The organism is Ruegeria sp. CDSC042, from assembly GCF_059610745.1.
The window spans coordinates 1-57671 of the sequence record NZ_JBXWOF010000008.1; the positions used below are offsets into that span (position 1 = coordinate 1).

55 protein-coding genes, 1 other RNA gene and 1 riboswitch (1 of these 57 running past the window's edge) are annotated in these 57671 nt (G+C 57.2%); of the genes, 16 read left to right on the plus strand and 40 right to left on the minus strand.

The genetic code is table 11. The annotated features are described in order from the left end of the window. Nucleotides 1–137: 137 nt before the first annotated feature. Genes fusA through rpsL form a run of 3 tightly spaced genes read right to left on the minus strand, consistent with a single transcriptional unit; the run spans nt 138 to nt 3131 of the window. A complete protein-coding gene (gene fusA, locus AC2FHX_RS15345; protein WP_496702612.1) occupies nt 138–2255 on the minus strand; it encodes an elongation factor G in 2118 nt (705 codons plus the stop codon). A gap of 18 nt (nt 2256–2273) precedes the next feature. Next, entirely contained in the window at nt 2274–2744 is a 471-nt protein-coding gene (gene rpsG, locus AC2FHX_RS15350; protein WP_008756926.1) for a 30S ribosomal protein S7, read from the minus strand. Between the two features lie 15 nt (nt 2745–2759). Beyond that, nucleotides 2760–3131, minus strand: coding sequence for a 30S ribosomal protein S12 (rpsL, locus tag AC2FHX_RS15355; protein ID WP_005621086.1), 372 nt, complete (start codon nt 3129–3131; stop codon nt 2760–2762). Nucleotides 3132–3517: 386 nt separating this feature from the next. Between rpsL and AC2FHX_RS15360 the strand changes: the two genes are divergently transcribed. Further along, the gene (locus AC2FHX_RS15360; RefSeq protein WP_496702614.1) at nt 3518–4324 is read left to right on the plus strand and encodes a putative rhamnosyl transferase; all 807 of its coding nucleotides are present in this window, start codon (nt 3518–3520) and stop codon (nt 4322–4324) included. Here AC2FHX_RS15360 and AC2FHX_RS15365 read toward each other — a convergent pair. The 5 genes from AC2FHX_RS15365 to rplJ form a co-directional block, all read right to left on the minus strand. Next, entirely contained in the window at nt 4309–5196 is an 888-nt protein-coding gene (locus AC2FHX_RS15365) for a DMT family transporter (protein ID WP_496702616.1), read from the minus strand. The two genes, AC2FHX_RS15360 and AC2FHX_RS15365, sit on opposite strands and share 16 nt — an antisense overlap. Before the next feature lie 174 nt (nt 5197–5370). Beyond that, a complete protein-coding gene (gene rpoC, locus AC2FHX_RS15370; RefSeq protein ID WP_142636908.1) occupies nt 5371–9612 on the minus strand; it encodes a DNA-directed RNA polymerase subunit beta' in 4242 nt (1413 codons plus the stop codon). 49 nt (nt 9613–9661) lie between these two features. Continuing rightward, the gene (gene rpoB, locus AC2FHX_RS15375; protein WP_271949830.1) at nt 9662–13795 is read right to left on the minus strand and encodes a DNA-directed RNA polymerase subunit beta; all 4134 of its coding nucleotides are present in this window, start codon (nt 13793–13795) and stop codon (nt 9662–9664) included. 250 nt (nt 13796–14045) lie between these two features. Next, entirely contained in the window at nt 14046–14420 is a 375-nt protein-coding gene (rplL, locus tag AC2FHX_RS15380) for a 50S ribosomal protein L7/L12 (protein ID WP_142636911.1), read from the minus strand. Nucleotides 14421–14499: 79 nt separating this feature from the next. Further along, nucleotides 14500–15018: a 50S ribosomal protein L10 gene (gene rplJ / locus AC2FHX_RS15385; protein ID WP_142636913.1), complete on the minus strand. Its 519-nt coding sequence runs from the start codon at nt 15016–15018 to the stop codon at nt 14500–14502. Between the two features lie 401 nt (nt 15019–15419). On the opposite strand from rplJ, the gene AC2FHX_RS15390 reads away from it, so the two are divergent. Continuing rightward, a complete protein-coding gene (locus AC2FHX_RS15390) occupies nt 15420–16379 on the plus strand; it encodes a phosphotransferase (protein WP_496702619.1) in 960 nt (319 codons plus the stop codon). A 69-nt stretch (nt 16380–16448) separates the two neighbouring features. Here AC2FHX_RS15390 and rplA read toward each other — a convergent pair whose 3' ends face one another. From rplA to AC2FHX_RS15455, 13 genes are all read right to left on the minus strand, one after another. Continuing rightward, a complete protein-coding gene (rplA, locus tag AC2FHX_RS15395; RefSeq protein WP_142636917.1) occupies nt 16449–17147 on the minus strand; it encodes a 50S ribosomal protein L1 in 699 nt (232 codons plus the stop codon). A 1-nt stretch (nt 17148) separates the two neighbouring features. Further along, on the minus strand, nt 17149–17598 hold the full coding sequence (rplK, locus tag AC2FHX_RS15400; protein ID WP_085823307.1) for a 50S ribosomal protein L11: 450 nt from the start codon (nt 17596–17598) through the stop codon (nt 17149–17151). Then, a complete protein-coding gene (locus tag AC2FHX_RS15405; RefSeq protein WP_496702620.1) occupies nt 17571–17837 on the minus strand; it encodes a hypothetical protein in 267 nt (88 codons plus the stop codon). The genes rplK and AC2FHX_RS15405 overlap by 28 nt, the downstream gene beginning before the upstream one ends. A 681-nt stretch (nt 17838–18518) precedes the next feature. Beyond that, a complete protein-coding gene (locus AC2FHX_RS15410; RefSeq protein ID WP_142636919.1) occupies nt 18519–18749 on the minus strand; it encodes a transcription termination/antitermination protein NusG in 231 nt (76 codons plus the stop codon). A 36-nt stretch (nt 18750–18785) separates the two neighbouring features. Beyond that, nucleotides 18786–19649, minus strand: coding sequence for an EamA family transporter (locus tag AC2FHX_RS15415; RefSeq protein ID WP_496702622.1), 864 nt, complete (start codon nt 19647–19649; stop codon nt 18786–18788). Nucleotides 19650–19652: 3 nt separating this feature from the next. Next, nucleotides 19653–20438, minus strand: coding sequence for a phosphodiesterase (locus AC2FHX_RS15420; RefSeq protein ID WP_496702624.1), 786 nt, complete (start codon nt 20436–20438; stop codon nt 19653–19655). A gap of 207 nt (nt 20439–20645) precedes the next feature. Further along, nucleotides 20646–21179 (minus strand): transcription termination/antitermination protein NusG, encoded by a 534-nt coding sequence (gene nusG, locus AC2FHX_RS15425; protein WP_142637254.1) that lies wholly within the window; start codon nt 21177–21179, stop codon nt 20646–20648. A gap of 201 nt (nt 21180–21380) precedes the next feature. Next, nucleotides 21381–21578, minus strand: a complete 198-nt coding sequence (gene secE / locus AC2FHX_RS15430; protein WP_142636925.1) for a preprotein translocase subunit SecE — start codon at nt 21576–21578, stop codon at nt 21381–21383. Between the two features lie 70 nt (nt 21579–21648). Next, on the minus strand, nt 21649–21807 hold the full coding sequence (gene ccoS / locus AC2FHX_RS15435; protein WP_142636927.1) for a cbb3-type cytochrome oxidase assembly protein CcoS: 159 nt from the start codon (nt 21805–21807) through the stop codon (nt 21649–21651). Between the two features lie 5 nt (nt 21808–21812). Beyond that, nucleotides 21813–23990, minus strand: coding sequence for a heavy metal translocating P-type ATPase (locus tag AC2FHX_RS15440; protein ID WP_496702625.1), 2178 nt, complete (start codon nt 23988–23990; stop codon nt 21813–21815). Between the two features lie 3 nt (nt 23991–23993). Further along, nucleotides 23994–24452: a FixH family protein gene (locus AC2FHX_RS15445; protein WP_496702627.1), complete on the minus strand. Its 459-nt coding sequence runs from the start codon at nt 24450–24452 to the stop codon at nt 23994–23996. Between the two features lie 2 nt (nt 24453–24454). Next, a complete protein-coding gene (gene ccoG / locus AC2FHX_RS15450) occupies nt 24455–25882 on the minus strand; it encodes a cytochrome c oxidase accessory protein CcoG (protein WP_281973105.1) in 1428 nt (475 codons plus the stop codon). A 100-nt stretch (nt 25883–25982) separates the two neighbouring features. After that, the gene (locus AC2FHX_RS15455; protein ID WP_281973104.1) at nt 25983–26858 is read right to left on the minus strand and encodes a LysR family transcriptional regulator; all 876 of its coding nucleotides are present in this window, start codon (nt 26856–26858) and stop codon (nt 25983–25985) included. A gap of 100 nt (nt 26859–26958) precedes the next feature. On the opposite strand from AC2FHX_RS15455, the gene AC2FHX_RS15460 reads away from it, so the two are divergent. Continuing rightward, complete coding sequence (locus tag AC2FHX_RS15460) at nt 26959–27141, plus strand: hypothetical protein (RefSeq protein ID WP_281973103.1); 183 nt, start codon at nt 26959–26961, stop codon at nt 27139–27141. A gap of 103 nt (nt 27142–27244) precedes the next feature. Here the strand turns inward: AC2FHX_RS15460 and ccoP are convergent, their stop codons facing one another. Genes ccoP through ccoN form a run of 4 tightly spaced genes read right to left on the minus strand, consistent with a single transcriptional unit; the run spans nt 27245 to nt 30679 of the window. Continuing rightward, nucleotides 27245–28108, minus strand: a complete 864-nt coding sequence (gene ccoP, locus AC2FHX_RS15465; protein WP_496702629.1) for a cytochrome-c oxidase, cbb3-type subunit III — start codon at nt 28106–28108, stop codon at nt 27245–27247. Further along, complete coding sequence (locus tag AC2FHX_RS15470) at nt 28105–28317, minus strand: cbb3-type cytochrome oxidase subunit 3 (RefSeq protein WP_142636941.1); 213 nt, start codon at nt 28315–28317, stop codon at nt 28105–28107. Before AC2FHX_RS15470 ends, ccoP begins: the two co-directional genes overlap by 4 nt. Nucleotides 28318–28328: 11 nt before the next feature. Next, nucleotides 28329–29057 carry a cytochrome-c oxidase, cbb3-type subunit II gene (gene ccoO / locus AC2FHX_RS15475; protein WP_496702631.1) on the minus strand — a complete coding sequence of 243 codons (729 nt, stop codon included), beginning with the start codon at nt 29055–29057 and terminating at the stop codon, nt 28329–28331. A gap of 14 nt (nt 29058–29071) precedes the next feature. Next, nucleotides 29072–30679 (minus strand): cytochrome-c oxidase, cbb3-type subunit I, encoded by a 1608-nt coding sequence (gene ccoN, locus AC2FHX_RS15480; RefSeq protein WP_142636945.1) that lies wholly within the window; start codon nt 30677–30679, stop codon nt 29072–29074. Between the two features lie 195 nt (nt 30680–30874). Here ccoN and AC2FHX_RS15485 point away from each other — a divergent pair, with 195 nt between their 5' ends. Next, nucleotides 30875–31714, plus strand: coding sequence for a universal stress protein (locus tag AC2FHX_RS15485; protein ID WP_142636947.1), 840 nt, complete (start codon nt 30875–30877; stop codon nt 31712–31714). 28 nt (nt 31715–31742) lie between these two features. Here the strand turns inward: AC2FHX_RS15485 and AC2FHX_RS15490 are convergent, their stop codons facing one another. Further along, on the minus strand, nt 31743–31997 hold the full coding sequence (locus tag AC2FHX_RS15490) for a GlsB/YeaQ/YmgE family stress response membrane protein (RefSeq protein ID WP_142636950.1): 255 nt from the start codon (nt 31995–31997) through the stop codon (nt 31743–31745). Nucleotides 31998–32069: 72 nt separating this feature from the next. Further along, a complete protein-coding gene (fnrL, locus tag AC2FHX_RS15495) occupies nt 32070–32813 on the minus strand; it encodes a transcriptional regulator FnrL (protein WP_496702633.1) in 744 nt (247 codons plus the stop codon). 61 nt (nt 32814–32874) lie between these two features. Between fnrL and hemN the strand changes: the two genes are divergently transcribed. Together hemN and AC2FHX_RS15505 are read left to right on the plus strand one after the other, a co-directional pair. Continuing rightward, the gene (hemN, locus tag AC2FHX_RS15500; protein ID WP_271949799.1) at nt 32875–34230 is read left to right on the plus strand and encodes an oxygen-independent coproporphyrinogen III oxidase; all 1356 of its coding nucleotides are present in this window, start codon (nt 32875–32877) and stop codon (nt 34228–34230) included. Nucleotides 34231–34437: 207 nt separating this feature from the next. Further along, nucleotides 34438–36366 (plus strand): elongation factor G, encoded by a 1929-nt coding sequence (locus AC2FHX_RS15505; protein ID WP_496702635.1) that lies wholly within the window; start codon nt 34438–34440, stop codon nt 36364–36366. 19 nt (nt 36367–36385) lie between these two features. Here AC2FHX_RS15505 and AC2FHX_RS15510 read toward each other — a convergent pair whose 3' ends face one another. The 5 genes from AC2FHX_RS15510 to AC2FHX_RS15530 form a co-directional block, all read right to left on the minus strand. Beyond that, on the minus strand, nt 36386–37963 hold the full coding sequence (locus AC2FHX_RS15510; protein ID WP_496689902.1) for an ABC transporter ATP-binding protein: 1578 nt from the start codon (nt 37961–37963) through the stop codon (nt 36386–36388). Continuing rightward, a complete protein-coding gene (locus AC2FHX_RS15515; protein ID WP_142636960.1) occupies nt 37960–39066 on the minus strand; it encodes an ABC transporter permease in 1107 nt (368 codons plus the stop codon). The genes AC2FHX_RS15510 and AC2FHX_RS15515 overlap by 4 nt, the downstream gene beginning before the upstream one ends. Continuing rightward, the gene (locus AC2FHX_RS15520; RefSeq protein ID WP_142636962.1) at nt 39067–40152 is read right to left on the minus strand and encodes a microcin C ABC transporter permease YejB; all 1086 of its coding nucleotides are present in this window, start codon (nt 40150–40152) and stop codon (nt 39067–39069) included. Nucleotides 40153–40161: 9 nt separating this feature from the next. Next, complete coding sequence (locus AC2FHX_RS15525; RefSeq protein ID WP_496702636.1) at nt 40162–42066, minus strand: extracellular solute-binding protein; 1905 nt, start codon at nt 42064–42066, stop codon at nt 40162–40164. Between the two features lie 174 nt (nt 42067–42240). Next, nucleotides 42241–42750, minus strand: a complete 510-nt coding sequence (locus AC2FHX_RS15530) for a c-type cytochrome (RefSeq protein ID WP_281973121.1) — start codon at nt 42748–42750, stop codon at nt 42241–42243. Between the two features lie 119 nt (nt 42751–42869). On the opposite strand from AC2FHX_RS15530, the gene AC2FHX_RS15535 reads away from it, so the two are divergent. After that, nucleotides 42870–43703, plus strand: coding sequence for a prephenate dehydratase (locus AC2FHX_RS15535; protein ID WP_271949791.1), 834 nt, complete (start codon nt 42870–42872; stop codon nt 43701–43703). Nucleotide 43704: 1 nt separating this feature from the next. Here AC2FHX_RS15535 and AC2FHX_RS15540 read toward each other — a convergent pair whose 3' ends face one another. The 3 genes from AC2FHX_RS15540 to nudC are packed head-to-tail and all read right to left on the minus strand — an operon-like array spanning nt 43705 to nt 45685. After that, nucleotides 43705–44172 (minus strand): GNAT family N-acetyltransferase, encoded by a 468-nt coding sequence (locus AC2FHX_RS15540; protein WP_496702638.1) that lies wholly within the window; start codon nt 44170–44172, stop codon nt 43705–43707. A gap of 24 nt (nt 44173–44196) precedes the next feature. Then, the gene (locus AC2FHX_RS15545) at nt 44197–44664 is read right to left on the minus strand and encodes an SRPBCC family protein (RefSeq protein WP_142636970.1); all 468 of its coding nucleotides are present in this window, start codon (nt 44662–44664) and stop codon (nt 44197–44199) included. A 40-nt stretch (nt 44665–44704) separates the two neighbouring features. Next, nucleotides 44705–45685, minus strand: coding sequence for an NAD(+) diphosphatase (gene nudC, locus AC2FHX_RS15550; RefSeq protein WP_142636972.1), 981 nt, complete (start codon nt 45683–45685; stop codon nt 44705–44707). Nucleotides 45686–45880: 195 nt separating this feature from the next. Between nudC and AC2FHX_RS15555 the strand changes: the two genes are divergently transcribed. From AC2FHX_RS15555 to rsgA, 3 genes are all read left to right on the plus strand, one after another. Continuing rightward, the gene (locus AC2FHX_RS15555) at nt 45881–47722 is read left to right on the plus strand and encodes a 5'-nucleotidase C-terminal domain-containing protein (protein ID WP_496702640.1); all 1842 of its coding nucleotides are present in this window, start codon (nt 45881–45883) and stop codon (nt 47720–47722) included. 39 nt (nt 47723–47761) lie between these two features. Continuing rightward, an RNA gene (gene ffs, locus AC2FHX_RS15560) (signal recognition particle sRNA small type) lies at nt 47762–47860 on the plus strand. A 158-nt stretch (nt 47861–48018) separates the two neighbouring features. After that, entirely contained in the window at nt 48019–49047 is a 1029-nt protein-coding gene (rsgA, locus tag AC2FHX_RS15565; protein WP_496702642.1) for a ribosome small subunit-dependent GTPase A, read from the plus strand. Between the two features lie 21 nt (nt 49048–49068). Here the strand turns inward: rsgA and AC2FHX_RS15570 are convergent, their stop codons facing one another. Further along, nucleotides 49069–49926, minus strand: coding sequence for an alpha/beta hydrolase family protein (locus AC2FHX_RS15570; RefSeq protein ID WP_282021949.1), 858 nt, complete (start codon nt 49924–49926; stop codon nt 49069–49071). Nucleotides 49927–50065: 139 nt separating this feature from the next. Then, nucleotides 50066–50285: riboswitch (cobalamin riboswitch) on the plus strand. A gap of 83 nt (nt 50286–50368) precedes the next feature. Between AC2FHX_RS15570 and AC2FHX_RS15575 the strand changes: the two genes are divergently transcribed. After that, the gene (locus tag AC2FHX_RS15575) at nt 50369–50773 is read left to right on the plus strand and encodes a hypothetical protein (RefSeq protein WP_282021950.1); all 405 of its coding nucleotides are present in this window, start codon (nt 50369–50371) and stop codon (nt 50771–50773) included. Between the two features lies 1 nt (nt 50774). Here the strand turns inward: AC2FHX_RS15575 and AC2FHX_RS15580 are convergent, their stop codons facing one another. Beyond that, nucleotides 50775–51275 (minus strand): protein-tyrosine phosphatase family protein, encoded by a 501-nt coding sequence (locus tag AC2FHX_RS15580; protein ID WP_496702645.1) that lies wholly within the window; start codon nt 51273–51275, stop codon nt 50775–50777. A gap of 156 nt (nt 51276–51431) precedes the next feature. Between AC2FHX_RS15580 and AC2FHX_RS15585 the strand changes: the two genes are divergently transcribed. From AC2FHX_RS15585 to recR, 3 genes are all read left to right on the plus strand, one after another. Continuing rightward, on the plus strand, nt 51432–53183 hold the full coding sequence (locus AC2FHX_RS15585) for a DNA polymerase III subunit gamma/tau (RefSeq protein ID WP_281973092.1): 1752 nt from the start codon (nt 51432–51434) through the stop codon (nt 53181–53183). Between the two features lie 155 nt (nt 53184–53338). Next, nucleotides 53339–53683, plus strand: a complete 345-nt coding sequence (locus tag AC2FHX_RS15590) for a YbaB/EbfC family nucleoid-associated protein (RefSeq protein ID WP_142636987.1) — start codon at nt 53339–53341, stop codon at nt 53681–53683. Between the two features lie 64 nt (nt 53684–53747). Next, complete coding sequence (gene recR, locus AC2FHX_RS15595; RefSeq protein WP_142636989.1) at nt 53748–54341, plus strand: recombination mediator RecR; 594 nt, start codon at nt 53748–53750, stop codon at nt 54339–54341. A gap of 192 nt (nt 54342–54533) precedes the next feature. Here recR and AC2FHX_RS15600 read toward each other — a convergent pair whose 3' ends face one another. Then, a complete protein-coding gene (locus AC2FHX_RS15600) occupies nt 54534–54914 on the minus strand; it encodes a hypothetical protein (RefSeq protein WP_142636994.1) in 381 nt (126 codons plus the stop codon). 200 nt (nt 54915–55114) lie between these two features. Then, nucleotides 55115–55744, minus strand: coding sequence for a ribonuclease T2 family protein (locus AC2FHX_RS15605; protein WP_496702798.1), 630 nt, complete (start codon nt 55742–55744; stop codon nt 55115–55117). 130 nt (nt 55745–55874) lie between these two features. Here AC2FHX_RS15605 and AC2FHX_RS15610 point away from each other — a divergent pair, with 130 nt between their 5' ends. After that, complete coding sequence (locus AC2FHX_RS15610) at nt 55875–56633, plus strand: DUF1013 domain-containing protein (RefSeq protein WP_142636995.1); 759 nt, start codon at nt 55875–55877, stop codon at nt 56631–56633. Nucleotides 56634–56684: 51 nt separating this feature from the next. Beyond that, nucleotides 56685–57074, plus strand: coding sequence for a hypothetical protein (locus AC2FHX_RS15615; protein WP_142636997.1), 390 nt, complete (start codon nt 56685–56687; stop codon nt 57072–57074). Nucleotides 57075–57116: 42 nt separating this feature from the next. On the opposite strand, the gene AC2FHX_RS15620 is transcribed toward AC2FHX_RS15615, so the two are convergent. Continuing rightward, nucleotides 57117–57671, minus strand: partial view of a permease gene (locus AC2FHX_RS15620; RefSeq protein ID WP_496702648.1) — the 3' portion only. Its footprint extends 477 nt past the window's final position; the window shows 555 of its 1032 coding nt (coding positions 478–1032); its start codon lies off the right edge, out of view — the gene reads right to left on this strand; the stop codon is at nt 57117–57119.

Below are 57671 nucleotides of genomic sequence, written 5' to 3' on the forward strand. Positions count from 1 at the left end.
GTCTTGCCGTGGTCAACGTGCCCAATCGTGCCAATGTTGACGTGCGGCTTATTACGCTCAAACTTTTCCTTTGCCATGATGGCCTCCTTTATCGGTAATGAAGGGAGCCCGCTAATCGAGCTCCCTCAAATTTTCGCTTATGCGTATTTCGCCTGGATCTCGTCCGAGATGTTCTGCGGAACCGGATCGTAGTGGTCGAACTGCATGGTGAACTGGGCGCGGCCCGACGACATCGAACGCAGAGTGTTGATGTAACCGAACATGTTGGCCAGCGGCACAAACGCGTCAATCGCGATGGCGTTGCCACGGTTTTCCTGCCCGGAAACCTGTCCCCGACGCGATGTCAGGTCACCAATGATACCGCCGGTATATTCTTCCGGAGTGATCACTTCGACCTTCATGATCGGCTCAAGCAGTTTCGCACCCGCTTTGCGCATGCCTTCACGCATACCCATACGCGCCGCGATCTCAAAGGCGAGAACCGAAGAGTCCACGTCGTGGTATTTACCTTCGATCAGGGCAACCTTGAAGTCGATCACGGGGAAGCCAGCCAGCGGGCCGCTATCCATGACGGATCTGATGCCTTTTTCAACGCCCGGGATGTATTCCTTGGGCACCGAACCACCAACAACACGAGATTCGAACGAATAACCTTCGCCCGGCTCTGTTGGGGTGATGATCATCTTCACCTCGGCGAACTGACCCGAACCACCCGACTGTTTCTTGTGGGTGTAAACGATCTCGGCTTCGTGACCGATGGTTTCGCGATAGGCCACCTGCGGCGCACCAATATTCGCTTCAACCTTGAATTCACGCTTGAGACGGTCAATCAGGATGTCCAGGTGAAGTTCGCCCATGCCCTTCATGATGGTCTGACCCGATTCCAGATCAGTTTCCACACGGAAGGACGGGTCTTCGGCGGCCAAACGGCCCAGACCCTGGCTCATTTTTTCCTGGTCAGCCTTGGTCTTCGGCTCAACCGCGATCTCGATCACCGGATCGGGGAAGGTCATGGTTTCCAGAACCACCGGATCGCCGGTCGAACACAGAGTGTCGCCCGTGGTGGTGTCTTTCAGACCTGCCAGCGCAATGATGTCGCCCGCGAACGCTTCGGTGATTTCCTCACGTTCGTTCGAGTGCATCATCATCATCCGGCCGATACGCTCTTTCTTACCCTTGGTCGAGTTCAGAAGCGTGTCGCCCTTGGACAGAGTGCCCGAGTAGATGCGGGTAAAGGTCAGCGAGCCAACAAAGGGGTCGTTCATGATTTTGAACGCCAGACCAGAGAACGCCATATCATCATCCGCACGGCGGGCGATGTTACGGGTTTCTTCTTCGTCACCGGGTTTGAAGCCCATGTAATCGACAACGTCCAGCGGGCTGGGCAGATAGTCGATCACAGCGTTCAGCAGTGGCTGAACACCTTTGTTTTTGAACGCCGAACCACCCAGAACCGGAACAAACGCGATTTCCAGAGTACCTTTGCGCAGCAGGGCGCGCAGGGTCGGAACGTCGGGCTCATTGCCTTCCAGGTATTCCATCATCGCGTCGTCGTCCATTTCGACGGCCGCTTCGACCATTTTACCGCGCCATTCGTCAGCCATGTCCTTCAGGCTGTCGCGGATCGGTGCTTTGACCCAGCTTGCGCCCAGGTCTTCGCCCTGCCACAGCCATTCTTCCATGGTGACCAGGTCGATCAGGCCTTCCAACTCGGTCTCTGCGCCGATCGGAATACCAACCGGAACAGCACGTGCGCCGGTACGGTCTTCGATCATTGCAACACAGTTGAAGAAGTCCGCGCCGATCTTGTCCATCTTGTTGACGAACACCATCCGCGGAACCTTATAGCGGTCAGCCTGACGCCACACGGTTTCGGTCTGAGGTTCAACACCGGCGTTTGCGTCCAGAACGCAGACGGCACCGTCGAGAACCGCCAGCGAGCGTTCAACTTCGATGGTAAAGTCAACGTGGCCGGGGGTGTCGATGATGTTCAGGCGGTGCTTGGGCGAGTCAGCAGTTACACCGTCTTCGGTGCGTTCCCAGAAAGTGGTCGTCGCAGCCGAGGTGATGGTGATCCCGCGTTCCTGCTCCTGCTCCATCCAGTCCATGGTGGCTGCACCGTCGTGCACCTCACCGATGTTGTGGGATTTGCCGGTGTAGTACAGGATGCGTTCCGAGCAGGTCGTTTTACCCGCATCAATATGCGCCATGATACCGAAGTTACGGTAATGGTTGAGTGTATATTCGCGTGCCATTTCAATAAGCCTCTGGAATTACCAACGGTAGTGGCTGAAGGCTTTGTTCGCCTCGGCCATCTTGTGGGTGTCTTCACGCTTCTTAACGGCGGTACCGCGGGACTGTACGGCGTCCAGCAGTTCGCCGGCGAGGCGTTCTTCCATGGTGTTTTCGTTGCGGCCACGCGCAGCAGTGATCAGCCAACGGATGGCCAGTGCTTCGCGGCGCTCGGGGCGCACTTCGACCGGAACCTGATAAGTTGCACCACCAACCCGGCGCGAGCGAACCTCGACCGACGGTTTGATGTTGTCGAGTGCTTCGTGGAACACTTCGACGGGTGCGCGCTTGATCTTGCCTTCAACGCGGTCAAATGCATTGTAGACGATGCGCTCTGCAACCGACTTTTTACCGTCGATCATCAGGTTGTTCATGAATTTAGTCAGGACCTTGTCGCCAAATTTGGCGTCAGGCAGGACTTCGCGTTTTTCGGCGGCGTGACGACGTGACATATCAGCCTCTCCTTCTTATTTGGGACGCTTCGCGCCGTACTTCGAACGACGTTGCTTACGGTCTTTGACGCCTTGGGTATCCAGAACACCGCGCAGGATGTGGTACCGGACACCGGGAAGGTCTTTTACACGACCGCCACGGATCAGAACAACCGAGTGTTCCTGCAGGTTGTGGCTTTCACCGGGGATGTACGAGATGACCTCGAACCCGTTTGTCAGGCGCACCTTGGCAACCTTACGCATCGCCGAGTTCGGCTTTTTCGGTGTGGTTGTGTAAACACGTGTGCAGACGCCGCGTTTCTGCGGGCACTGCTCCAGGTGCATGGACTTCGAGCGTTTTACTTTCGGCTGCCGCGGCTTGCGGATCAGCTGTTGGATCGTTGGCATTCCGGTTATATCCCCGTTTTGCAACACACATGACATGCACGCGTGATGCGTGCGGTTAAATTCGCTGCGTTCGTGCGTCCACAAGCGCAAAACCCGCGAGCGTTCCCATTCCGAGGTGAACGTCGCGGTTTGTTATCAGAGGGCGCGAACGATAAAAGAGTTCGGGCCTTGACCAGTTCATTACTGAAATCGGATTTGGGGCGGCCCCCGGTACCGAGATGTGGCGCGTAATAGGGGGAGTCGGCGCCAGTGTCAACAGCACAGCTGATCTGATCCGCATCGGGCTGGTTCGCGCTGAAACTCAAGCACATCCATCCGCACCGCCCGTTGCAGGAACACGTCCCTGCAGGCATAGTCAACCCATTGATCTGGACCACGGATGAATCATGCAAATACTTGGCCTGTGTCGTTTTTCCTATCCTGCCCATGGCGGTTTTCAGGTCGAGCATGAAACGATCGAGGACCGACGCGCCTATCTGTATCAGCCTGACCGGCTGGAAGAGCGGTTCCGCCTGTTTGAAACCACCTCTCTGCCCTGCATAAAGGAACAAACCGACGAGGATTTTCAGTTTCTCATCGTGATCGGGACATGCCTGCCAAACGCGGCACGCGAACGTCTTCACGATTTAACGGCCGACATGCCGCAGGTGCAGATCATCGCGCGCGAACCGAAGCGGCATCGCAGGCTGATGAAAGAGGTTCTGAATTCCGCGCGCACTGACCCGGCCGCCCCCTGCATCCAATTCCGCCATGACGACGACGATGCGGTTTCGGTCGATTTCGTTGAGCGCTTGCGCATCGCCGCAGATGAGGGTCAGGGCTTAATGCGGAACCACAGAACCGTTGCGATTGACTACAATCAGGGGTTCCTGGCCCGTTTCGATGCGGGCGGTATTCGGGCCGCACAGGTGTATCAACCTTTGTTGGGGGTGGGCTTTGCGATGTACTCCGCCGGTGGGTGTGAGCTGACGATCATGAATTTCGGCCACCATCGGATCGGGAACTTCATGCCCGTTATCAGCTATCCGGATGCGCCAATGTGGGTCCGTACTTTGAACCAGTTCAACGATTCCCCGCACGCGCGCAACAGCAAGGCCGAGCTGTCCCCCCTAACGCCCGAGCAAGAAGGCGAGTTCATCGCACGGTTTGCCATCGATCAGGACGCCGTTCGCCGCATTCATTCGGCGGGCTGACGGGTTCGTTCGCGAAACAGCGTGAACATCCCGGCCCCAACCACCAGCGCCGCGCCCGCCATCGTAATCCTGTCGGGCCAGTCCCCAAATACGGCCCAGCCCAAACCCAACGCCCAGATCAGACTGGAATAACGAAACGGCGCGATAAAGCCGATCTCACCAGCGCGCATGACAATGACGCTGAACAAATATCCTGTCAGAACAAAGACCGCAGCAAACGCTACCATCGAACCGGCGGCTGCCGGAACCGGAACCCAGCCCGAGACAGAGGTGACAAGAACCGCCGTCAATGTAATCGTCGCGGTTGTTGCCAGCGTTACTGCAAGTGATGGCACATGCACCGACATGCGTCGCGTAATCAAATCCCGGGCAGTTACCGAAGCAACTGCGATCAAGGCATATATCGCGTAGAGGCTGAAACCGTCCGTGCCCGGGCGAACGATCAGCAACATACCGGCGAACCCGAAAACGATCGCAAGAATCCGACGCCAACCGATATACTCTTGAAAAAACAACGCGGCTCCAAGTGTTACGGTCAATGGCAAGGCCAGCAGAATGGCCGTCACGTTTGCCAACGGCATATGAAGCAGCGCGACCAAAAAGAAAATTGTTGCCAACAATTCGGCGAGACAACGTGCCGCGACCAACCACTTGTCATGACGCGGAAAGTTCAGATGCAGCGCCCCATAGTACCGTGCCAGAAGATACACCAGAATGGTCGCCAAAACCCCGCGGATGGCAACCATCTGAAACAGCGGTATCTGGGCTCCGGCGGCCTTGATCAAAGTGTCATTGATGGTGAAGGCAGCCATGCTGCCCATCATCAGCAAAGCACCCCTGAAATTCGGCGTCACTCTTTTTGAACTCCGCATTTGGCCACGAAGTGCATTTGGCGGCGTTCAAGAAAGAGATGTCAATATGGCTCCGCCCGCCAATGCTCTGCTAGCATGACATTTCCGATGGCGCTTCATGCAGCGCCCCACCCGAGCCTGAAATGAAAAGGCCCCGCGAAATCGCGGGGCCTGATCTTTGGAATGTAGGATCGCTTATTCGCGGCTTTCCGGTGTTTCCACCAGAACATCCAGCTCATCCCCGACCATATCGTCATCCATCATCGGCGCAGCCAGAGCAGCGGCGGCTTCGGCCTCTTCCCGGCGGGCTTCGATGACAACGTTGTCACGCGACTGCGCGACGCGCTGTACGCTTTGCGTTGCGCCACCGGTACCGGCAGGGATTAGACGACCGACGATGACGTTCTCTTTCAGGCCAACCAGCTTGTCTTTCTTGCCCTGAACCGAAGCCTCGGTCAGAACCCGTGTGGTTTCTTGGAACGACGCCGCCGAGATGAACGAACGCGTCTGCAGCGAGGCTTTGGTGATCCCCAAGAGGATCGGCTCGCCCTGAGCCGGACGTCCACCGCGGGCGAGGGTCTTCTCGTTGGCCGCGTCGAACTCCTGCTTGTCGACATGTTCGCCTTTCAGCAGGGTGGTGTCACCTGAATCCAGGATCTCCCACTTCTGAAGCATCTGGCGCACGATCACTTCGATGTGCTTGTCGTTGATCTTCACGCCCTGCAGACGATAAACATCCTGCACTTCGTCGATCATGTAATCCGCCAGCGCTTCGACACCCATGATGGACAGGATGTCATGCGGGGCCGGGTTACCGTCCATCAGGTATTCACCCTTCTGGATGAAGTCACCTTCTGCAACCGGGATGTGCTTACCCTTGGGCACCATATACTCGATGGTCTCCATGGACTCGTCAGCCGGTTCGATGCTGATGCGACGCTTGTTCTTGTAGTCGCGACCAAAGCGCACGTAACCATCGGCTTCTGCGATGATCGCGTGATCTTTCGGGCGACGGGCTTCGAACAGTTCGGCAACACGCGGCAGACCACCGGTGATGTCCTTGGTCTTGGCACCTTCACGCGGGATACGCGCGACAACTTCACCAGCTTCGATCTGCTGACCGTCTTCGATCGACAGGATCGCGTCCACCGACATCGGATAGTGAACCGGGTTGCCCGCATCGTTACGGACTGGTTCGCCATCTTCGCCAACCAGAATGATCTCAGGCTTGAGGTCGCTGCCTTTGGGGGCCGCGCGCCAGTCGATCACGATCTTCTGGGTCATACCGGTTGCATCGTCGGTCACGTCGCGGACAGCAATGCCCGAAACCAGATCAACATATTTCGCGGTACCGGACTTTTCGGCGATGATCGGCAGGGTGTAAGGATCCCATTCGAACAGCTTGTCGCCACGGTTCACCTTGGTGCCATCCTTGACGAACAGCTTCGAGCCATAACCCAACTTGTGGTTGGCACGCTCTTCGCCATGTTCGTCTTTGATCACCATCTTCATGTTCCGGCCCATGACCAGGCTTTCGCCCGCGGAATTGACCAGGATCTGCGGGTTCTCGAACGAAACGACACCGTCGTGGCTGGCTTCCTGGAACGACTGCTGACCACCTTGCGCAACACCACCGATGTGGAAGGTCCGCATTGTCAGCTGCGTACCGGGTTCACCGATGGACTGGGCGGCGATGATGCCGACAGCCTCACCCGTGTTGACCATAGTACCGCGTGCAAGGTCACGACCGTAGCAGGTTGCACAGACGCCTTCCTCGGACTCACAGGTCAGAGGCGAACGGATCCGCATCGACGCAACAGCGGCCTCATCAATGATGTCAGCCATACGTTCGTCGATCAGCTGACCCGCTGCGACCAGAACCTCATCGGTGCCGGGACGCAGAACGTCATCGGCAGAGACACGGCCCAGCACACGTTCGGCTAGCGAGGCAACAACTTCACCGTCGTTTACCGCGGCTTCCGCAGTGATCGCGCGCTCGGTTCCACAATCGAGCTCACGCACGATGCAGTCCTGTGCCACGTCCACCAGACGACGGGTCAGGTAACCCGAGTTCGCCGTTTTCAGAGCGGTATCCGACAGACCCTTACGGGCGCCGTGGGTCGAGTTGAAGTATTCAAGAACGGTCAGACCTTCCTTGAAGTTCGAGATGATCGGCGTCTCGATGATGTCACCGTTTGGTTTGGCCATCAGGCCACGCATACCGCCCAGCTGTTTCATCTGAGTGACCGAGCCACGCGCACCCGAGTGGGCCATCATGTAGACCGAGTTTGGTTCTTTTTCAGACCCATCCTCTGCCCGATCCGAAGATGAGATCGTGCTCATCATCGCCTCGGTTACGCGGTCGTTACACTTCGACCAGGCATCAACAACTTTGTTGTACTTTTCGCCCTGAGTGATCAGGCCGTCCATATACTGCTGTTCAAAGTCCTTCACCTGACCACGGGTTTCATCGACGATGCCCCATTTGTCATCCGGGATCACCATGTCGTCCTTGCCGAACGAGATACCGGCGCGGAACGCTTCTTTGAAGCCCATCGACATGATCTGGTCACAGAAGATAACCGACTCTTTCTGACCGCAGTAGCGGTAGACGGTGTCGATCACCTGCTGCACTTCTTTCTTGCGCAGCAGACGGTTAACCAGTTCGAACGGTGCCTTGTTGTTCATCGGCAGCAGAGCACCCAGGCGCACTCGGCCCGGAGTGGTTTCAAACCGCTGTTGAACTTCATTGCCTTCACTGTCGATCTGAGTAATCCGCGCAGTGATCTTGGTGTGCAGATGCACTTCACCGGCGTCCAGCGCGTGCTGAACTTCGTCGATCGAGCCAAAGACCTTGCCTTCGCCCGGCATACCTTCGCGTTCCAGGGTCACATAGTACAGACCCAGGATCATATCCTGCGACGGAACGATGATCGGCGCGCCGTTTGCTGGCGACAGAACGTTGTTCGTCGACATCATCAGAACGCGGGCTTCCAGCTGGGCCTCAAGGCTCAGCGGGACGTGAACGGCCATCTGGTCACCGTCGAAGTCGGCGTTAAAGGCCGAACAGACCAGCGGGTGCAGCTGGATGGCTTTACCTTCGATCAAGACCGGCTCAAACGCCTGGATGCCAAGTCGGTGCAGTGTTGGCGCACGGTTCAGCATGACAGGGTGCTCGCGGATCACCTCGTCGAGGATATCCCATACTTCGGGACGCTCTTTCTCGACCAGCTTCTTCGCCTGTTTCACGGTCGAAGACAGACCCTTGGCTTCAAGGCGCGAGTAGATGAACGGCTTGAACAATTCCAGCGCCATCTTCTTGGGCAGACCACATTGGTGCAGCTTGAGTTCCGGACCGGTCACAATGACCGAACGACCCGAGAAGTCGACGCGCTTACCCAAAAGGTTCTGACGGAAGCGACCCTGCTTACCTTTCAGCATGTCCGACAGCGATTTCAGCGGACGCTTGTTGGCGCCGGTGATCACGCGGCCACGACGGCCATTGTCGAACAGAGCATCAACGGATTCCTGCAGCATCCGCTTTTCGTTGCGGACGATGATGTCAGGTGCGCGCAGTTCGATCAGACGCTTCAGACGGTTGTTCCGGTTGATGACGCGGCGATACAGATCGTTCAGATCCGAGGTCGCGAAACGGCCACCATCCAGCGGAACCAGAGGACGCAGTTCCGGCGGAATGACCGGAATTACAGTCATCACCATCCATTCGGGGCGGTTGCCCGACTCGAGGAAGCTTTCGACAACCTTCAGACGCTTGATGATCTTCTTGGGCTTCAGCTCACCAGTTGCTTCGGCCAGATCAGCGCGCAGCTGTTCGGCTTCGGCTTCCAGATCGATCTGGGCCAGCATCTCACGGATAGCTTCGGCACCGATGTTCGCGGTGAACGCGTCCATGCCATAGGCATCCTGCGCGTCCATGAACTCTTCTTCGGTCAGCATCTGACCATAGGAGAGGTCGGTCAGACCGGGCTCGATAACGACATAGTTTTCAAAGTACAGAACGCGTTCCAGATCGCGCAGCGTCATGTCCAGCATCAGACCGATGCGGGACGGCAGCGACTTCAGGAACCAAATGTGTGCGACGGGCGCGGCCAGCTCGATATGACCCATACGCTCGCGGCGGACTTTCTGCAGGGTGACTTCCACACCGCATTTCTCGCAGACAACGCCGCGATATTTCATCCGCTTATATTTACCGCACAGACATTCGTAATCTTTGATCGGGCCAAAGATACGCGCGCAGAACAGACCGTCACGTTCGGGTTTGAACGTCCGGTAGTTGATGGTTTCGGGTTTCTTGATCTCGCCATAAGACCAAGAGAGGATCCGTTCCGGGCTGGCCAATGAGACCTTGATCTCGTCAAAGACCTTAGGCGGCGTCAGCGGGTTGAACGGGTTATTGGTAATTTCCTGGTTCATTTTGCGTCCTTACAAATTGGGATGGGATGAGTTTGGGGCGTTGCCGCCCCTACTCTTCCTCCGCATCCAGGAGTTCCATATTCAGGCCGAGGCCACGGACTTCTTTCACCAGAACGTTAAACGATTCCGGTACGCCCGCTTCAAAGTTATCCTCGCCCTTGACGATCGACTCGTACACTTTGGTCCGGCCGGCGACGTCATCCGATTTCACGGTGAGCATTTCCTGCAGGGTGTAGGCGGCGCCGTAAGCTTCCAGAGCCCAGACTTCCATCTCACCAAAGCGCTGACCACCGAACTGCGCCTTACCACCCAGCGGCTGCTGGGTAACCAGGCTGTACGGCCCGGTTGAACGCGCGTGGATTTTGTCATCCACAAGGTGGTGCAGTTTCAGCAGGTACTTGATGCCCACGGTCACCGGACGTGCAAACTGCTCACCCGTACGACCGTCGAACAGAACCGACTGACCGCTTTGCGAGAAGCCCGCGCGCACCAGAGCGTCATTGACGTCTGCCTCTTTGGCGCCATCAAAGACCGGAGTCGCGATCGGAACACCACGGGTCACGTTGCCCGCAGCCTCGATCAGGTGACCCTCGTCCATGCCAGTGATGCCTTCTTCATAGACATCGTCGCCATAGGCCAGCTTCATTGCTTCGCGAACCGGGGTCAGGTCGCCAGAGCGGCGATATTCACCCAGCGCGTCGTCGATGTTCAGACCCAGACCGCGCGCGGCCCAACCCATGTGGGTTTCAAGGATCTGACCAACGTTCATACGCGAAGGAACACCCAGCGGGTTCAGACAGAAGTCAACCGGCGTACCATCGGCCAGGAACGGCATGTCTTCCATCGGAACAACCTTGGAAATTACACCTTTGTTCCCGTGACGACCGGCCATCTTATCGCCCGGTTGCAGCTTGCGCTTCACGGCGATGAAGACTTTGACCATCTTCATCACACCCGGCGGCAGGTCATCGCCACGACGAACCTTCTCGACCTTGTCCTCGAAACGGGCGTCCAGAGCACGCTTTTGCACTTCGTACTGCTCATTCAGAGCCTCAACGATCTGTGCGTCCTGCTCATCTTCCAGCGCCAGCTGCCACCACTGACCACGGGTCAGGGTTTCCAACAGGTCCTCGGTGATCACCGACCCTGGCTTGACGCCTTTCGGGCCTTTGACCGCGGTTTTACCCATGATCAGGCCTTGCAGGCGCGCATAGATGTTGCGGTCCAGGATCGCCAGCTCATCGTCCCGGTCACGGGCCAGACGTTCGACTTCTTCCCGCTCGATCTGCAGCGCACGCTCGTCTTTCTCGACGCCGTGACGGTTGAAGACGCGAACCTCAACGACCGTACCGTAATCGCCCGGCTTCACGCGCAGCGAAGTGTCGCGCACGTCAGATGCTTTTTCGCCAAAGATGGCGCGCAGCAGCTTTTCTTCCGGGGTCATCGGGCTTTCGCCCTTCGGAGTGATCTTGCCGACCAGGATATCGCCCGGTTCAACATCCGCGCCGATGTAAACGATGCCCGCCTCGTCGAGGTTACGCAGCGCTTCTTCACCGACATTCGGAATATCGCGGGTGATCTCTTCCGGACCCAGCTTGGTGTCACGGGCGGCGACTTCAAATTCCTCGATATGGACCGAGGTAAAGACGTCGTCACGCGCAATACGTTCCGAGATCAGGATTGAGTCTTCGTAGTTGTAACCGTTCCAGGGCATGAACGCGACGACCACGTTCTTACCCAAGGCCAGTTCACCCATATCGGTCGACGGACCATCAGCAATGACTTCGCCCTTCTGGACGGTGTCACCCACTTTGATCAGCGGACGCTGGTTGATGCAGGTGTTCTGGTTCGAACGCTGGAATTTGCGCAGACGATAGATGTCAACGCCAGCGTCGCCCAGTTCCAGATCCTCAGTCGCGCGGATAACGATACGCTGGGCATCGACCTGGTCGATGATACCGGCGCGTTTCGCCTGAATCGCAGCACCTGAGTCAATCGCAACCTTTTCCTCGATTCCGGTACCAATCAGCGGTGCCTCGGCCCGCAGCAGCGGAACCGCCTGACGTTGCATGTTCGAGCCCATTAGAGCGCGGTTAGCATCGTCATTTTCAAGGAACGGGATCAGCGATGCAGCAACCGATACCAGCTGTTTTGGGCTGACGTCGATCAGGTCCACATTCTCGCGCGGGGCCAGAGTGTAGTCACCTGACTGGCGGGTCGAAACCAGATCGTTGATGAACTTGCCATCCGTATCCAGTGTCGCGTTCGCCTGTGCCACTGTGTGACGCATTTCCTCGGTCGCGGACATGTAGTGAACCTCATCAGTCACCTCAGCGTCTTTGACGACGCGGTACGGTGTTTCGATGAAGCCATACTTGTTCACACGGGCAAAGGTGGCCAGCGAGTTGATCAGACCGATGTTCGGGCCTTCCGGCGTTTCAATCGGGCACATCCGGCCATAGTGTGTCGGATGAACGTCGCGCACCTCAAAGCCCGCACGCTCGCGTGTCAGACCACCGGGGCCAAGCGCCGAGAGACGGCGTTTGTGGGTGACTTCCGACAGCGGGTTGGTCTGGTCCATGAACTGCGACAGCTGCGACGAGCCGAAGAATTCGCGGACAGCAGCAGCAGCCGGTTTCGCATTGATCAGGTCCTGCGGCATGACGGTGTCGATCTCGACCGACGACATACGCTCTTTGATCGCGCGCTCCATGCGCAGCAGGCCAACGCGGTACTGGTTTTCCATCAGTTCGCCGACCGAACGCACACGACGGTTGCCGAGGTGGTCGATATCGTCGATGTCCCCTTTGCCGTCACGCAGTTCAACCAGAGCCTTGATGCAGGCCACGATGTCTTCGCGGCGCAGGGTGCGCAGCGTATCGGGCGCATCCAGAGCCAGACGCATGTTCATCTTTACACGGCCAACGGCGGACAGGTCATAGCGCTCGCTGTCAAAGAACAGCGTTTCGAACAGCGCCGAGGCCGCTTCGACGGTGGGCGGCTCACCCGGGCGCATGACGCGATAGATGTCCATCAGCGCTGTGTCGCGGCCCATGTTCTTGTCTGCCGCCATGGTGTTACGCATGTAGGGGCCGACATTGATGTTGTCGATATCCAGAACCGGAATATCGGTGACGCCCGCGTCGATCAGCTCTTTCGCGGTGCCTCCGATCAGCTCGCCGTCTTTGTCGTATTCCAGCGTCAGCTCATCACCAGCTTCGACATAGATCGCGCCGGTTTCTTCGTTGATGATGTCCTTGGCGACAAACTTCCCGACGATGTGATCGAACGGAACCAACAGCTCGGTGACGTTGCCTTCATCGATCAGCTTCTTGACCGCGCGCGGGGTGACTTTCTTGCCCGCTTCGGCAATCACCTCACCGGATTTGGCGTCGATCAGGTCATAGGTCGGACGCGTACCGCGTGCACGCTCGGGGAAGAACGGTGCAATCCAGCCCTTCTTCTTGTCCAGCTTGTACGACACCGTGTTGTAATAGGCGTCCATGATCGCTTCTTGATCCAGACCCAGCGCATACAGCAGGGTTGTCACAGGCAGTTTGCGGCGACGGTCGATACGGGCGAACACGATGTCCTTGGCGTCGAACTCAAAGTCCAGCCAGCTGCCGCGATACGGGATGATGCGGCAGGCAAACAACAGCTTGCCCGAGGAATGGGTCTTGCCCTTGTCGTGGTCAAAGAACACACCGGGCGAACGGTGCATTTGGGACACGATCACACGCTCGGTACCGTTCACAATGAACGTCCCGTTTGGTGTCATCAGGGGCATATCCCCCATGAACACGTCCTGTTCCTTGATGTCTTTGACCGACTTGGCGCCAGTGTCCTCGTCGACATCAAACACGATCAGACGCAGAGTGACTTTCAGCGGCGCGCTGTAGGTCATGTCGCGCTGCATGCACTCTTCGACGTCGTATTTGGGTTTTTCCAAATCGTATTTCACGAACTCCAGAACGGAGGTTTCGTTGAAATCCTTGATCGGGAAAACCGACTGGAACACGCCTTTGATGCCTTCGCCGTCTGTCGGCACATCTGCATCGCCGGAGCGCAGGAATAGATCATAAGAAGATTTTTGCACCTCAATGAGGTTCGGCATCTCCAGCACTTCGCGGATTTTGCCGTAATATTTCCGAAGACGTTTCTGGCCAAGGAACGATTGAGCCATGTCAGATGTCACCTTTCGATGTTCTCAGCGGACAAAGACACCGTCGGGCCCCGGTGCCTTGCACATTAGAGACAACACGTCCGGATCAATTCGTGGCCACCGTCCCGAATGGCAGCCTCCCGATCCAAGAACCGCGTCTTAGAAAACACCCCAATCCATGAGGTCCTTTCTAAGACAGGTTCGGCTGGACCCGGATTTCTCCGGGACCAGCCAAATTTCCGGTGCATCTGCGATGCACCAAAAGACTGACTTAGGCCAGTTCGACCTCGGCGCCAGCTGCTTCCAGCTTGCCTTTGATGTCTTCGGCTTCGTCTTTCGACACAGCTTCTTTGATCTTGCCGCCAGCTTCGACCAGCTCTTTGGCTTCTTTCAGGCCCAGACCTGTGATGCCGCGAACTTCTTTGATCACGTTGATTTTCGAAGCGCCGGCATTCTTCAGAACGACGTCGAATTCGGTTTTTTCTTCCTCAGCTGCGCCACCAGCGTCGCCACCGGCTGCCATGACAACTGCGCCGCCTGCTGCGGGCTCGATGCCATATTCGTCTTTGAGGATGGTTTTCAGTTCTTGTGCTTCCAGCAGGGTCAGACCCACGATGCTTTCTGCGAGTGCTTTCAGATCAGCCATTTTATCAGCTCTTTCCGTTTACAGTGTGTGTTCCAACGTCAGGGTGACTACCCTACGCAGATCATTCAGTGCCAACCGCTTACGCAGCTTCCGCCTTCTCTTCGATGGTGGAAAGGATGCTTGCGATGTTGCTTGCAGGTGCGCCAATTGCGCCAGCGATGTTCGAAGCAGGTGCGCCCAGCATGCCCGCGATAGTAGCAATAAGCTCCTCGCGCGAAGGCATCTTGGACACGGCTTCAACGCCGGCACGATCCAGAGCGTTCTCACCCATTGCACCGCCAAGAATTTCGAACTTTTGGTTCTCTTTGGCGTAGTCCTGGGCCACTTTGGCTGCTGCCACAGGGTCCTCAGAATAGGTCAGAACGGTCATCCCCGTCAGCAGGTCGGCAATGCTTTCACATGGCTTTCCGTCGAGGGCGATTTTGGCGAGCCTGTTCTTGGCAACACGCACGGCACCACCCGCGTCACGAGCACGTGCGCGAAGGTCCTGCATCTCGGCAACTGTCAGACCGGCGTAGTGTGCAACCACTACGACGCCAGAGCTTTCGAAGATTTGGCCGAGCTCGTCGACCACTTTCTCTTTCTGGGCTCTATCCACAGTTTTCTCCAAGTTAGGGGTGATATCTCACCCCGGCTCATATTTGCCGCAGCTTACGCTCCGGCGTTCAGGTCCGTTGTTACGGGATTAGCCAAAATTCGCCCGAGGATCGAAGCCCTCAGAATTCTTTGGTCTTACCCGTCTCAGGCAGGGAATTAAGGGGCCAGATGACACCACCCACCGTCTTGGACGAAACAAAATAAAGCGCACGACGAATCGCACGCTTTACTTCGCAGCTCTCTTTATGGCAGTTACGCCGGGTTTCCAAGGGGTAAATTGGGCAGAAACCGGAAATGATCGAGCAGCGCAGCTGGCACCGGAACAGTGTCCTAGATTGACATGTTCCATGCGCTGAGGTCCAGTCTGGCTAAGCCCCTTTCTTCTTAGGTATCCATCCCTGAATGCTGACCCTCACCACAGACGAATACGAACGCGCGCGCGACTTTGTTCAGGAGTTCCTGGATCAAACGCCAGAGGATGGACCGGCGGGTTTCGAATGCGTCTATCGTTCTCATGATTTTGCGGGCTCGCGTATAGTGCTCAGGGTCCAGCGTGCGGGTCGGGATTATGCCCTCAAGGTGGATCTACTGTCGCCTGATACCGGCCGTCTGCGCGATGAGTTTGATATGCTCAGAAAGCTGACCGACCACTTTGCGCAATACGAAAGCGCCGGTGTTGTCGATCCAGTCTATATGTCACCGGGTGAGGCGTTTTTTGTGACGCAGTTTATTGACCGCCCCACCGCTGCGGATCTTATCTATAACAGCCCGGATGACGACCAGATCGGCCGCATCTATCGGCGCGCCGGATCGTGGCTGAACGATTTGCACAGCTTTCAGCCCGTCAAGACCTATGATTTCCGCCCTAGCTGGATGATCGACAGGCTTCAGGCTTTGCTACGTCTTGCCCCGGACACAGCACAGCTCCGGGGGCGGAATATGGTCCAGCATCTGACCGACGAGGCATTACAGCTAAAAGGCACCCCTGAACTGCTGGTCCTTGCACACGGAGATTGTCACAGTCAAAATCTGATCGTCGGGCATGGCGAAATGATCGGCCTGGATTTTACCGAAACGCGGGAAAAGCTAGCTTTGTATGATATTGTCGACTTTCTAAAGTCCGATATCTTTCGCGATGGCACTGATGATCAGGTTGATCAAAGCGGCATCCTGAAAACAAACAAAGACATGTTCTTTCGCAAATATCGCCATCCAATTCAGATGGACGTTCTGGATATGTGCATGCGCGCACGTCTAGTGATGGATTGGCTGGACTTATGGCGATTGGACAGATCCTGCAGCGAATACGAGAGCTTTCGCAGAGACCGCCTGAACCTGCGCCTGCAAGCCGTGTATGAGTGAGGCTGAAAAAGAAAGACCCGAACAGCCTTCACCGTTCGGGTCCAATCATTTTAGCTGTAAGCTAGGGACTTATTCGCCCGCAGCAGCAGCCACATCCAGAGTCACGCCTGGGCCCATGGTCGAGCTCAGCGCGATTTTCTTCATGTAAGTGCCTTTGGCGCCTGTTGGCTTGGCTTTGGCAACAGCGGTCACAAATGCACGAACGTTTTCTGCCAGTTTGGCTTCGTCGAAGGACGCTTTGCCAACGCCAGCGTGCACAACGCCGCCTTTTTCAGCTTTGAACTGAACTTCGCCGCCTTTGGCTGCTTCTACGGCCGCTTTCACGTCCATGGTCACAGTGCCAACCTTGGGGTTCGGCATCAGGTTGCGGGGGCCCAGAACTTTACCAAGACGACCAACGATGGGCATCATGTCCGGGGTTGCTATGCAACGATCGAATTCAATGGTGCCGCCCTGAATGGTTTCCATCAGATCTTCTGCACCAATGATATCCGCCCCTGCTTCTTTCGCTTCGTCAGCCTTGGGGCCACGAGCGAATACAGCAACGCGCATTGTTTTACCGGTGCCATTCGGCAGGCCAACAACGCCACGAACCATCTGGTCCGCGTGACGGGTGTCAACGCCCAGGTTCAGAGCGATTTCGATGGTCTCATCGAATTTCGAAGTTGCGTTGGCTTTGACCAGGGCAACTGCTTCTTCGACCGACAGGTTTTCCTTGCCAGCGACAGCTTCGCGCGCAGCGCGGGTACGTTTACCGAGTTTTGCCATCTTACTTCACCTCGATGCCCATAGAGCGGGCCGAGCCCAGGATGATCTGCATTGCGCCTTCGACGTCGTTGGCGTTCAGATCTTTCATTTTGGCTTCGGCGATTTCGCGAACCTGCTTCGAGGTCACGGATGCCACGGTCTCACGACCTGGGTTTTCCGCACCACGGGGGCGATTACGCTTGCCAACCGGCTTCAGGCCAGCTGCTTTTTTCAGGTAATAAGACGCAGGCGGCGTCTTGATGTCCATGGTGAAGGACTTGTCCTGATAATAGGTGATCACGGTCGGGCAAGGCGCGCCTTGCTCCATGTCTGCGGTCTTGGCGTTGAACGCCTTGCAGAATTCCATGATGTTGATGCCGCGCTGACCCAGCGCCGGACCAACTGGTGGCGACGGGTTCGCCTGACCTGCAGGAACCTGCAGTTTCATTGTACCAGCAAGCTTCTTGGCCATTTGGTTTTCCTTTCAACTAAGGTGAAACGCGTTTCACCCAGATTATGTTGCGTGGTTCGATCCGGGATCGCGATCCCGGTAATCTCCCACGAGAGAATCTCGCCCAAAGACGATAGAGGCGGCATGTACAGGGGAACGGAAGTATTGGCAAGGGTTTGAATCACGGCCTGAAGCAGCCACATCGAACCCAAACTGACCCTCGCTCCAAAGCTAAGCAACAGCAAAACAGCATCTGTCATCGCCCAATGAGATTGCACAGGCTACATGCACAACCTTGCGGGCTATCAGAGCAACTTAGCAGCCGCCATAGTTCTTGTTTCCACTCGCCGTGATTGTGTAGGTTCCGCCTCTTGGACCCGTGTAGCATCGTGAGGTCACGCGCCTAACGCTGGCAACCGGTCGGCGGTACGAAGATACTTTCCTGATCTGAGCACCCCACTCACACGCGAGACCATCGCCATCAAGATCCAAATTATGTGGATCAGATACAGGTCCACCAGACGCTAAGAAGAACCTTTGCGCTGCTGCGCCATTCGGAAAGTCATCACAATCATAGTCAACCCCTGCTGCCTCGGATGAAAACGGTCGCTCGTAGGATTTGGTCCCAGCTGTAGACAGGCTGTACTGACCATAATTGCTATTACCACATTGGTTTACTTTTCGAGCAGCCAGCTCTGCTTCGATCATCAGTTTCCCCCGCAATGTCGTACTTGGGAGCCGATACGCGGAACACAGCTCTGCGGACGATGCGCGCGCTACTTTCGAGGACAACACTTCGGGTGACAAAACATCAGCGGTACACGCAGCCAAAATCAAGAAAACAAAATAGATGAACGCACGCATGAAAAACGCCTTGTGGTCACTTTTCGGAAAAAACATTCGGTCAAATCAATAGGGCAGTTATGTACCAACCCAGATCATCAATGTAAACGTTCAGCCAGCCAAGATGCCGCACTGGCTAGGGCAATGCGGCCCCTCAAAATCCACCGAATAAATTTTGCCTCCTGCCTCTGGTCATCTACGCCCTCGACCATCCCGTCAAAATCCACGAATGGACCAGAGTAGGCCCTGACCTTCTCGCCGATTTCGAACGAGATCATCAGCTTGGGCGCTTCGCCACCTCGCTGAGTGATGTAGAAAACCTGGTGCACCTCTGCCTTGCTTGCCAGTTGTCGCGCAAAGGCAAATCAGGACTGTGTGATTGCCAATATCCCAAGCGCGATCAGGCTGGCCCAGCCGATGCGGTGGAGAAAGCGCGGCTCTTTCAGGACGAGCGCGGCAAGGACTACGGATACCGGAATCGAGGCCTGCCGGACCGCGCTGACAGGTGCGGCCTCGGCGCCTAACTGGAAAGCTTTCAGGATAAAAAGATAAGATAGATAGGACGCAACCCCCGCGAATACGATCCGCCACGGGGCGAGTGTCCAGCCTCGTACCACGCCTAGAAATGGGGTCGACATATGGCGATCTTCCCAGGCCCGGATGCCGGCAAGGGTCAATGTCACCAGGATATAACAGTAGAACAGGAAAGGCGCGGGCGTTGTTTTTTGCATAGCGCCTGCATCGCTAAGCGAATAGGCGGCCGAGCCCAGCATCGCCATGACAGCCAGTGCAAAAGCCTTGTGATCATGCAGCAACCCGCCCGGCGATTTCTGGATCATCAGGCTGCCCATCAGGACCAGCGAAATCCCCACAAGGATGAGCCACGAATACTGCTGATCCAGCGCAAGCCAGCTAAAGGCAACGATGGCAATCGGCGAGGAACGGATGATCGGATAATACACCGAAAGGTTGCCCCGGCGCAGGGCTGAAAGCGTGCCATAGTAATAAAAGCTCAACCCCAAGGAAGAAACCAGCACCAGAGGCCAGACCTCGCGGCTGAGGGTCAGGGGCTGGCCAACCAGTCGGGCGTGAAGTGCCGCAAGAATGACCCAGGTCAGCGCCACACCGACATAACAGGACACCGGATGCGCCGTGTCTTTCAACAACAGATCCCGCAGCGGATGTGTCGCCGCCGAAATCAGAACCAGAACAATCAGGCCAAGTTCCATATCTCAGGTCTGATGAAGCGGATTGCGCTGCAGAAAGGTGTTATAGTGCACAGCCATCTGGTCGTCCGCAATCTGCACAACACCATAGGCTGGCGGTTCATCACAGAATTCCCCGTCAACGCTGTCGGCAGTCAGAGGGATTTGGTGATTGATGCTGGGCAGGCTGGTGAACGGGATGCCACGCCAGTTCACATAGGTCATGCGATGGACATGCCCATAGAAGACGTGGCGAATGTTACGCCCGTGACCGAGTGTTTCAAAAAACACTTCGGCTTCGACCAGGCGGATGTCGTCCACATAGGGAATGCCGATGTCAAAAGGCGGGTGGTGCATGAACAAATAGCAGGGCTTATCCCCCGCCGAGATCAGCTGTTCTTTCAGCCAATTCAAGCGCAAGGTGCACAGCTGGCCTTCATGCATATCCGCACCGTCTTTTGTCGTATCCAGAAAGATAAACTTTCCCGCGCCGGTCTCGATGCTGTGCTGAACAAAGCCATTTGAATCCACAGGGTCATCCGTAAAGACCGTTCTGAAAACGTTACGATCATCATGGTTGCCGATCATCAGGTGACAAGGAAGCTGGAAACCGTCCAGATGTGACTTGAGCACCTGATAGGCTTCAGCCCTTCCAAACTCGGCCAGGTCGCCAGATATCACGCAAAACGCTGCATCCGAATGCCATTTGGCGATATCCTCAAGGCAACGGGCAAATTGGGTCGAAGGAACGCCGCCATTCAGGTGCCCGTCTTGGTCAACAAGGTGGATATCTGTGATATGTATGAATTTCATCTACCTGCCCACTTGCCTTGCATGGTTGTCCAAATATGCCAGGCGGCCGGGTTCCATCCCGATTGGTTACGACAAAGATTATCCCGATTTCGACAGATCAGTTCCGCCCTGATTTGCCCAGGTCTGATAACGGGCTGAAGGCTCCAAAACAAGAAACGCCGCAGTGCCCAGGGCAACGCGGCGTTGTCAAATTTCGCTAATTGGAAATTAGCTTTGTTTGGTGACCTGAGTGAAGTCCAGCTCGACCGGGGTTTCTCGGCCAAAGATCGAGACCGAGACCTTCAGCTTCTGGTTATCGTCATCCACACCTTCGACCATGCCGTCGAAATCTTCGAACGGACCGTCATTCACCTTGACCTTCTCGCCAATTTCGAACGAGATCATCAGCTTGGGCGCTTCTTCGCCCTCCTGGACACGGTTGAGGATCTGGTTCACCTCGGCATCGCGCATCGGCATCGGGCGGCCTTGGGGACCCAGAAAACCAGTGACCCGGTTGATCGAGTTGACCAGGTGATACCCTTGATCCGACATTTCCATATGCACCAGCACGTAACCCGGCATAAAGCGACGTTCGGTTGTGACTTTCTTGCCCCGGCGCACTTCGATCACCTCTTCGGTGGGCACCAGAACTTCGTCAATGTCATCCTCAAGGCCCTGCTCGGCCACCGACGTGCGGATCTGCTCTGCGATCTTCTTTTCGAAATTCGAAAGAACGCTGACCGAGTACCACCGTTTCGCCATGAACCTGTCGTCCTTGTTTGCCTTCGGCTGCATTCCATCTACCGGAAAAGCCGTTATTGAAAATCTGTCGCGTCACCCGGAATAAAAAGCGGCGCACAGCCCGAATCGCCGCACGCCCATTCCGAATAGTACCGCGTCACCTACTCTGACATCGCAAGCTGTGCAAGGGGGCAGCGACGTTTCCGACCTGCCCGGCCCGGTTTAACCGAACATGCCCAGAATCAGCTGCAGGCCACCACGAATACCAAGATCGACCAGCGCAAAGAACACAGCCGTCAGTGCTGCCATGATGAACACCATGACCGTGGTCAGCAACACCTCGCGGCGGGTTGGCCAGACGACCTTTGAAACCTCGGCACGGACCTGCTGAATAAACTGGATCGGATTCATAGTTGCCATTTGGCTTTGTTCTCTCTGCTAGCGGATGGGCCGGACATAACCGGGCATTGAGGCAATTTCAAGGGGGCCGTCAGGGCTTGGGCTTATCGTCCCATTCGTCGCTTAGAATGCGGCGCGCATCGCCTTCAGGGTCGTCATACTGGTTCGACCGAACGGTATAGATGAACGCAAACAGGCCAACCCCTCCCAAAAGCAGGGAAATCGGTATGAGATAGGCCAGAACTTCCATTCAGATCACCTTAGCCGCAGCGCGTTCAGAGAAACGGTAATGGACGAGGTCGACATTGCCAATGCCGCGATCAGCGGCGTGGCTAGGCCCGCAACCGCCAGCGGCACTGCAATGATATTATAGATGGTTGCAATACGGAAGTTCTCGCGAATCCGTTTCGTTGCCTTAACCGCGGTATCGCAGGCACCCGCAATCGGCGACAGGTCGTTACCCAACAGCACGATATCGGATGCCACGCGCGCAGCATCTAGCGCCGAGGCCGGTGAAATCGACACATGCGCCGCGGCCAGCGCCGCCGTGTCGTTCAGCCCGTCACCAACCATCAGGACGTGGCAGCCTTGATCCCGCAGGCTTTGCACATGGGTTGCCTTGTCCTGCGGCAGGGCCTGCGCAATCCATGTCTCAATCCCCAGCTTACCGGCCAGCATCTCAACCGCGCCTTGCGTATCGCCCGAGATCAAAATGACCTTTTTCCCCTCATCGCGAAACGCCTGAACCGCCTCAGCCGCACCGGCGCGCAATGTGTCCGAGAACAAGAATACTGAAGGCGCCCGCCCTGCTAACGACAGCCAGGCCGCAGTTTGTTCAGCCTCTTGCCCACCGGTCCATTCGGCGCGTCCCAGACGCACGGGATGGTCCTGAAAGATGCCTTCGGTGCCGTACCCCGGAACTTCAGAGATCCCCTCTACATTTGCAGGCGTGACCCCCGCTTGACGGGCAGCCTGCGCCAGCGCAACAGAGAGCGGGTGCGACGAGGCCTCGGCCAGTGCCAGTGCAATTTCCAGATCTCCGGGCGCATGATCCGCAAGATTGGTCAGCTCCGGCGTTCCCGAGGTCAGTGTTCCCGTCTTGTCGAACACAACCGTATCCACCTCGGCCAGGCGTTCCAGCGCTGTGGCGTGTTTGATCAGCATCCCCTTGCGGAACAACCGGCCCGAGGCCGCAGTCGTCACCGCCGGCACGGCCAGACCCAGCGCACAGGGGCAGGTGATGATCAGCACCGCTGCTGCGATATTCAGCGCGGTGCGGATATCGCCGGAATAGATATACCAGCCCAGAAAGCTCAGCGCCGACAGGATATGCACGCCCGGTGCATAAAGCTTGGCTGCCTTATCCGCCAGCGAAGTATAACGCGACCGCCCAGATTCCGCGATGGCCACAAGATCGGCCATGCGGTGCAGCGAAGTATCCTCACCCACGGCTGTCGCCCGTACGGTCAATGGACCCGTTAGATTTACCTCGCCAGCACTGACCGTCAGACCGGTTTCCGCAAATACCGGCAAGGTTTCACCCGTCAGCAGCGATCGGTCGAGCTCGGATTGCCCGGAAACGATTTCGCCATCCACCGGCATTCGGCCTCCGGGACGTACCAGGATCAGATCACCCACGCTCAGCGTTGCGACGGGCACCTCAACTTCTTGACCATCGGCCAGCCTGATCGCGCGCGGAACTTCCAACGCGGTCAACTCCTCGGCTGCGGATCGGGCGGCGGCGCGGGTACGGTAATCCAGATAGCGACCGGCCAGCAGAAAGAACGTCAGGGTCAGGGCGGCGTCAAAATAGGCGTGCTCACCACTCAGCGCGGTTTCCCACAGCGATGTGGCCAATGCCAACAGGATTGCCAACACGATCGGCACATCCATATTCAGGCGACCGACGCGCAGGGCGCTCCAAGCATTGGCAAAGAAGGGCTGCGCCGAAAACGCGATCGCAGGCAAAGCAATCGCTGCCGAAATCCAGTGGAACATGTCGCGCGTTGCATCGGTTGCCCCTGACCAGACAGAGACAGACAGCAACATTACATTCATCGAGGCAAAACCAGCCACCGCCAACCGCATCAACAGGTCGCGACCAGCTTTGTCGGACTGCGTGGCAGACAGGGATCCAGGGTCCAGCTCGTGCGCCTCAAAGCCTACGCGTTCAAGCACCGGGATCAGATCGGCGGCCCGCAGATCGGGCGCGGCTTTGACCATCGCGCGTTTCAAGGTCAAGTTCACGCGCGCGTCCTCGACCCCGGGCTGGGCATTCAATTCACGCTCGACCGTGGCAATACAGGCCGAGCAGTGAATTCCCGGCAATGACAGCGCGATCTGCACATCCTGCGGGATCGGCCTTGCGGGCTCTGCCGGGGCGGCGATACAGCCGGGGCAAGCTGCGGTGCCGGAGGACATCTGCGCAGACATCCCCTAGCCCTTCACATAAAGCGGCACGCGCTGTGCAAACTCGGCCCCGCTGTGATCTTTGGCAACCAGCCGAATGTTCCAGTTGCCCGGACCCAGCGATGCCGGAGTCGCATATGCAGTCCCGTCGAATGTGAAATCAGGAGCAAAATCAACTTTGACATGGGTCGCGCGGCCCACAACGGCCTGCAGGTCAGCCACCTTGACCGGTGCGCCCGTCTGATCGGTTATATGCAGGATCAGCAAGCCGCCCGACATCTCGGCGCGGATAAACCAGCCCAGCGCCTGATGTTCCTTCAGGCGTTCGTTGAATTCCTGGCTGGCCACATAAGAATTCTTGACCTCGAGCCCCGGAAAGGTCTTCACCGCGCTATAGGCCAGAACCAGGTTCACCGTGATGATCACGCCAAAGGATGCAACGAACACAGCCAGCGCATGTTTGCCGGTGAATTTACGTTCAGCCATGTTCAGTTCCCTCGTCCGTTAAACGTGGTGTCCTTATAGGCGCGCTCACCGCTCTGCAGGTCTTCGACCCAGATGCGGACCGGCGTCGTATCCAAAGTTGCTGGCCCGGTGTCGCCCGATGCGACGATGTAAACACGGGTCAATTGTGCCGTATCCGCCGTCACATTGACAGTCTCACCTTCAACCCCCTCGATCTGTATCTTCAGGGCCGGATCACCGGACAGGGTCAGTTGAAATGGGCGGTCCTCGCCATGTTTGTTCCGCAGTCGTACATCATAGGTGTTACGAATAGTGCCGTCGGAAAGGGTTACAAATGTCGGGTTTCGCACCGGCGCTACGGTCAGATCAATGTCAGACCGGATGAACAGGGCGAACAAAAGCGCGAAGCCAACTGCAGACCACATACCCGTATACATAATGGTCCGAGGCCGCAGGATGTGTTTCCAGACATTCTTGGGCGGATGACCGGCGCGTTCACTCGATTCGTCGCTCAACGCCATGTAGTCGATCAAGCCACGCGGCTTGCCAATTTTGGCCATCATGTCATCGCAAGCGTCGATGCACAGCGCACAGGTGATACATTCAAGCTGCTGACCGTCGCGGATGTCGATACCGACAGGGCAGACATTCACACAGGCCATGCAATCAATGCAGTCCCCAAGATCGGAATCCGCGGTCCGCTTGCCTTTGCCGCGCGGTTCACCGCGCCATTCGCGATACCCAACCACCAGAGTATCCTCGTCCATCATCGCGGCCTGAATGCGCGGCCAGGGACAGGCGTAAATACAGATCTGCTCACGTGCGAACCCACCGAACAAAAAGGTCGTCCCCGTCAGGATCAATATGGTTGTATAGGCGACCGGATGTGCATTTCCGGTCACTAGATCACGGACAAGCGTTGGCGCATCCGCGAAATAGAACACCCAGGCACCACCCGTTGCCAGACCAATAAACAGCCAGGCGACCCATTTGGTGACGCGCAGCCTTGCTTTGTGGAAATCCATCTTTTTCTGACGATGCAGGCGCAGACGGGCGTTTCGATCACCTTCGATCCAGCGCTCGACCAAGATATACAAATCAGTCCAGACGGTCTGCGGGCAGGCATAGCCGCACCACACGCGCCCCAGCGCCGATGTAAACAGAAACAGGCCCAGACCGGCCATGATCAGCAACCCGGCCACGAAATAGAACTCGTGCGGCCAGATCTCGATCCAGAAAAAGTAAAAGCGCCGGTTGGCCAGATCCAGCAGCACCGCCTGGTCCGGAAGGCTGGGACCACGATCCCATCTGATCCAGGGTGTGACGTAATAGATCCCCAGCGTTACCGCCATGATGAACCATTTCAGGTTGCGAAACGGGCCGGACACGCGGCGGGGAAAGATCGGTTCGCGCGCTGCGTATAGGCTGGGGGCGGGGTCGGAATCGCTCACGGGCTGGCTCCAGATGTAGCTGTTCTACGGCGTCTTCTTCCAGATCATACGGGCAGCCACTTTGACATGGGTCAAAAGCGCATCGTAAAGACACCTTTTGTCACATCTTACCAGCTTGCCGCCTGAGCCACCTGATAAATATCTTCACCCCTGGACGAAGCGGCATATTACCGGTGACAATATGGTATCCGCGCCCGTCGGGTTCGCGGAACAGTTCGACCAATCGACCCGCAATGATATCCGCTTCGACAAAATGCCGCACGGTGGCCGTCACACCTTGCCCGGCGCGCACTCCCTCAAGCAGCAGGTTTCCCGGCAAGGCGATGCGGCCAGCGCCGGGGCTGTGGTCCACGCCGTGACGGGCCAGCCATTGCGTTGCCTCCGTTGTGCCGAACTCCTCAAGCCAGGGCAGACGGCTGAGTGCTTTAGGTGTCACAGGTGCCCGCCCAGTCAACAGGGATGGCGCAGCGACAATCACGATCGGACTTTGCAACAGCAGTTCAGCCGTCACATCGGGCCAGTCCCCTGCCCCATATCTGATCGCCAGATCCACGCCGCCCGGGCGCAGATCGACCAACCGGGGCGAAGGATCCAGCGCAAGGTGAATGCCTGGATGCTCGGCCTGAAATGCGGGCAAGCGCGGCATAAGCCACGAAGCTGCGAAAGAGGCCGTCAGCGATACGTGGACCGGGCGATCCTCGGTTGTACGCTTCAGGTCAGTGACCGCCGCACCTATGGCCCCAAATCCCAAATACAGGGCACGCGCCAGAACCTTGCCCTCGGCCGTCAGGGTCATGGATTTACCGGATCGGTCCAGAAGGGCCAGATCCAGGTGTTTTTCAAGCGCACGCAGTTGTTGGCTGATCGCTGCGTGACTGACATTCAGCGACGCCCCTGCCTGAACAACATTTCCAGTCTCAGCAAAGGCAGAAAAGGCGCGCAAAGCCGCAAGCGGCGGCATATCCATCCAGTTCATCTGTAAGTCCTACTTACATATTGGAATGGTAATTGAGTCGCATTTATCAGGCTAAAGATCAATCCTGATAACAGCGGCAACACAATCCAGGAGGGATCAGATGCTTGCGATACTGGCACGAAGTTTCATGGTAGCCACCAAAACAGAGGCTAACGGCAAAGGCACTGGCACAGATAGCCGCGACCTTGCGCGCAGCAGCTGGCTGCCGGACCATCACTGGTGGATTGAAAAGTCTGGCCCGCGCGAAAAGGCGCATCTGGACTGCACCAATGGGGGCCTGTAGTCTGATAATAGTAGCACCGGCTGTTCAGGAAACGCGCGAACAGAGAGAACAGCCGGTGCCTTAACCTTCGGGCGGCGAACCGTCCGAAGGTATTCTTTTGGCCTTACTGACCGCCACCCAACTGGTGGACATAGGCCGTCACAGCGCGGATCTGCGCGTCCGTAAGGCGGTTTTCCCAAGCAGGCATTACACCGAAACGGCTATTGGTCACGGTCTCAGTCAATGCCTCTGCGTCGCCACCATAGAGCCAGATCGCATCGGTCAGGTTGGGTGCGCCCTGAAAGACGTCACCAGTGCCATCCTCGCCATGACAGGACGAACAGTTATCTTCGAAGACAACCTTGCCTGCCTGCGCAGCTACGTCATCAGTCTGCGCATTGGTCAGGGACATCACGTATTGAACCACTTGGGTGATCTCGTCATGTTCCAGAATTTCGCCAAATGCAGGCATTTCGGAATAGCGCGCATCGTCGCTTTCCTCGTTGCGAATGCCATAGGCGATTGTGGTCTCGATATCCTCAAGCGAACCGCCCCACAGCCAGGCGTCATCCAGCAGGTTCGGGAATCCTGGTGCACCCTGCGCGCCTGAGCCGTGGCATTGCGCACACCAGGTACGGAACACCGCACCCCCGGAATTCGCCGCGTATTGCTGCAGTTCGGGATCTGCCGAGATATCTTCAAGCGATGTTTCCACAAGCTTGGCGTTCCAAGGGGCATTCGCCTCTTCAAACGCAATCATCTCTTCTTGTACCAGAGCGCGAGAGGACCAGCCCAAAACGCCAGCAGTGGCGGATTGAACCAAGGGCCATGCGGGATACATGATCGTATAGATTACCGCCCAGAAGATGGTGGCGTAGAATGTCCACAACCACCAGCGCGGCATCGGGTTTTCGAATTCTTCGATACCATCCCAGCTGTGGCCGGTTGTACTCGGATCACCCGGCTGTTTTTCAGGTGTCTTGCTCATTGCCGCGCCTCCTTGGATGTGGCGGGATTGTCGTCGCCCCGCAGGGGCGCTGGTGCATCATCATGCCGAAACGGGATATTCGCGGTGTCCTTGTATTCCTTGCTGGATCCCGGGCGGAAAACCCAGATTATGATTCCAACAAAGAAAACAAAGAGCAGCAGCAACATCCAGCTATCCGCGAATTGCCGTAAGAGTGTATATTCTTCCATCACACCCTCCTTTACCGGTTCGCGTCTGGGGTGAAGGTCGAGAAATCGACCAGCGTTCCCAGCATCTGCAGATAAGCGACCATCGCATCCGCTTCAGTCAGCTCTGGCTGACCATCGAAGTTCCGCACGCTGACCTTGTCACCATAGCGTTCCAGCAGGCCGTCATAGTCACTGTCGGGATCGGCCTGCGCCCGGAAATCCGCAACGGCGTTCTCCAGCATCTCTTCGGTATAGGGCGTGCCTACCAGCGCATTCGCCTTCATGACATCACCGATATACTTACCGTCAATCTTGCGATGCTCGAGGAAGCCGTATTTCGGCATTACAGATTCAGGCACCACCGACTGCGGGTCGCGCAGGTGATCCACATGCCACTGGTCAGAATAACGACCACCGACACGGGCCAGATCAGGCCCGGTGCGTTTGGACCCCCACTGGAACGGATGATCATACATTGATTCAGCCGCCAGCGAGTAGTGGCCATAGCGCTCGACCTCATCCCGCATCGGGCGGATCATCTGACTGTGGCAGACATAGCAGCCTTCGCGGATATAGATGTCACGGCCCGCCATTTCCAAGGGGGTGTAAGGGCGCATGCCCTCCACCTTTTCGATGGTGTTCTCAAGATAGAACAGAGGGGTGATCTGCACGATGCCACCGATGGTCACGACCAGAAAGCTGAATATCAGCAGGAGGGTCGCGTTGGTCTCGAGGATCTTATGTTTGTCGAGAATTGCCATTGCTCCGGCCCTCCTTATTCAGCCGGGACCGCGACGGTCAGGCTGGCCTCTTTGGCCGGCGCTTTCCGCACAGTCATCCACAGGTTGTAGCACATGATCAGCGCCCCAGCGAGGAACATGACCCCACCCAGAGCTCGCACCACATACATCGGGAACTTGGCAGCCACGGTGTCGGCGAACGAGTTCACAAGGAAACCGTTGGCATCCACTTCGCGCCACATCAGGCCTTCCATGATACCTGTCACCCACATCGACGCGGCGTAGAGCACGATGCCGATAGTGGCGAGCCAGAAGTGCCAGCTGACCATCTGCAGCGAATACAGACGCTCACGCTTCCACAAGACGGGCACCAGGAAGTACAGCGCACCAAAGGTGATCATGCCGTTCCAACCCAGCGCACCCGAATGCACGTGACCAATGGTCCAGTCGGTATAGTGGCTCAAAGAGTTAACCGCTCGGATCGACATCATCGGGCCCTCAAAAGTGGACATGCCATAGAAGCCGACCGAGATCACCATCATCCGGATCACCGGGTCCGTACGCAGCTTGTCCCACGCACCCGATAGGGTCATCAGGCCGTTGATCATGCCACCCCAGGACGGCATCCACAGCACGATCGAGAACACCATGCCCAGTGTCGAGGCCCAGTCAGGCAGCGCGGTATAGTGCAAATGGTGCGGACCAGCCCAGATATACAGGAAGATCAGCGCCCAGAAGTGGATGATCGACAGCTTGTAGCTGAACACCGGACGTTCGGCCTGTTTCGGGATGAAATAGTACATCATGCCCAGGAAACCGGCGGTCAGGAAAAAGCCCACAGCGTTGTGGCCGTACCACCACTGGATCATCGCGTCCTGAACGCCTGACCAGACGATGACGGATTTCGAACCCCAGATGCTGACAGGGATAGTCATGTTGTTGACCAGATGCAGCATGGCGACGGTAACGATAAAGGCCAGGTAGAACCAGTTCGCCACATAAATGTGCGGCTCTTTCCGCCTGACAATCGTCCCCAGGAACACGGCCAGATATGCCACCCAGACGATGGTCAACCACAGGTCAACATACCATTCCGGCTCGGCGTATTCCTTGGACTGGGTTCCACCCAGCACATACCCGGTCGCAGCCAGCACAATGAACAGCTGGTAGCCCCAGAAAACGAACCATGCCAGATTGCCGCCCCACAGGCGCGCGGCGCTGGTCCGCTGGACGACGTAGAAGGACGTTGCGATTAGTGCGTTGCCGCCAAAGGCAAAGATAACCGCCGATGTATGCAGCGGACGCAATCGGCCAAAATTCAGATATCCTTGTGCCCATTCAAAGTTCAGCACCGGATAGGCCAGCTGAAAGGCGATGAATGTCCCGGCAAGAAAACCAACCACGCCCCAAAAGGCCGTCGCGATTACGCCGTAACGGACCACATCGTCCATGTACTCGCCTGAACGATCTATGAGGATATCTGGCTCATCCGTGTTTCTAAGCGTCCAGATGAACAATCCCGCGGCGATCAACATCACCAGAATTGCATGCACCTGATACGCCAAATCGCGTGCATAATTGGTCCCGATCGCTGCAAACAGCACGATCAGACCAAGCACGATCAGCTTGATGTAATTTGACATATTGCGTCCCTTTGCCATGCTCCGCGCGATTCTTTTTTGTCGCGGAACCCATTTGACTGGTCGTTGTTTTGTCCGAGGACAGCCCAAACTGCTTTGATCTGTATCAAGACAGAATAGCGAATATTATGACAAGGCTACAGAAATGATTTGGCCGGAATGTCGCGGACGGAACGGCCCTGGAGGCAAGAGGTCAAGATGGCGTATAAGTCCCTTCTCACAGTTCTAACGGAAACGGAACAATCGGCCCCGGCGCTGGCACAGATGGCAGCCCTGGCCACAGCCCAGGATGCGCATGCCGAAGCCCTGTGCCTGGGGGTCGATCGCAGTCAGACCGGTTATTACTATGCTGGCGCCAACGCGCTGATTCTGCAGGAGACCCTGTCCCGCGCCAAAGCAGAGGCCGAGGACACCCTGCACTATGCAGAGACCTATCTGAACAGTTCCGGCGTACGCTGGTCTGCGGAAAGCGGCGTGGCCCAGATTGCCGATATTGGTCGCCACGTTGCCCATCGGGCGCGGTTCTCGGACCTTGTTATTTTGCCGCAACCTTACGGAAAAGACCGCAGCGTCGAAGCAGAGCCTATCGTCGAGGCAGCCATGTTCGAAGGTCACGCTCCGGTTCTGGTCATACCCGAAAACACGACGCCTTTTGACAAGCCCGGTACTGTCTTGGTCGGCTGGAACGAAAGCGTCGAAGCCATGCGCGCAATTCGCTGCGCCCTACCCTTCCTGATCGGGGCCGATCAGGTGCGGATCGTGGTGATCGACCCACCAACGCATGGGCCGGATCGCTCGGACCCCGGTGGGTTGTTGTCCCAGATGCTGTCGCGCCACGGAGTTAAGTGCGAAATCGACGTGCTCAGCAAAACAATGTCGCGTGTATCGGACATCCTGAACCGCCATGCGACGGATACCGAAACAGATATGATCGTCATGGGCGCCTATGGGCATTCCCGATTCCGAGAAGCCATCCTGGGCGGCGCGACACGCAATATGCTGGAACAATCGACTGTTCCGGTGTTCATGGCACATTGAAACGGCAGAGCCGCCCAGCGGGCGGCTTTTATCCGCGTTTCACAAGGCCGATCAGGAAAAGCAGAATGATTGCCCCAATGGTGGCGAAAATAATTGACGAGACCAGACCGCCGCCGACGGCAAAACCAAGGGCTGGGAAAATCAGCCCGGCCAGAAATGCCCCGACAACGCCAACGATGATGTTACCAATCAAGCCGAATCCCCGGCCTTCCATGATCTTTCCGGACAACCATCCCGCGATGGCACCAATAAGCAGCATGGCCAAAAGGCTGCTGAATCCCATGACTTACTCCTGACGCAGTTTCACTGGTCCCACTAAACCACGGTTAAGACAACGGGTCACGCCGTATGTGAATCACACCAGATATCCGCCATCGGAATCGTCGCCTGCCTCTTCCATCAACCGGCCCATATCCGGAACAGATACACGGCGCTTTCCTTCTAGCAAGATGATCTCGTCTTTCTTCAAGGCGGATATCTGACGGCTGACGGTTTCCAGTGTAAGGCCAAGGTAGTCTGCCATCGCCTCGCGCGTCAGCGGAAGATCAAAAACGATTGGGCTGGAATTCCCGTTCTGCCCAATCGACGCATCCCGGCGCGCGATGATGGACAACAGGCTTGCGATTTTTTCGCGCGCAGTCTTGCGCCCCAGCACCAGCATCCATTCACGGGCAGCGTCCAGCTCATCCAGTGTCATCTGAAGCAAACGATGCGCGATATGCGGAGTAGCACCCATCAGTTCTTCGAACGGCTTCTTACGGAAACAGCACATGACAATGTCAGTCGTTGCCACGACGTCGTAAGGCGCTGAATCTCGACCGGGACGACCGACGAAATCGCTGGGCAGCAAAAGGCCAACCATCTGCGTGCGCCCATCTTCCATGGTCTGAGTCAAAGAAGCGATCCCCGACACGACCGAGCCCACGAAATTCATCTGATCACCGGACCAGATGATTGTCTGCCCAGCCTCGAAGCTGCGATAATATTTAATACCTTCAAGAAGCTCCAGCTCATGAACATCGCAATGCGCACAGACTGCTCTGTGGCGGATTGGACAATCTTCACAGTTTGTATGATCGATTTTGAAAATCTGTGTCATGCGCGTTCCCACTTGATCTCTATCAAGGTTGCTAGGCGTGCCGTCCTCTAACGGTATCGCCATGATAGTTAAACCACAACTTGCAAAGCTTGGACTATTTGACGCGAAAGTACCGCGCTACACAAGCTATCCAACAGCCCCTCACTTCAACAATGATGTGGGGGTAAACCTTTACGAAGACTGGATTACCGGCATTAAACCCGGCAGCTCCGTCTCGTTGTACATACACGTGCCCTTCTGCCGCAGGCTGTGTTGGTTTTGTGCCTGCCGAACACAGGGGACGCAAACTGACAACCCGGTCATCGCCTATGTCGATGTCCTCAAGGCCGAGCTTGATCTGCTGGCCGCGCGCCTGCCTCAAGGCGTCACCCTCTCGCGTCTGCACTGGGGCGGCGGCACACCAACGCTGTTGAATCCCGATCTGATGCGAGATCTGGCCACACGCATTCTGGATGTTATCCCGCTGGGCCCGGGTGCTGAATTCTCGGTCGAAATCGACCCGAACGAGATTGACCAAGCCCGACTGGACGCGCTGGCCGAAGCGGGCATGAACCGCGCCTCGATCGGCGTGCAGGATTTCGACGATGAGATTCAGAAAACTATCGGTCGCGTCCAAAGCTATGACACCACGCGCGCAGCTGTGGACATGATCCGTGCCCGCGGCATTACCAGTCTGAACGCAGATATCCTGTACGGTCTGCCGCATCAGACCAAATCAAGGATGACTGAAAGCGTACAGAAACTGCTGTCACTGAACCCCGACCGCGTTGCGCTGTACGGATACGCCCACGTGCCGTGGATGGCCAAGCGGCAACAGTTGATTCCTTCGGACGCATTGCCCACGCCCGAGCAACGTCTGGAGCTGTTCGAGACGGCGCGTCGACTGTTCCTCTGGGATGATTACGCCGAGATCGGAATTGACCACTTTGCCACGCAGGATGATGGTCTGACACATGCGCTCAGGGCCGGGCGACTGAAACGGAACTTTCAGGGTTATACGGATGATCAGGCCGAGGTGCTGATCGGTGTGGGCGCAAGCTCGATCTCGCGGTTTCCTCAGGGCTACGCCCAGAACGCACCGGCAACATCGGCCTATACGAAAGCCATCCGCGAGGGGCGCTTTTCGACCTCGCGCGGGCATTTGTTCAAAGGGCAGGACATTTTGCGCGCACGTCTGATCGAAGCGCTGATGTGTGATTTTCAGATCAATTCGGCTGAGATTCTGCGTGACCACAACATATCCGCCCAAGAGCTGAACGAGATGTACCAGAAGGCCAATGCCGACTTCAACAATCTGCTACACGTCACCAAGGATGGCCTGTTCATTCCACCCGAGGCCCGGCCGCTGACCCGAATGATTGCCCGCAGCTTTGACGCCTATGACCTGAGCAAGGCAGGCCACAGCTCGGCGATCTGATCGCTTACAGGTGGGCCCGGTTGTGCGGCCCGCCGCTTAGATACCAGTACAGGGGCTTGACGCGAGCCTCTGGTTGTCTTCACACTTGGGCGGAACGATCCGAACCCTGAGGCAGGTGAATTCGCAGTCAGTCCTCGCCCACGCAGCCGTGTGGGTCGGCCCTTTTCGTGCAGGTATTACTGCAACCTGAAAAGAGGGACATCACTCATGCGCGTATTCACCGTCCTCGGCCCCAGCCAATCTGGCAAGACAACCCTGGTCGAGGCCATAAGCCGCCTCGACAACCGACCCACCACATTCGATGTCTCCGGAACCGTGCACTTGCACGGTTTTTCTTACTTGGACGAGCCCTGGTGCGCGATCGATGTGGACGGGGGCAGCGACAATCTGGGTTATGTCGGACCAGCCATGGCGATTTCGGATGCGGCGGTTGTGGTTGTCCCGCCGGACCCAGACGCGGCTGTCTTGTGCGCGCCCTATCTGCGGCTGGTTGAAGAGGCGGGCATTCCCTGTTTCCTGTTCATCAATCGGATGGATGCCCCAAATGGCCGTATCCGGGATATCATCGCCGCGCTACAGACCTACTGCACCCACCACATCGCCCTACGTCAGGTCCCTATTCGCGACGGCGAGACAATAGTCGGCGCGGTCGATCTGATCTCGGAGCGGGCTTGGAAATATCAGGAAGGCCAGCCCTCGGCCCTGATCGAACTGCCGCTCTCGGTCGAGGACCGCGAACAAGAAGCCCGCACCGAGCTGCTAGAGACGCTGTCGGATTTTGACGATCACCTGTTGGAGCAGCTGATCGAAGACAAACAGCCCGCAAGTGCCGAGATCTACGATCTGGCCGCGCAGGTTTTGCAGAACCACCAGTTGATCCCCGCCTGTCTGGGCGCGGCCAGCCATGGCAATGGCCTGACCCGCCTGATGAAAGCCCTGCGGCACGAAGCCCCTGAGTTCAACATTGCCGCCAACCGCGATGAGGCCACCGAGACTGCCCGCGCCATTGCGGGATTCGCGGACGTGAAGAAACATATCGGCAAGATCATCGTCCTTCGTGGCCTGGGAGATGGCGTGCGTGCGCATGAAGCTTTGGGAGGTGAGACGGTCGGCAATCTGACGACACTTGACGCCAAGACCCAGATTTCCGGGCTGGAGGCAGGTCAGATCGGGCTGGCCGTGAAATCCGATCACCTGATCCCCGGCAATGTTTACGACAGCAAATCCGAATCTCCGTTGCCGGAATGGGCATCATCACATCCAGTCGCCCAACGTCAGATCGTATCACCCGCGCATGAGCGAGATGACGTGCGCCTGTCGAACGCTCTGACCCGTCTGGTCGAGATCGACCCCGGTCTCCATCTGGAGCAGGATGAGCTGACCGGCCATGCGGTGCTGGGCTCTCAAGGCCCGCAGCACATGCGCCGGATCACCGCCAAACTGGCCGAAGATTTCGGGATCGAAATCGTGGCCGACCCGATCGAGACCGCCTATCGCGAAACCATCCGTGCGCCCATCGAACACCGCCACCGTCACCGCAAGCAATCCGGTGGTGCGGGTCAGTTTGCAGATGTCGTGATCTCGGTCACGCCCATGCCGCGCGGATCAGGGTTTCAGTTCGAAGAGATCGTGAAAGGCGGTTCGGTGCCGCGCAACTATATTCCTTCAGTTGAACACGGGGCCAAGGACGCGCTGGAGCAGGGGCCTGAGGGCTTCCCTGTTGTTGATGTCAAAATCACGCTGAGTGACGGCAAACACCACAATGTGGACAGTTCCGATTATGCTTTCCGCACCGCAGGCAAGAACGCCGTACGCGAGGCGCTGCCTCAGGCCAAACCGGTGGTCCTGCAGCCCATTCTGAACGCAGAGATTCACCTGCCATCCGATTTCGTCGGCGACCTTGTCCCCACGATCAGTTCCTTACAGGGTCAAGTGCTGGGTTTCGAAGGCAACCCCAACGCTTCGGGCTGGGAGATTTTCAATGCCCAACTTCCTGCCGTGGCCGAGGATGAGTTGCATCGCACCCTGGCCAGCGCCACGCGCGGCACCGGTTGGGTAAAGTTAAGCTTTGATCACTATGAAGAACTGCGCGGCCCTATACCGAAAACGGCAACGCGGGAAACCGCAAACGCGTGAAAAACACGGCGAGCGGGCTTCAGCCCGCTGCCGCAATCAATTCGCGGGTGTAATCTGTCTGCGCGTTTTCGAACAGGTCTTCGGCAGCGCCCATTTCAATCACGTCACCGTTCCGCATAACGATGACATTGTGTGACATCGCCCGGACCACTTTTAGGTCATGGCTGATGAACAGATATGCCAACCCGTATTTCCGCTGCAGATCTCGCAGCAAGTCTACGATCTGCACCTGAACCGTCATGTCCAGCGCGCTTGTCGGCTCATCCAGCACCAGAAGTTTGGGACGGAGCACCATCGCCCGTGCGATGGCGATACGCTGCCGCTGCCCGCCCGAGAACTCGTGCGGATACCGGTCCATCGACGCCGGGTCCAACCCCACTTCGGTCATCACATCCGCCACCAGATCACGCGGGGAGCGGTGTGGATCAACCTTGTGGATTGCCAGACCCTCGGCGATGATTTGCATACAGGTCATGCGCGGGCTCAGGCTGCCAAACGGGTCCTGAAACACAATCTGCATATCCTTGCGCAAACGGCGCAATTCGCGTGTGGACCAACGGCGCACATCCTGGTCGCGAAAGGTGATACCACCCTCGGACGCGATCAGCCGCATGATGGCCAGCGCCAACGTGGTCTTGCCCGACCCGCTTTCGCCCACGATCCCCACGGTTTCGCCGGCGCGCACGCTGAGGCTGGCGTCATTCACCGCCTTAACATGGCCGACAGTTCGCTTGAGAAAGCCGCGCTGGATCGGGAACCAGACTTTCAGATGATCAGTGCGGGCGACCTCTTCTGCATCCGCGGCGACCGGATCGGGTTGGCCCGACGGTTCGGCCGCCAGCAATTTCCGGGTATAGGGATGCTGAGGGTTCTCGAAGATGTCCGCGGTTGCACCGGCTTCGACAATCTCTCCGTCCTTCATGACGCAAACTCGATCGGCGATCCGGCGCACGATGCCAAGGTCATGGGTGATGAACAGCATCCCCATGTTTTCGGCTTTCTGCAGGTCTGCCAGCAACTCGAGTATCTGTGCCTGAATGGTCACGTCCAGCGCCGTGGTCGGTTCATCTGCGATCAGAATGTCCGGCTTATTGGCAAGCGCCATGGCGATCATGACGCGCTGCCGTTGTCCGCCCGAAAGTTGGTGCGGATAGCTGTCCAACCGATCCTGCGGATCACGGATGCCAACCTTGGTCAGCAGCTCGACAATCCGACCACGGGCCGCGTCGCCCACAACGCCCTGATGCAGCGCCAGCGATTCAGCCATCTGCTTTTGGATCGTGTGCAAAGGGTTGAGCGATGTCATCGGCTCTTGAAAGATGAAGCTGATGTCGTTGCCTCGCACATCCATGAGATGCTTCTCGGACGTTCCGATCATCTCTTGCCCGTCGTATTTCACCGATCCTTCGACAATCGCGCTGTCGCCCAACAGCGAAACGGTCGACAAGGCGGTCACAGATTTTCCGGACCCGGATTCCCCTACCAAAGCCACGGTTTCCCCACGATCCACCGTGAAGGACACGCCCTTGACCGCCGCACTGACCTGCCCGTCCTGCCGGAACGAAACCTTGAGGTTGTTTACATCCAGCAGGCTCATGAGAAGGTCTTTCTGGGATCAAACGCATCGCGGACGCCTTCGAAAATGAAGACCAGAAGCGACAGCATGATGGCAAAGGTGAAAAAGGCGGTAAAGGCCAGCCAAGGGGCCTGCAAGTTCTGTTTTGCCTGCAAGGTCAGCTCGCCAAGTGACGGGGCCGAGGACGGCAGGCCGAAGCCCAGAAAATCCAGCGAGGCAAGCCCGCCAATCGTTCCGGTGACGATGAAGGGCATGAAGGTCAGCGTGGCGACCATTGCATTGGGCAGCATGTGGCGGAACATGATCGTCCTGTTGCTGACGCCCAACGCCCGCGCCGCCCGGACATATTCAAGGTTTCGCGCCCGCAGGAACTCAGCTCGGACAACGCCAACCAATCCGGTCCAGCTGAACAGGATCATGAGCAACACCAGCAACCAGAAACTGCGCCCTAGAATAGCGAACATGATGATGATCACATAAAGCGATGGGGTGGCCGACCAAATCTCGATGATCCGTTGAAAGATCAAATCCAGCCAGCCGCCAAAAAAGCCCTGAATGGCGCCTGCGAAGATACCGATCAGGCTGGCAACACCTGTGACCATCAGCGTGAACAGAATGGACAGACGGAACCCATAGATCACCCGTGCAAGCACATCGCGCTTGGTGTCATCGGTGCCCAACAGGTTCTGACCGTTGGGCGGCAGCGGGGCGGCGCCCGGCCGATCAACGCTGGTTTTGAAAGAGTATGGGATCAGCGGCCAGATGGCCCAGCCGCGCTCGAACCCGTCGGCGGCAAAGGATCCGGCCTCGATCTGCTCGATAATGCCGTCAGGATCGTCAAAGCACTGATCCAAACCGCCACTGTCTATCAGACAACGCACTTCGGGGTCGCGATAGATTGCTTCGGTTTGGAAATCACCGCCAAACTCGGTCTCTGGGTAGAAATTGAAGATCGGCGTATAAAGCTCACCGCGGTATTTCACGAGGATCGGTTTGTCATTTGCGATAAATTCAGCAAATAGCGACAGGCCGAACAGGATCGAGAAGATGATCAGCGACCAGAACGCCCGGCCATTGCGACGGAAGTTGCGCCACCGGCGCTGATTCAGGGGGGAAAGCGCCATTTACCCCTCCCGCTTTTCAAAGTCGATGCGCGGATCAACCAACACATACATCAGATCACTGATGATGCCGACCACCAGACCCATTAGGCCAAAGATAAACAGGGTCCCGAAAATAACCGGGTAATCCCGCGCCACGGCGGCCTCGAAGCCCAACCGGCCCAATCCATCCAGCGAAAAGATGGTTTCGATGATGATTGACCCTCCGAAAAACACACCGATGAAGACGGCCGGAAAACCCGCGATTACGATCAGCATCGCATTGCGGAATACGTGGCCGTACAGCACCCGGCTTTCGCTCAGGCCCTTGGCGCGGGCGGTCATGACATATTGCTTTTTAATCTCGTCCAGAAACGAGTTTTTGGTCAGCAAGGTGAGCGTTGCGAAGGCAGAGATGGTCAGCGCCAGGATCGGCAACGCGATATGCCAGAAGTAATCGGCAATCTTGCCAAATACACTCAGGCTGTCCCAGTTGTCCGAGGTAAGCCCCCGCAGCGGAAAGATCTGCCAATAGGACCCACCGGCAAATAGCACCAGCAGCAAAATGGCGAACAGAAATCCCGGGATGGCGTAGGCCACGATGATGGCACCACTGGTCCAGGTGTCAAAGCTTGATCCGTCCCTGATCGCCTTGCGAATACCCAGAGGGATCGACACCAGATAGGCAATCAGCGTCGACCAAAGCCCCAGCGAAATAGACACCGGCATCTTTTCCAGCACCAGATCGGTCACACTGATCGACCGGAAATAGCTCTCGCCAAAATCCAGCGTCAGGTAATTACCCATCATATTCAGAAACCGTTCCAAGGGCGGTTTGTCGAACCCGAATTCTTTTTCCAGTTCTTCGATGAATTCAGGCGGCAAGCCACGCCCGCCGATATAGCGATCATTTGTTCCGCCGGTCTGCTGCTCAATATCGCCACCACCGCCAGCGATACCTTCAAATACATCTCCACCACCCTCCATCTGGGCGATGATCTGTTCAATCGGGCCGCCTGGAACAAACTGCACAAGGGTGAAGTTGACGATCATGATTCCCAGCAATGTGGGAATGACCAGCAGCAGGCGTCTTAGAATATATGCTCCCATTTGGGCGGATTACCTCAAGGCGCCGGAGGATTTCAACTGGGCTTCCTGCTCGGCGTTGATCCACCACAGGTCTTCGACTCCCAATGAATAAGGCGGCAGGTTTTCCGGGTATTCATACATGTCCCAATAGGCAACCCAGTATTTGCCCAAATACCAAGTGGGCACCATGATCCGCTTGGCCCGCAAAACACGGTCCAGGGCACGAACATTGGCAAACAACTCTTCGCTGTTGGTCGCTGCCACGATGTTGTCGATCAGCGGTTCAATATCCGGGCCATACGCACCGGACGGGTTGAATACGGAATACGAGGCCGCCTCGGTTCCGAATTGCTGGTACAGTCCCGTCGAAGGTTGCAGCGAACTTGGGTACCCGCCGAAAATCATGTCGAAATCCCGGTCACGGCGGCGCAGGGTGAATTGCGCATTGTCCACACGATTGTAGGTTGCATCTATGCCCATCGTCCTCAGGTTAGCGACAAATGGCTGGATGATACGATCAAGAGTCGGCTGGTCTGACAGAAATTCTATGGCCAGTACTTCACCGTTTTGATTGCGGCGGATACCGTCTTCGCCCACCTGCCAACCCGCCTCATCCAGCAGCTTCATCGCGGCGCGCAGATTGCGGCGATCATTCTGACGCTCGGCGCGGGATTCATGGGCAACGACCGGTTGGTCGGTCAGTACCGCAGGGTCCAGCGCATCGCCCAGGCTTTGCAGAACCTCCAGTTCACGCCCCTCGGGCAGCCCCGTCGCTTCTAGGTGAGTTCCCTGCCAGAATGAGTCGCGCTGCTGAAACAGGCCATATTGCAAGCTTTCATTCGTCCATTCGAAGTTGAACCCTAACTGGACGGCTTCGCGCACCTTGGGATCCTGAAATTGCGGTCGGTCCAGGTTCATGACAAAGCCCGAAGCGTTGGGGACATCCCCGTCTTCCAGCTCTACCCGAACCACTGTTCCGTTTGCTATGGCAGGAAAATCATAGGCCGTTGCCCAGCTTTTTGAATTGTTTTCCTGGCGTAGTGTGAACGTGCCCGCCTTGAACCCTTCCATCGCAGCAATCGAGTCCGCGAAATATTCGATCCGGATGGAGTCATAGTTGTTGCGGCCAACATTCACATTAACGTGGTCGCCCCAATAGTCCGGGTTGCGCTTGTAGACGATGCGCCGGTTGATGTCATAGCTGTCCAAAACATAAGGTCCGGATCCGATACCGGGCTCAAGCCGGGATTTGTCGAGCCGCCGGTTTTCGGGGTCTGCCTCAAACCAGGCCTTGGAAAACACAGATGTCCCGGCAACCTGACTTATTAGGCCACGGCGCGGGATATCCGGTGCGAAGTAGAATTTAACCCGATTATCATCCAGCGCTTCGGCACGCGGAATCATCTCGCGGACGGCGTCGGCGTAGGATTTTAACCCCTGTTCCAGCAGCAGATTATGCGAAAACACAACATCTTCAGCAGTCACCGGGGTTCCATCGGAAAACCGCGCCTCAGGTCGCATGTTGAAGATGACCCAATCCTGGCTTTCCGGGTATTCTAGGCTTTCTGCCAGCAGACCGTAGTAAGTGGCCGTTTCATCATAGGACGCGACCATCAGGGATTCATACTGATCCGCAGAACGCGCACCCGCGCGGCCCTGCCGCGTGTAAGGGTTGAAACTGTCAAATGTCCCTTGTGCTGCATAAGACAACTCTCCGCCGCGCGGCGCATCAGGATTAACATAGTCGAAATGGGCAAACCCTTCAGGGTATTTCAAATCGCCAAATTCCGAGAATCCGTGGCTTTTGATGATGGTCTCTTCGGCAAACAGTTGAGAGGTCATGAGCGCAAGCAGCAAAAAGCCGGTAATCGGTATGGTCAACCAACCTCTGAAATCCAATGCACGTGCCTGAACAATCTGTCGGTTGGATTCCATTTGGCTCATCCCCTGTTGCGTCACTTCTTATAGTCTTGCGCCTGAACGAAGCTAAAGGTCCAGCGTTGACTGATTCAAGTTTAGAATGCGTGAGCGCATTGTGAAGGTTTCTTCATACAAAAAAAGCCGCTGCACGGGGCAGCGGCTTTGAATTTCAGATGTGCCGGTCTGGCATCAGTTGCCGATTGTCTGCAGATAGGCAATCAGATCGGCACGGTCCTGCGGTTTTTTCAGGCCAGCAAAACTCATGGATGTGCCCGAGATATAGCTGCTTGGCTTGGTCAGGAAGGCATCCAGTGCTTCGGGTGTCCAGTTGCCGCCATGGGCCTGCATCGGTGGCGAATAGCCGGTAAAACCGCTGGCCGTTGCGACAGGGCGGTCAACGACACCATACAGATAGGGGCCTGTGCCGTTTGCACCGTCTTCCAGCTTGTGACACGCGGTACACTTGCGGAAAACTTTGGCGCCTTTTTCAACGTCGGCGGCGGCCAGAAGCTCTTCAAATACTACCTCTTCACCGTTGGCGCTTTCGCCTGCGCTTTCGGTTTCGATGATGTACGAAGCCGTCTCGCCATGGGCATCGGCGTGGTAAAGCTCTTCTGCGGCCCATTTGGCCAGAAGCAGCACCAGGAAGGTGCCAAACAGGCCTGCTGCGGCCTTGGTAACTGTCATCGTGTCGAACATTGATCGCGAGTCCATTTCAGCTGTCTGCGGGGTGTCTAAGGCTTCCCCTTACAAGAGGCAAGGTATAGACACCGCGACTAAACGCCCAATTCTGGAACTTGTTGCACGGAATCGACCAAATGACAAAACGTATCGCATTTCAGGGAGAACCCGGTGCCTATAGCCACGAGGCATGCCGAAACGCTCGTCCCGATATGGAGGCCCTGCCCTGCCGCACATTTGAGGATGTGATCGAATCAGTTCGGTCCGGCAAAGCAGACCTGGCGATGCTTCCGGTCGAAAATACGACCTATGGGCGGGTGGCCGATATTCACCGCCTGCTGCCCCATAGCGGGTTGCATATCATCGACGAAGCTTTTGTTCGCGTACACATCAATTTGTTGGCCGTCCCCGGTGCCAAGCTGAGCGACATCACCGAAGCGCATTCGCATCTGGTACTGCTGCCACAATGCGCTGGGTTCCTGAAGCAGCACGGCATTCACGGACGCGTCAGCCCGGACAATGCCCGCGCCGCGCGCGAGGTTTCCGAGGCTGCCGAACTGCATTCTGCCGCGCTGGCCAGCGAGTTGGCCGGAGAGATCTATAACCTGAACGTCCTTGCCCGCCATATCGAGGACAGCGACGACAACACCACGCGTTTTTTGATCATGTCACGCGATGCGGACCTGTCGCGGCGCGGGGCGCATGGGATGATCACCAGCTTTGTGTTTCAGGTCCGCAACATCCCGGCCGCGCTGTATAAGGCGATGGGCGGGTTCGCCACCAATGGTGTCAACATGACCAAGCTGGAAAGCTATATGGTCGACGGGTCGTTCACGGCCACTCAGTTCTATGCGGATATTGTCGGGCACCCGGACGATCGCAATGTGCAACTGGCCCTGGAAGAGCTGGAACATTTTACCACCAATGTCGAGATTCTGGGCGTCTATCCGGCAGTCCAGCCGCGCGGCTAGGTCAACCCAGCCGGTATTTCTTGCACATCGCCCCTTCATGTGAGCGGTAATCGACAAATCCCATGGCCGCGTAATAGGCCAGGCCTTCGGCATTTTGCGCGCCAATGGTCGCGTCTATTGCAGGCAGACCTGCGGCGCGGGCCGCCAGCAGCGTTTCCTGAAATAGGGCCCGCCCGACCCCCATGCGCGCGGCTGATGGACGTATATGTGTTCCGATGATGCCCCAACCGGCTGTTACGCCATAAGGGTTTCCGTCGACGGCCAGTTTCAGCGCCTGAAAGCCCAATACCTGTGAACCCTGCACCGCCACGGTGCATTGGATGCTGCCGTGGTGGCTGATGTAATGCTCTTTGGCAAAACCCTCATCGCTGGGTTTGGTGCGCTTACCGGCGGTCACGATCTCTTGCAGGACCTCGGAAATACCTTTGGCGTCATCCACAACAGCGCTGCGCAATATCACATCAGACATTCAGGGCCTCTTGTCTCGGAATTCTCAAGAACCGTGCAGATGACGTTCTTCCATTTCCCGCGCGAATTCGCTGAGGCGGGCCTGAAACTGTCGCCGGAACCGCGACTGACCCAATCTGAGCGATTGCAGCAACAGCCGTGCAGGCAGGGATTTGGCCGATAGCGACATATCCACGGTCAGCCGGGTTCTACGTTGCGACAGGGCCAGAAACTCGACCCTGGTTGAGCCATTCATTCCCTTGCTTGCCGCCTCGAACCGCATATGGGTCGGTGGATCACATTCGGCCATATTGATTTCCACGCGCCGGGGCTTTCCGCGCATACGGAACTCGGTCTCCCAGGATGTACCGGGCACAACGCCCATATGCCCTGACAAACGCCGGACCTCGATCCCGCGGCGCATTGCCATCCGCTCGAACCGTTCGAAATCCGCAAACATTTCGAACACGGCGTTGACAGGGGCCTGAATATCTTCACGTGCGGAGAATTGCATGGTGGGTTATCGTTCTCTTGCCTATTCGCCCAGTATTTTGTCAGTCGAGCGTATCTGCAAGCCAGTTTTGCAGCAGAAAATGCGCAATCGCGCCTTTGCGCGCTGGCAGAAGGCTGGGATGTTCCCCAGCAAAGACCTGCATCATTTCAGCCTTATTCACCCATATCGCGTCTTCGATTTCAACCGGGTCTATAGTGATTTCTTGCGACAATGCCTCGCCTGCACAGCCAAACATCAGTGACGCCGGAAAGGGCCAGGGCTGGCTGGAAAGATAGGTTACTTGCCCGACGGGGACACCGGCCTCTTCCATCACCTCTCTGCGCACCGCCGCTTCCAGCGTTTCTCCGGGTTCGACAAATCCGGCCAGTAGCGAATACATCCCTTCAGGCCATCCCGGGGATCGCCCCATCAGCACCGAATTCCTATATGTGATCAACATGATGACCACCGGGTCGGTGCGTGGGAAATGCTGCCCCCCACACGACGGGCAACTGCGTTGCCATCCTGCTTGCGCCATATCGCTGGCGGCGCCGCAACGAGCGCAAAACCTATGGGTTTCATGCCAGGCGATGACCGCCTTGGCGGAAGCCGAAAGTTCGGCATCACGTGGGGAAAGGCGCGCCATGATGCGGCGCAATTCGACAAAAACCTGACCTTCAGGCAAATCCGGGTGCTGTTGCTCTGATCGGTCGAAGAATGCTCCAAGCTCGGACAGGTCAACGCCCTCGGGCATCCAATCGGATATATCAAAGGCAAAAACCGGAACCTCATCCGAGAGACCAAGCAATACTGGCGCTGGGACGATCCCACCGGGACCATTTGCGATCAGCTCGTGCAAGACAGGTAACAAGCAGAGTTGATCAAGGGCCTCTCCTTGAACCAGCAGCTTTCCGCGCCACAGCAACAGGCATTTCGCTTTCGGATGTGCTCGCGCTGCTGCCATCGCGTCGACGTCTCCACGAAGATGTGCGGCACGATCCAGCCCTGATCCACCAAACGTTACCTGTTCCGCGTTCTTCATTTAAATTCCTCTGGTTCGCCTGCACAGGGCTGCCATGACAGCTTCGGTGTTGCAACGACAATTCCACGACCGAAAACCGAGGCGATCCTGTCAAATTACCGCAAGTACATAAAAAAATTTGCACTTACTATGCTTTTTGTTGAAGTTGTTATTCATAAAACTGCCAAAAGTAGAGTATTGAAAACAATTTCGCATTTGTCTGATCAGTCTGTAGGTATCCGGATTTTGGCGACCACCGATCTGCACATGAACCTGTGCAGTTTTGATTATTACGCGGATCAAGACGAACCTACGATCGGATTGACCCGAACGGCCAGCCTGATCCGGCAGGCGCGGAACGAGGCTGAGGCAGACGGAGATATCGTCTTGCTCTTCGACAACGGAGACGCTCTGCAGGGTACACCGTTGGGGGATTGGGCTGCCGATCCCGCCAATGCGCCGCACATCCTGATGCAGGCCTTCGGCAGCCTGGGATATGACGCGATTGGCCTGGGAAATCACGACTTCGGATTTGGGCTTCAATTCTTACAGCACGTTATCTCTGACGCCCCCTGCCCTGTGCTCAGCAGCAATGCCTTGCGCACGAATGGGCCACAGATCTGGCAAGATCATGTCATTTTGCACAAAGAGATCCCTGGCTCGCCGACACCTATGGCCTTGAAAATTGGTGTTTTTTCGGTCCTCCCCCCTCAGACAGCGCAATGGGAGGCGCACAAGCTGCACGACACCCTTACCACTCAGGACATCCTGACTTGTGCGGCAAACAAAGTCAGAAAGCTCCAAGACGAAAATTGCGACCTGATCATCGCGTTGGCCCATACCGGTTTCGGACCGGACACGTCACAACGGAATATGGAAAACGCGATTATTCCGCTGGCCGAAATCGAAGGTATCGACGCAATAATTGCTGGTCATTCCCATTTGACCTATCCCGCCAAGGCCGGCTCTGAAAACACTCTGGTGCATGGCAAACCAGTTGTCTTACCCGGAACGGCCGGATCACATCTGGGGGTGGTCGACCTGAAACTTCACTCGGCAGAGCGCGGCGGCTGGACCGTTGGCGAAGCCCGGGCGGCGCTGCGACCGATATCTGCGGGGCGTCCCGACGAAATCGTATCACTGGCGCCCGAAGATCCGGAATTGTTGCATCTCTTTTCCTCTGGTCATGCCGAAACCCGCAGGCGAGCGGGCCAGCCGGTCGGGCGCACCCCGCACCATCTGCACAGCTATTTCAGCTTTTGCACCGAGGACCGTGGGCTGAGGCTGGTCGCCGCCGCCCAGGCTGCCGCGTTACGTCTGTGTATGTCCGAAACCGACCTGGCAGATATTCCGATTTTATCGGCGGTTTCACCTTCGAAATTCGGCGGTCGGGCCGGGCCGCGATTCTATACGGATGTTAAGCCTGGCGAGATATTCCTGCGTAACGTGGTTGACCTGCATGTTTTTCCAAACGAATTGCAGGGTGTCATTGTATCCGGTGACCAAATCGTGGACTGGCTTGAGATGTCCGCAGCTGTTTTCAACCAGATTTCAACCGGATCTGCATCCGAACTTATTTGCGAAAATCGGGTGGGTCACAACTTTGATGTGCTATACGGGCTGTCCTGCATAATTGATCTGACACAACCTCCGCGTTTCGACGATATGGGCACCTTGATCAACGCCGAAAACCGGCGCGTTTCAGAGGTTCTGGTCGGTGCCACCCCCATTGCACCGGATCAGCAATTTGCCGTCGCGCTTAACAATTATCGCGCCAGCGGGGGCGGGCATTTCCCATTTGCGGGTAATGCGCAACGTATCGACATGCCCATCCTGCCGGTCCAGCAAGCCCTGCTGGATTATCTGTCAGGCACCTTGGTCAGCGATCCGCTTGAAGAGGCCCAGGAACCCTTCAGAATCACTAGTAACACGGGTACGCAGGCGATCTTACGCACCGGTCCAAGTGCCCACCGACATCTGCAGGACATTCAGGAATTTGATCCACAAGTCCTTGGAACTGACGGAAATGGCTTTTTACGGATTCTTCTGACCTTCTGACGGGTTGTGTTTTTCCGGCCAACTGCCTATATCCACCCTCGAGAGGTTGGCGCGGGCGAGCGCCTCGCCAACCTGGTCAGATCCGGAAGGAAGCAGCCACAACGAGCCCCGCTTGGGTCGATGTCCAACCTCTCACTTACGCGCAACGACTGCCGCAGGAGGGACTTTATGATTGTAGCAATGACCCTTCGGGCAGAGCGTTTCCGGGACTAACCCCCGCTTTTGCCTGAACACGTTACCGATGGGTGCGCGCCTGCCACCCTGATGGTTTCCTGTATCTGAACACAGGCAGAACAATGTCCAAAACACTTTCGGACCTGGGATGGTCCTCTCATTTTGCAGCCCAACATGCTGTGAACCCTACCTGCACACCGCATCGCATCAACGCCGTCCATCGTGATCGCCTGATCGGCCTGAATGCGCTTGGCGGCACATCTGATCTGACCCCTGACCGATCAACCGGCGAATTTGCGGTTGGCGATTGGGTCCTTGCGGATGATCAAAACCGCATTCGGCATCTTTTGGAGCGCAAAAGCCTCTTGCAACGCCGGGCCGCAGGCACCGGTGCGCAGGTTCAGCTGATCGCGGCGAATGTGGACGTGCTGTATATCGTCAGTTCCTGCAATGCCGATTTCAATCTGGCACGGCTAGAGCGTTATCTGGCGCTGGCGCATCAGGCCGGGTGCTATCCGGTTGTTGTCCTGACCAAGGCCGACAGCTGCCCTGACCCAGAGAGCTATGCCAGTCAGGCCAGTTCGCTGGCTCGGTTTCTGACCGTTCTAACCGTCAACGCGCTGGAGGCGTCAGAGATTGATCCGATCCTGTCCTGGTGCCCTGCCGGGCAAACTGCTGCTTTGGTCGGCTCATCCGGTGTCGGCAAAACCACATTGGCGAACGCCATGACTGGTCAGGCCGGGACAACGGCGGGGATCCGCGAGGATGACGCACGGGGTCGCCACACCACGACCCATCGTGCGCTTCACCCGATGCGAAACGGGGGGTGGCTGATTGATACGCCAGGAATGCGCGCCCTGCGTTTGATGGATGCCCAAGACGGCGTGGATGAGGTTTTCTCAGACCTTCTGGAATTGGCTGCAACGTGCCGGTTCTCAGATTGCCAGCACCAGGCCGAACCCGGTTGTGCTGTGCAAGAGGCGATTGCCGATGGCCTGCTCTCGCCGGACCGGCTGGTACGCTGGAACAAGCTGCGGCGCGAGGATCAGAGGAACTCTGAAACCCTTGCGCAATCCCGGGCGCGCGACAAAGCCTTTGGTAAATTGGTGCGGTCTGTCATGCATGATAAAAAGTCTCGCAACAGACCCTAACGGGGACGGAAAAGCGCGTCTTCAGGCAATCAACCGGGGCCAAAGCGCCTGATTTCTGCGGGCAAAGGCACCGATATGACCGATCTCGGGCACTCCGATCTCTTTCGGAGACAGCAGATGCCGCCGCGCCTTTGGTCCATACAGATCGGCAAGCCGCCAGACAGCGTCTGGCGGCACCATCTGGTCGTCCTCGAAGGTGAACAGGTCCACCGGCGTATTCGATTGCGCCCATCTCGCTTCGGGCAGAGCGTCACCGATCTGCGGCACATAATTCTGCGGCGCCGTGCACCAGCTACGCCATTGCCAATAGACCGGACCAGGCAAATCGGCACCGATCCCCACCGCTTTGCCCGGCAGATAGCCCAGCGCATTCACTGCCAGACGCCCATGCACATGCCAGAACATCCACGCCAGCCCGCGATAGGGCCAGGGATGGTCGGACAGAGTAACCAGCCCCGAACATACACAGATCATCCGGTCGATCTGATCAATGTCTGGCTGCACCGGCCCCAGCAAGCCGCCAAGGGAATGACCGATGCTCCACTGCAAAGCGTCCGGGAACCGCCTGCGCATCTCAGCCCGTGCGGCGGGCATGTCGACCAAGGCCCAATCCGCCATGGTCACCTCGGAAGTTTTGAGTTTGTCGCGCAGCGAATGCCCGAAATCGCTGTAGTCATAGGTCAAACAGGCAATACCCTGTTCGGCGGCCAGCCAACGGGCAAAATGCTGGTAATATTCGCGCGGCACTGCAGTTGCGCTGTGAATCACCACGGCGACCTTCGGCTCGGTTTCAGGCAGATACAGCCGCGCCGACAGGCTGGCAGAGCCTGAGGCAAAATCAAAGTCCTTAGTCTGGACGCAGGGCGTGGTATCAAGCATGGCGCTTCCGACAAATTCTGAACTACTCGGTTCACTCAACAATCGGCCCGATTTCGGCCACCAGAGTCAAGATTTCATCAAGATGACCAAACGTCCGGTTTGAACCCCAACAGGTGGCTTGACTCGGGGTCTGCATAGCCGCTAGCGATGTGGTGATGGTTCTTGCCCCGGAATTGGGGCGGGATGAAAAGGGAACACGGTGCGGTCTGCCCCGGCGATGCCGGAAAGGGCCAACTCCGCGACTGCCCCCGCAACTGTAAGCGGTGAGCAATGCCGAAATACCACTGGCCCCAGGGCTGGGAAGGTCGGCAAAGCGACGACCCGCAAGTCAGGAGACCTGCCATCGTATCGAAACCGAAACTCGGGCGGGGTGTCCGGGCAGGTCGTCAGCGCGCTGTCAAACCTGATCCTCACCCTTCGTCCTGCGCGCGGAGGGCGCATTATGATCTGGAAGACAAAAACACACGAATTCACCGCAACCGTCTGTCAGAGGACCGGGAAACCCTGCCCCGCCCTTGCCCGAATGGCACGCGCCATGGCCGAGGCGATGGCGACGGCAAGGCCTGCGACATCCAAAACATTCGAGGTCGAAGGTACCAGCGATCTGACCCATTGCACCGAAGGCTGCACGGCCCGTTTTCGGGCCCAATCAGAACAAATCAGGGTCTATTGCGGCACCAGCACAGACACGCCGACAGAAAAGCTGGACGCCTATGGCGACATGATGTTCGGGCCGGAGTTCATCCAGAAATCCGCTGGTTTTCTGTCAGAACCACCCTGTGCGATGCTCGACGTATCGATCCTGCCGCCGCGCAGCGACAGTATTCCGTATCAAGTGTCTGCCTGATTCAGGGAAGGGTTCGGGCCGGCAACCCGGCCCAGTCCTTTTGCGCGTCGGTTTCCACCGCGCAGGGCCGCACCGCACGCAACCGCCGAAGCGCTTGGCCAGGCGCTTCGCCGCATTCCACCATTAGCCGCATCACAACCATCCCCGAGCGACCGCACCCACCGCGGCAATGCACCAGCACCTTGCCACCTCTGGCAAGGACATGTTGGGCCGCCTCACTGGCTTGCGGCCAAAGCGCCTCAACTTCAGGCGTGGGGACGCCGAAATCGCGGATTGGAAGGTGAACCCAGGCAATCCGTTCGCACTGCAGGTCCGCCTCGAATGACAGCCCGCCGGAATGCTGGAACTCATCCGAGGTCGTCATCGAGATGACCAGGTCCGGCGCCCAATCCCGGATTACTGCGAAATCCCCAGCATAATCGCCCGTGACACCCGGCAGTGGGCACAGAGCGATCTGCCCTTTGCCCAATCCAAGAGGGTGAATTACAAAACTCTCCAACACAGCTCCTTTTCCTGCATCACCACATGGGGCTGAAGCCCCTCATGATTTACCGGCTCTGATGCAACTTGCCAAAACGAAATTCCTTTTCGCGCGCGGTGGACGCGGGCGGCGGGGGTCTCTACGCTGCAAACCTGACACGAATCCAACAGAGCAGACATGACCGACACGCCCAGCCCCGCCTATCAGGTTCTCGCGCGAAAATACCGCCCGGAAACTTTTGCTGACCTCGTCGGTCAGGACGCAATGGTGCGCACGCTGAAAAACGCGTTCGAGGCCGACCGGATTGCACAAGCCTTCATCATGACCGGCATCCGCGGTACGGGTAAGACAACCACGGCCCGGATCATCGCCAAGGGCATGAATTGCATTGGCCCCGATGGCGAAGGCAAGCCCACGACCGAACCCTGCGGCCAGTGCGAACATTGCGTCGCCATCATGGAAGGCCGCCACGTCGATGTGATGGAAATGGACGCCGCCAGCCGAACCGGCGTGAATGATATCCGCGAAATCATCGACTCGGTCCGATACCGCGCCGCCAGTGCGCGCTATAAGATCTACATCATCGACGAGGTTCACATGCTTTCGACCAGCGCATTCAACGCGCTGCTCAAGACGTTGGAAGAACCTCCTGCGCATGTGAAGTTCATCTTTGCCACGACCGAAATCCGCAAAGTCCCGGTGACTGTTCTGTCGCGGTGCCAACGATTTGACCTGCGCCGGATCGAACCCGAGGACATGATTGGCCTGCTCAATAAGATCGCAGCGGCTGAGAAGGCACAGATCGCGGAGGATGCCCTGGCGCTGATCACCCGCGCGGCCGAAGGGTCGGCGCGCGACGCAACTTCGCTGCTGGATCAGGCAATCAGCCATGGGGCCGGTGAAACCAGCGCCGATCAGGTGCGCGCGATGCTGGGTCTGGCCGACCGGGGCCGGGTATTGGACTTGATGGAAATGATCCTGCGAGGGGATGCAGCAAGCGCGCTGACTGAATTGGGCGGGCAATATGCCGAAGGGGCCGATCCGCTATCCGTGCTGCGTGACCTGGCCGAAATCACGCACTGGGTTTCGGTTGTGAAGATCACGCCAGACGCAGCCGAGGACCCGACGGTTTCCCCTGATGAACGTGCCCGTGGTCAGCAAATGGCCGAGGCCCTGCCAATGCGCGTTTTGACCCGGATGTGGCAGATGTTGCTGAAAGCGCTGGAAGAGGTATCGGCCGCGCCAAATGCCATGATGGCTGCTGAAATGGCCGTTATCCGCCTGACCCATGTTGCCGACTTGCCCAGCCCCGAAGAGCTGATCAAGCGCCTGCAGGACAACCCGCCACCGCCTCCGAATGGTGGTCCGGGCGGTGGTATGGCCGTGCCCTCTCAGGCTCCGGTACCAGCGGCATCATCTTCTTACGTGTCCGCAACTAGCAGCCCCGCCGGCGCGCCTTCGGCGGCTCTGGCCCATGATATCCAATCGGCGCTGGCACGGTATCCGAGTTTTGACCACGTGGTTGAATTGATCCGCACCAATCGGGATGTGAAACTTCTGGTCGAGGTCGAAAACGGGGTGCGGCTGGTTTCTTACCAACCGGGGCGGATCGAATTCACCCCGACACAGAACGCACCCACAGATCTGGCAGCGAGACTGGGTTCGTCGCTGCAACGATGGACTGGCAACCGCTGGGCTGTGTCGATTGTGGCCGATGGTGAGGTTGCGACCATCGCCGAGATTCGAGACGCCGCCGAGCTGGCGTTGAAAGCAGAGGCTGAGAAACACCCGTTGGTTCAGGCGGTGCTCATGCAATTTCCGAAGGCACGCATCAAGCGGATTGAAACACCGGAAGAACGTGCCGCCAAAGTGGAAACCGAGGCGCTGCCCGAGGTCGAAGACGAATGGGACCCGTTCGAGGAAGACTGAAACCGTCCCATCTGACCCAACTGGAAACCTCCCGGGCCCAACGGGAGGAAAGGTCTGGCCAAAGGCCTTGACGACGGGCGGGAGCCAGCTCGGCCCTTGTGCCGCGCCGACCGCGCCCGTATTTAGGCGTCAAACCGAATATTAGGAGAATACCGATGCTCAAAGGACTCGGCGGCCTGGGTGACATGGCCAAGATGATGAAATCCGCGCAGGATCTACAGACCAAGATGACGGATATGCAGGAAGAGCTGAATACCATCATGGTTGTCGGCGAATCCGGTGCAGGGCTGGTCAAGGCAACAGCCACGGCCAAGGGAGAGCTGAAAGGTCTCGATATCGACCCATCAATCTTTAACGGCGACGACAAGGAAGTGGTCGAAGATCTGATCCTGGCCGCCGTCAAAGATGCTCAGGCCAAGGCCGCAGAACGGTCGCAGGCTGAGATGGCTAAGCTGACCGAAGGCATGGGCCTGCCCGCAGACATCAAGCTGCCGTTCTGATAGGCACTCCTGACGAAATACCGGCCGGGCCCAACTGCCCGGCCCTTATGCAGGAGCAAGCGCAGTGAGTTCGAACAGCGATATCGACAATCTGATCGACCTGATGGCCAAACTGCCGGGCCTCGGCCCACGTTCGGCCCGTCGCGCAGTGCTGCATTTGATCCGCAAACGCGCCCTTCTGCTGACACCGCTTGCGGACGCGATGCAACAGGTTGCCATCACTGCCCGTGAGTGCCTGAATTGCGGCAATGTAGGCACTTCGGATATCTGCGACATCTGCGATAGCGAAGTCCGCGCGACCGGAGAGCTGTGCGTCGTCGAAGACGTCGCCGACCTTTGGGCGATGGAACGCGCCGCAGTTTTCAAAGGCCGCTATCATGTTCTGGGTGGCACCTTGTCAGCATTAGATGGAGTCGGCCCGGATGAGCTGCGCATTCCTCGCCTCAAGGATCGGGTCACAGCCGAGGGGATCACCGAAGTCATTCTGGCGCTGAACGCCACTGTCGATGGCCAGACCACCGCGCACTATATAGCCGATCAACTGGACGGGCAGGTGCGCCTGACCTCGCTGGCGCAGGGTGTGCCGATTGGCGGCGAGCTGGACTATTTGGATGACGGGACGATCACAGCGGCGCTTAGGGCGCGGAAGGAGTTGTAGTGTAGCCCATGACGCGCTTCAAAAGGAGTTCGAAACTCAATCTCCGATGATATTGCAGCTTACCAACCATTCCGATGGAAGGACATTCACTGCAACGTTGTTAGGCAATTGAAAATACGACACTCGCCTATAGCTCCACGCAAATGGAACGCAATCTTTAAGAGCCGCGCCGTGCAAAAAGAACTGCCCCTCTTAGAGCGCATGTTTAAGTGATTGGTAGAATGAGTTCTGAATTTCCACATCTGCATTAAAGCTTCTGGTGGCTATTGCGCGCAACAACTCAGCATATGTTGCAACAAACACCGTAGAAAAACTCATCGACAAGGCCAAAAAATCGGAACCGAGAGAAGTTCCTTCAAGCCCTTCTTTGCTAAGAAGGCGGCAACCAAATAGCTCGTCGCGGTACCGAACTACAGCAATATCGGCCAAAACGGTGCGCCAAGCCTGTCGTTCCAGAGCGTTATCAGGGCAATTGGCTGGAGTGAGCTTCCAAACAACAGCTTTGCCGTAGTCGCGTAGGCAACTAAGCTCAGAAAAATAGTCAGCAACATTTTCATGAATTTGGACCTTCAACCGCCGCAATTTGCAGGAACGTAACGACTAGGGCGATCTCAACGTCAGGAACCTCAAAATGGTCCCCACGCTCGACAACATGTACCTGACCCGGACTGTGCATCTGGGCCCTTCGGCGGTGCTCAGCGGTTATGACACGCTGGACGTGACCCTGTTTTCAAGACGTGCAGCTTTGGTACCGCGACTGCCATCCGGACCCTCTAACGAATCGGATCAAAAAGCGCGTCTTTGGCCGCGCAGTCCTTGATCACATCCCGGCCACAAGGCACCGGTTCAAGATCGCGGGACAGGCACAGGCGCACCTCTTCGATATAGCCTTGTTTGCAGGTGACGGTGATCATGTCGCGCTCCAGCCCCGGATTGACCTTTAGAAACGCTTCTTCCACGACAGATGCGGGCAGTTTTACAGATGTGTCCAACTGGCGGAACACCTTTGGACGCTCGACCGACCCATAGGCCTGCCGCGACAAGGTGTAATAGTCCGAAGCGCTTAGGCCCGAGCAGGTGCCGTGCTTCTTCCATTGATGCCAGGCAAGGCCGGAACTGCCTTGAATATCTTCCATTTCACGGGTCATAGTCCGCGTCGGCGAGGCCTCGGCCGTGCGGCAATAAGATGGCCAGCCCTGATGGAATTGCGGCCAAAGCCCGTGTAGAATCCAGCCGTGATCATGCCGCACATCGCATTGATCGGACCCACGCGCGTCGCCTTCGCGCGCGCACCAGTTCGGCGACCAGCTAAGTGCCAGGACATAGTAGTCGAACGCGCCCGACTTTTCACCCTCGGCCAGCGCCGTCATTGCACTAAAAACCCATAGAACCAGCCAGCGCATTCGCCTCTTCCCTTCTTGCCCTGCCGCGACTATATACAGCCCAAGTTCCCCGACAACGGAAACCTGCCCCAAGATCACGGGGCCGCCGAATTCCGGCGACGGGAAAGATGTATGCATAGGAGACGGGCTGATGGCAAAACCGCTTATGGCCAAGGCAACAGCCGTATGGCTAGTAGACAACACAACGATCAGCTTCAAGCAGATCGCGGATTTCGTAGGAATGCACGAGTTGGAAGTGCAGGGCATCGCCGATGGCGATGTGGCCGCTGGCGTCAAAGGGTTCGACCCGATCGCCAACAACCAGCTTACGCAGGAAGAGATTGACGTGGCGCAGGGCAACCCACTGCACAAGCTGAAGCTCAAGTTCAACCCCGCTGCCAGTGGCGAGGAAAAACGTCGTGGCCCGCGCTATACCCCGCTGTCCAAGCGTCAGGACCGTCCGAACTCGATTCTGTGGCTGGTCAAGTTCCACCCCGAACTCAGCGACGGTCAGATTGCCAAGCTGGTCGGCACCACCAAGCCGACCATCCAGTCGATCCGCGAGCGGACGCACTGGAACATCTCGAACATGCAACCGATTGACCCCGTCGCTCTGGGCTTGTGTAAACAGTCCGAGCTGGACGCAATCGTGCAGAAAGCCGCCGCCAAGAAAGCCGCTGAAGGTGGCGTCATGAGCGATGATGAGCGCCGCAAGCTGGTTTCGACCGAGCAGTCACTGGAAATGGACGCAGCGCCCAAAATTCCAACGGCGATCGAGGGTCTCGAGACCTTCTCGTTGTCTGATGACTCCCCCGAGGAGAAAGAAGAGCCGATCATCGACGCCGACAGTTTCTTCAACTTGCCCAAAGGCGAGGCCGAGGATGAAGACGAAAGCGATCCGCGTTTCTGATACGCAGACAGCCCCGGTCAGACTGGCCGGGGCTTTTTTGACGAGACTCTGATGCTGAACATATTGTCTGCCATTTTTGGCCCACACCGCGCCGTGACAATCTATGCCTTCCTAAGAACCTGGGGCCTGCTCGTGTTCGGTGTCGTAGGCGTTATCGCGGTTGCCGCAGCCCTGCTGTTGCTGAACGACGACGGCACGCATGAACACGAAGCCTTCATGACCGTCCCGGTTCTGTCCGCCACCGCTATCAACGGCGACCTCAAGAACGGGGTGATTGCCTCGGTACGTTTACCCGACGGGTCCGCGACGTCGATCACTTCGACCGAGGCCCCGATTTCCCAGACCGTTGGCCAAAGCGCCTGTGTCGAAAAGCGGGTCTATGTGGAAAGTGGCGAACCAAGGTATCGCTTCAAACTTCCGCGTTATTGCGAAGCAAGCTGACAAAGCAAAACCGCCCGGTGTCCACACCGGGCGGTTTTTCCTTCAGATCATCTGAAAGATGATCCCTGCGATCACTGCGCCGATTATTCCCAGGCCCAGATAGGTCGCAAACACTTTCGGCCTGACCAGCGACCATACCGCAGCCATGGCCGGGATCGAGCTGACCGCACCCGCGATCATAAAGGACATTGCTGCCCCGGCGCTCATCCCCTGCTCCATCAGACCTGCCAATAGCGGCGGCGCGACATATGAGTTCAGATAGGCTGGCATCCCAACAAGTGCCGCGATGATTATGGGCAACACGCCGTTTCCTCCGACCGCGCGTGCGATCAGATCAGCGGGTACATAATTGATTAGCAACGCCTCGAGAACATAGGCAAGCGCCAGCCATTTCAACAAGAACAGGCCGTTTCGAAAGAACTCGCTACGAAATCTATTCCGGCGCGCAGGGTCATGCCAGAATTTCCAGACCGGTTTGTCCTCTTGCTTAGGTCCACAACTGCCGCATCCAGCTGGTTGGTAGTTCCGCAAAGGTTGGGTCAACACACCGCTGCGCGTCATGGTGCGCACGACGAATCCGCCAAACAGGCCAAGTGC

Coding starts and splice junctions, on each gene's coding strand:
- ccoS (WP_142636927.1), bottom strand. CDS start 21,807: ATGGAAGTTCTGGCCTATCTCATACCGATTTCCCTGCTTTTGGGAGGG.
- AC2FHX_RS15520 (WP_142636962.1), bottom strand. CDS start 40,152: ATGGGAGCATATATTCTAAGACGCCTGCTGCTGGTCATTCCCACATTG.
- ccoP (WP_496702629.1), bottom strand. CDS start 28,108: ATGAGCAAGACACCTGAAAAACAGCCGGGTGATCCGAGTACAACCGGC.
- rplA (WP_142636917.1), bottom strand. CDS start 17,147: ATGGCAAAACTCGGTAAACGTACCCGCGCTGCGCGCGAAGCTGTCGCT.
- AC2FHX_RS15605 (WP_496702798.1), bottom strand. CDS start 55,744: ATGCGCTGGCTGGTTCTATGGGTTTTTAGTGCAATGACGGCGCTGGCC.
- rsgA (WP_496702642.1), top strand. CDS start 48,019: ATGTCCAAAACACTTTCGGACCTGGGATGGTCCTCTCATTTTGCAGCC.
- fusA (WP_496702612.1), bottom strand. CDS start 2,255: ATGGCACGCGAATATACACTCAACCATTACCGTAACTTCGGTATCATG.
- AC2FHX_RS15615 (WP_142636997.1), top strand. CDS start 56,685: ATGCTGAACATATTGTCTGCCATTTTTGGCCCACACCGCGCCGTGACA.
- AC2FHX_RS15415 (WP_496702622.1), bottom strand. CDS start 19,649: ATGGAACTTGGCCTGATTGTTCTGGTTCTGATTTCGGCGGCGACACAT.
- AC2FHX_RS15530 (WP_281973121.1), bottom strand. CDS start 42,750: ATGTTCGACACGATGACAGTTACCAAGGCCGCAGCAGGCCTGTTTGGC.
- AC2FHX_RS15365 (WP_496702616.1), bottom strand. CDS start 5,196: ATGCGGAGTTCAAAAAGAGTGACGCCGAATTTCAGGGGTGCTTTGCTG.
- AC2FHX_RS15445 (WP_496702627.1), bottom strand. CDS start 24,452: ATGGCTGAACGTAAATTCACCGGCAAACATGCGCTGGCTGTGTTCGTT.
- ccoN (WP_142636945.1), bottom strand. CDS start 30,679: ATGTCAAATTACATCAAGCTGATCGTGCTTGGTCTGATCGTGCTGTTT.
- hemN (WP_271949799.1), top strand. CDS start 32,875: ATGATAGTTAAACCACAACTTGCAAAGCTTGGACTATTTGACGCGAAA.
- AC2FHX_RS15490 (WP_142636950.1), bottom strand. CDS start 31,997: ATGGGATTCAGCAGCCTTTTGGCCATGCTGCTTATTGGTGCCATCGCG.
- fnrL (WP_496702633.1), bottom strand. CDS start 32,813: ATGACACAGATTTTCAAAATCGATCATACAAACTGTGAAGATTGTCCA.
- rplL (WP_142636911.1), bottom strand. CDS start 14,420: ATGGCTGATCTGAAAGCACTCGCAGAAAGCATCGTGGGTCTGACCCTG.
- AC2FHX_RS15405 (WP_496702620.1), bottom strand. CDS start 17,837: ATGACAGATGCTGTTTTGCTGTTGCTTAGCTTTGGAGCGAGGGTCAGT.
- AC2FHX_RS15505 (WP_496702635.1), top strand. CDS start 34,438: ATGCGCGTATTCACCGTCCTCGGCCCCAGCCAATCTGGCAAGACAACC.
- AC2FHX_RS15525 (WP_496702636.1), bottom strand. CDS start 42,066: ATGGAATCCAACCGACAGATTGTTCAGGCACGTGCATTGGATTTCAGA.
- AC2FHX_RS15510 (WP_496689902.1), bottom strand. CDS start 37,963: ATGAGCCTGCTGGATGTAAACAACCTCAAGGTTTCGTTCCGGCAGGAC.
- AC2FHX_RS15575 (WP_282021950.1), top strand. CDS start 50,369: ATGATCTGGAAGACAAAAACACACGAATTCACCGCAACCGTCTGTCAG.
- rpsL (WP_005621086.1), bottom strand. CDS start 3,131: ATGCCAACGATCCAACAGCTGATCCGCAAGCCGCGGCAGCCGAAAGTA.
- AC2FHX_RS15540 (WP_496702638.1), bottom strand. CDS start 44,172: ATGTCTGATGTGATATTGCGCAGCGCTGTTGTGGATGACGCCAAAGGT.
- AC2FHX_RS15535 (WP_271949791.1), top strand. CDS start 42,870: ATGACAAAACGTATCGCATTTCAGGGAGAACCCGGTGCCTATAGCCAC.
- AC2FHX_RS15570 (WP_282021949.1), bottom strand. CDS start 49,926: ATGCTTGATACCACGCCCTGCGTCCAGACTAAGGACTTTGATTTTGCC.
- rpoC (WP_142636908.1), bottom strand. CDS start 9,612: ATGAACCAGGAAATTACCAATAACCCGTTCAACCCGCTGACGCCGCCT.
- AC2FHX_RS15545 (WP_142636970.1), bottom strand. CDS start 44,664: ATGCAATTCTCCGCACGTGAAGATATTCAGGCCCCTGTCAACGCCGTG.
- AC2FHX_RS15390 (WP_496702619.1), top strand. CDS start 15,420: ATGCTGACCCTCACCACAGACGAATACGAACGCGCGCGCGACTTTGTT.
- AC2FHX_RS15515 (WP_142636960.1), bottom strand. CDS start 39,066: ATGGCGCTTTCCCCCCTGAATCAGCGCCGGTGGCGCAACTTCCGTCGC.
- AC2FHX_RS15455 (WP_281973104.1), bottom strand. CDS start 26,858: ATGAACTGGATGGATATGCCGCCGCTTGCGGCTTTGCGCGCCTTTTCT.
- AC2FHX_RS15470 (WP_142636941.1), bottom strand. CDS start 28,317: ATGGAAGAATATACACTCTTACGGCAATTCGCGGATAGCTGGATGTTG.
- nusG (WP_142637254.1), bottom strand. CDS start 21,179: ATGGCGAAACGGTGGTACTCGGTCAGCGTTCTTTCGAATTTCGAAAAG.
- AC2FHX_RS15420 (WP_496702624.1), bottom strand. CDS start 20,438: ATGAAATTCATACATATCACAGATATCCACCTTGTTGACCAAGACGGG.
- AC2FHX_RS15440 (WP_496702625.1), bottom strand. CDS start 23,990: ATGTCTGCGCAGATGTCCTCCGGCACCGCAGCTTGCCCCGGCTGTATC.
- AC2FHX_RS15485 (WP_142636947.1), top strand. CDS start 30,875: ATGGCGTATAAGTCCCTTCTCACAGTTCTAACGGAAACGGAACAATCG.
- AC2FHX_RS15360 (WP_496702614.1), top strand. CDS start 3,518: ATGCAAATACTTGGCCTGTGTCGTTTTTCCTATCCTGCCCATGGCGGT.
- ccoO (WP_496702631.1), bottom strand. CDS start 29,057: ATGGCAATTCTCGACAAACATAAGATCCTCGAGACCAACGCGACCCTC.
- secE (WP_142636925.1), bottom strand. CDS start 21,578: ATGGCAACTATGAATCCGATCCAGTTTATTCAGCAGGTCCGTGCCGAG.
- rplK (WP_085823307.1), bottom strand. CDS start 17,598: ATGGCCAAGAAGCTTGCTGGTACAATGAAACTGCAGGTTCCTGCAGGT.
- rpoB (WP_271949830.1), bottom strand. CDS start 13,795: ATGGCTCAATCGTTCCTTGGCCAGAAACGTCTTCGGAAATATTACGGC.
- nudC (WP_142636972.1), bottom strand. CDS start 45,685: ATGAAGAACGCGGAACAGGTAACGTTTGGTGGATCAGGGCTGGATCGT.
- AC2FHX_RS15610 (WP_142636995.1), top strand. CDS start 55,875: ATGGCAAAACCGCTTATGGCCAAGGCAACAGCCGTATGGCTAGTAGAC.
- AC2FHX_RS15585 (WP_281973092.1), top strand. CDS start 51,432: ATGACCGACACGCCCAGCCCCGCCTATCAGGTTCTCGCGCGAAAATAC.
- rpsG (WP_008756926.1), bottom strand. CDS start 2,744: ATGTCACGTCGTCACGCCGCCGAAAAACGCGAAGTCCTGCCTGACGCC.
- AC2FHX_RS15460 (WP_281973103.1), top strand. CDS start 26,959: ATGCTTGCGATACTGGCACGAAGTTTCATGGTAGCCACCAAAACAGAG.
- AC2FHX_RS15590 (WP_142636987.1), top strand. CDS start 53,339: ATGCTCAAAGGACTCGGCGGCCTGGGTGACATGGCCAAGATGATGAAA.